Here is a 54,828-nt window from a genome sequence, read left to right as displayed (position 1 = left end):
GCCTACTTCAAGGTCCCGTCCCGCTGGCGCCTCACCACCGAGCCGCTCCCCCGCAACGCCACCGGCAAGGTGATCCGCCGCGAGATCGTCATCGCCTGATCCCCTTTTACGCCGGACCGCGCCCGGGCACGAAAGTCCCGTCGTCGTTCCGGCCGCAATTCGTGTGCCGAGAACGGTTCCCTGGAATGGGCCGGGCCCGGCGGTTCCCGGAAATCCGCGAACTGGACACTTGCCGGCCATCGGGCATACTTGGCCGGTACGTGGACCTGTGGGAGGTACCACCACCCGCGACGCGATGCGCGGACACCGAAGTGAGGGGCCTGACTTCATGAGCGGTGCCGAGGGCCTGCCGCCTGTGATCGACGCGGTCGCCGCCGGCGAGCCGCCCGAGGAACTGATCGCGCTGCTGCGCTGGGCCAATTCCGCCGGCGTCCGGCGTGACACGCTCATCGCCGAGATTGAGGCGGGCGTCACGCGTGCCGAACGGGGCGGCAGCGAGGAGGGCGCAGCGGCGCTGCGCGGACTCCTCGACCGTATTACCGGCTTCTGCGGACCGAACGCGCGGATCGAACTGCGCTGAGACACGCGAAACGGCACGAAGAGGCCGTGCCCGCGCCGCACCCGGCGGGCCGCGCGCCCATATGATTTTCTGCCATGGGCCGAGCGCGCACCCCCGACCGCTGTCCGGACTGCTCCGCACCGCTGTCGGTGGCCGAGGGCTTTCCCGCCTGGTGTGCCCATTGCGACTGGGGTGCGGTCACCGTCCAGGCAAGCCATTCCCCGGCCCGGGGATTCCTGGCCCGCAGGTCGACCCGGATGGTCGAGAAACTGTACGAGGAGGTATCGCGCTCCCCGGCCCACCGTCCCGGCTGGGATCCGGCCCGGGTGGCCTCCTACACCCTGGCGATCTGCGTGCACACCAGCACCGTCGCCCTGGTCGCGTTCGCGCTCTGGCTCATGATCGCGGTGCCGAACCCCGTCACCGTGGTCGTGGCGGTCTCCGCCGTGCTCGTGGCCTGGGCGATCAGGCCCCGTTTCGGCAGCCTGCGCACGGCGCCGCACGCGCGGTACCGGGAGGACGCCCCCGTCCTGTTCGCCCTGCTCGACCGGGTGGCGGGCGAGCTCGGCTCCAAGCCCGTCCACGCCGTCGTCGCGTCCGGCGCCTACAACGCGGCCTACACCACCGTCGGATGGCGCCGCCGCCGTGTACTGATCCTCGGCCTGCCCCTGTGGGACGTCCTCCCCCCGCAGCAGAAGGTGGCGCTCCTCGGCCACGAACTCGCGCACGGCGTCAACGGCGACTCCCGGCACGGCATGATCGTGGGCACGTCCCTGTCCACGCTCGGCCGCCTCTACCAGCTGTGGCGGCCCAGCCCGCGCGACCATCGGCTGAACTACTTCATCGACCTGTTCGCCCGCCTGTTCCAGATTCTGCTGAGCGCCGCCGTCGCCGCGGTGCTCCTCCTCCAGAACATCCTGACCCTGCGGGCCGGCCAGCGGGCGGAGTACGTCGCGGACGCGTTAGCCGCACGCCTGGCCTCCCCGTCCCATGCCGCCGGGCTGCTCGACACACTCGTGATCGCCGAGGCGACGCACGTCCACACCGTCCAGCAGCACATGCTGAACGACCGCCGGAGCGACTACTGGGGCGATCTCCGCACGGCGCTCGCCGCCCTCCCCGAGTCCGAGCGCGAGCGCCGCCGCCGCGCCGCCGCCGGCCAGCGCCTCCGCGTGGACGAGAGCCACCCTCCCACCCACCTGCGCATCGCCGCTCTGAGCACGCATTCCGCGCGCCCGCCCGCGGTGCGGATGACGCCCGCCGAGGAGGCCGCCATCCGCGCGGAACTGTCGGCCGACTACGTGCGCATCGCCCACGACCTCATCGACACGGCGCGGGCAAGCCTCGCCTAGGGCGATCCCGGCCCGGTGTGCGGTCAGCGGGGGCGGGGCGGGTAGGTGGCGATGAACAGGCCCTCGGCCGTGACGCAGTCGCGGCCCCCCGCCCGGATCGCGCCCACGGTACGGATTTTGCGTCCGTCCACCGAGGTCTGGCGCGCGCTCACGGTCAGCGGCTCGAAGAGCGGGGTCAGGCGGTGGTAGCGCAGGGTCAGCTCCGCGGTCATGCCGGGAACGCCGGCCCAGCCGTTCGCGACGCCGAGGGTGTGGTCCAGAAGCAGCGCGGACACGCCCCCGTGCACGCTGGACGGCGGCCCCTGGTAGGGCAGGTCCAGAGTCACGGTGCCCTCGATGGAGCCGTCCTCGTTGCCGGTGTACTCCAAAGGCGGGGCCACCGGGTTCTCCGGGCCTGTCACGGGGTCGTGGCGGGTGTTGCCGTCGCCCTGCCACATGTCGACCAGGCGGTCCCCGCGGGACGGGGCGGCGGCCTCCAACTCGTCGGCGACGGCGTTCAGACGGCCGGCGATGTCGGCCATGTCGGTGTCGCTGAGGTCGCCCGCGCGGACCAGCGCCGCGATGACCCGGCGGGCCGCGGCGGCCGCTGCGTCGACACCGCCGGTCCTGCGCTCGGCATGCAGGTCGATGGTCATCACGCCCTCCCGGCCGGCCGCGGGTCGCGGGGCAGCCCGAGGAGCCGCTCACCGATGATGTTGAGCTGGACGTCCGTGGTACCGCCCGCGATCGACATGTTGCGGGAGTTCAGGAACATCCAGGTCGGGTCGTGCATGCCGCCCTCACCTTCGCCTGACAGCGCCTCGGGGCCGATCCAGTCCACGGCCGTCTCCCAGACCTGCTGGATGTGCTCGACGCCGATCAGCTTACCGATGCTGGACTCGGCGCCCGGCTGCCCGCCCGCGAGGGACCGCAGGGTCGTGCGCAGACCGAACAGGCTGCTGGACTGGGCGTCGCAGAGGATGCCGCCGAGGGTGGTGAGGCGCTCGGCGTCGCAGCAGTCGGAGACGAGCCGCAGCAGGGCCTCGCCGCCGCTGCCGAGGGAGGAGTCGTTGGACAGCGACACCCGCTCATTGGCGAGGGTGGTGCGGGCCAGCCGCCAGCCGTCACCGGGGACGCCGACGAGCAGGCCGTCGGGGATGAAGACGCCGTCCAGGAAGACCTCGTTGAAGAGGGTCTCGCCGGTCAGTTCGCGGAGCGGGCGGATGTCGATGCCGGGCGAGCCCATGTCGAGCAGGAAGTACGACAGGCCCTTGTGCTGGGGAACGGACGGGTCGGTGCGGGCCAGCAGGATGCCCCAGTCGGCCTCGCGGGCCATGGACGTCCAGACCTTCTGGCCGCTGATCCGCCAGCCGCCGTCGACCTTCTCGGCGCGGGTGGTGAGGGCGGCGAGGTCGGAGCCGGCGCCGGGCTCGGAGAACAGCTGGCACCAGTGGACGTCGCCGCGCAGGGAGCCGGGCAGGAAACGCTCGTGCTGGGCGGGTGAGCCGTGCTCGATGAGCGTCGGGACGACCCAGTTCCCGATGATCATGTCGTGCGCGCGCAGGTCCGCCGCGCGCATCTCCTCGGCGATCACCAGCTGGGTGACGGCGTCGGCGCCCTTGCCCCACGGCACGGGCAGGTGCGGGGCCGTGTAGCCGCGATCGGCGAGGTAGGTCAGGCGGGCGCGGCCGTCCAGGGCCGTGGCGGGCTCCAGCTCGGCGCGGACCTCGGCGCGGATGCGATCGGCTTCACCTGGGAGCTCGACGCTCAGCTCGCGGCGGACGCCGTCCAGGGTGAGGGCCGCGACGCGGCGGTGCCAGGCGCCGGTGGAGCCGAGCAGGACGCGCAGGCTCTGGGTGCGGCGCAGGTAGAGTCCCGCGTCGTGCTCCCAGGTGAAGCCGATGCCGCCGAGGGTCTGGATGCAGTCCTTGGCGGTCTGGAACGCGGCCTGGACGCTGGTGGCGCCGGCGACGGCGGCCGCCAGCGACGCCTCGCCCGGGGCGGTGCCGGGCTCCTGGGCGCGGGCGGCGTCCCAGGCGCAGGCGCGGGCCTGCTCGGCGTGCGCCAGCATCCGGGCGCAGCGGTGCTTGACGCCCTGGAACTGGCCGATCGGGCGGCCGAACTGCTCGCGGACCTTCGCGTAGTCGGCGGCGGTGGAGGTCGCCCAGTCGGCGAGACCGGACGCCTCCGCGGCGAACAACGTCGCGGCCAGGTCCAGGACGGTCCGCGTGTCGAGGTCCAGGACCGACTCGGCCGCGACCACGCTGTCCGCGGCCTCGATCCGCGCCAGGCGGCGGGTCAGGTCGTGGCTCGGCAGGCCGGTCACCGTCACCGCGGTGCGCGGGACCACCAGCCAGACCGTCCCGTCGCCGTCCCTGGCGGGCAGGACGAGGACGTCCGCGAGCTGGGCGCCCAGGATCGGCGCCGACGTCCCGGTCAGCGTGCGGCCGGCGCCGGTGCGCGCCACTTCCAGGCCGCCCGCGTCCAGGCCCACCGCGCCGATCAGCGCCCCGGCGGCGAGACCCGGCAGGTGCGCGGTGTGCCCGGCACGGTGCAGGACGGCGCTCGCGAGCACGGTCGGCAGGAAAGGCCCCGGCGTCATCGCGCGGCCCAGTTCCTCCAGGACGACGGCCGACTCCACGAGGCCGAAGCCCGCGCCGCCGGCGCTCTCGGGCAGGTGCAGGCCGAGCAGCCCCTGCCCGGCGAGATCGTCCCAGAACTCCGGCGGCTTCTCGTGCTCGGCGTCCACGGCGGCGCGGACGACCGCCTGCGTCACCTGCCGGGACGTGAAGGCGCGCACCGCGTCGCGCAGGTCGCGGTGCTCCTGGGTGAGTCCGATGGTCATGAAGGTCCTAGATCCGTTCGATGATGGTGGCGGTGGAGTGCGCGCCGCCGGCGCACATGGTGACGAGGGCGGTCGAGGCGTCGGAACGCTCCAGCTCGTACAGCGCCTGGGTGAGCAGGCGGGCGCCGGTGGAGCCGACCGCGTGGCCGAGGGCGATGGCGCCGCCGTTGGCGTTGACCCTGTCCATGTCGGGCTCGTGGACGGACGCCCACGACAGCACCACCGACGCGAACGCCTCGTTGATCTCGACGAGGTCGATGTCGGACAGCTTCATTCCGGCCCGCTCCAGAACGTGCGCGGTCGCCTCGACCGGCCCGTCCAGGTGGTAGTAGGGGTCGGAGCCGACCATGCCGGACGCGACGATCCGGGCGCGCGGGCGCAGGCCGAGCGCGGCGGCCCGGTCGGCGGACATCAGCAGCACGCCGGCGGCGCCGTCGCTGATCTGCGAGGCGTTGCCCGCCGTGTGGACGCCGTCCGGGAGGACCGGGGACAGCCTCGCCAGCCCCTCCGCGGTCGTGTCGCGCAGGCCCTGGTCGCGGGTGACGGTGGTGGTCTCGCCGGTCGGCCCCTGGTGATCGGGACCGGTCATGACCGGCGCCTCGACCTCGATGATCTGGCCGGCGAAGCGGCCCTCCGCCCAGGCCCGCGCCGCCTTGCGCTGGGACGCCAGGCCGAACGCGTCCGCGTCCGCGCGGGTGATGCCGCGCTTCGCCGCGATGCGCTCGGCGGCGGTGAACTGGTCGGGCATGTCCAGGTCCCAGCCGTCCGGGGCGGGGCTGCCGGTCTCGGGGGTGAGCGCTTGACCGAGGAACACCCGGCTCATGGCCTCGACGCCACAGCTGATCCCGGTGTCGATCGCTCCGGCGGCGATCAGGGCCGCGACGATATGCACCGCCTGCTGGGACGAACCGCACGCGCAGTCGATCGTGGTGCAGGCCGTCCGGTAGGGCAGGCCGGCATGCAGCCAGGCGTTACGGGTGACGTTGTTGGACTGCTCGCCCGCCTGCGTCACGCAGCCGCCGACGACCTGCCCGACCGTGCCGGGATCGACATCCGTGCGCTCAAGCAGGCCGCGCTGGACGAGGCCGAGCAGGTGCGCCGGGTGCAGGCCGGACAGGGCGCCGTGGCGCTTGCCGACCGGGGTGCGGGCGGCGTCGACGATGACGGCCTCAGGCATGGGAACTCCCTTGTGTCCAGTTCGGCGAAGGTCGGCCGGCGCCCGCCGCAGACCACGGCGGCGCGCTGCGGCACTGCCGCGGCCACCGCCCCGAACGGCGTCGCCAGAGTCAGCGTCATGGCCGGAAGATTAGAATTCGTTCTTATCTGCGACAAGGACGGTCCCACTGAGCGGTCCGTACCGCTCGATCGCCTTGTTCGATCCGCTCACCGGGACGCCTGGTCTGGCAGAAATAGAATACGTACTAGTCTCTGCGGCCATCGAGAACACCGACGGGAGCACCGATGAACGCTGACCTCACCCTGGCGGGTCGCACCGCCATCGTCACCGGCGCCGGCGCCGGGCTGGGCCGCAGCGAGGCGCTCGCGCTGGCCGCGCGGGGCGCGAACGTCGTCGTCAACGACATGGGTCCTGCCGCGGCGGGCGTCGTCACCGAGATCGAGGCCGCCGGCGGCCGGGCCGTCGCGGTGACCGGCGACGTCGGCGACTGGAGCCTGGGCGACACGCTGGTGTCGGCCGCCGTCGACACGTTCGGTTCCCTGGACATCCTGGTCAACAACGCGGGCGTGCTGCGCGACAGGATGCTGTTCAACCTGTCGGAGTCGGACTGGGACGACGTCCTGCACGTCCACCTGAAGGGGCACGCCTCGCTCTCCCGCGCCGCCGCCGTCCACTGGCGGGCCGCGAGCAAGGCCGCCGGCGGGCCGGTCTACGGCCGCGTGATCAACACCGCGTCCGAGGCGTTCCTGTTCGGTTCGGCCGGGCAGCCGAACTACTCCGCCGCGAAAGCCGGGATCGTGGCGCTCACGCTGTCCACCGCGCAGGGCCTCGCCCGGTACGGGGTGCGCGCCAACGCGATCTGCCCCCGCGCGCGGACCGCGATGACCGAGGCGTCCTTTGGCGAAGCCGGCTCCCCCGGCGGACTGGACGTCATGGCCCCCGAGCGCGTCGGGACGTTCGTCGGCTACCTGGCGTCGCCCGCGTCCGCGAAGATCAGCGGGCAGGTGTTCGTCGTCTACGGCGACATGGTCGCGCTGCTGGCCGCACCGACGGTCGAGCAGAAGTTCACCGCCGCGGACGGGATCTTCTCCGTCGAGGAGCTCGGCGCGCAGCTCACGCCCTACTTCGAGGACCGGGACGCCCACCGCACCTACGCCGCCTACAGTGTCGCCGCCCTGGACACCACCGGGGTCACCGCCACCATGTGACACCCGGCACGAGACGGCCGCCCTCCCCCGGGGAAGGCGGCCGTCGTTCTCAGGACACCCGTCCCTCAGAACAGCTCGGGACCGCGCACGGTCGCCTCGGCGCCACCGTCCACGTAGATGACCTGCCCCGCCATGTGCGAGTTGGACGGGGAGATCAGCCAGCGCAGCGCGTCGGCGATCACCTCCGGACCGGCGTGACCGTTCAGCGGCATCGGGACGGCCTTCTCCATGGCCGTGCGCATCCGCTCGTCCGCGAACAGCGGCGCGCTCATCGGTGTCAGGACGACCCCCGGCGCGACGGCGTTGAGCGGGATGCCCGCGCCCGCCCATCCGGGCGCGACCGCGGCGCGGCGCAGCCACTGGGCCAGCGCCGACTTCGAGGACGGGTAGAGCCGGTTCCCGGCGCCGGTCTCCACCACCTTCTCGGCCGCCGCGAGCGCCGCGGGCTCGTCGCCGTCCAGACAGGCCCGCACGACGGCCTCGTCCACCGGCTGCGTACCGGAGATCGATCCGACGACCGCGGCGCGGGGCCGCTCCGCGCGCGCCAGCGCCGGGCGCAGCCCGTCCAGCAACCCGACCGCGCCGAAGAAGTTCACCGTGACGGTGAGCGGCGTCGGCCCGGACACCCCGGCGCAGGCCACAACACCGTCCAGCACGCCGCCCGAGCGGTCCAGCAGCTCGGCGACGGCCCGCTCGCGGCCCGGTGCGGTGCCGAGGTCGGCGCACACCTGCACGTCGCGGAGATCGATGCCGATCACCTCGTCGCCGCCCTCGCGCAGTTGCCCGGCGAGGGTCGCACCGATGCCGGAGGCCGACCCGCTGACCACGATCGTTCGTCCCATGCCCGCTGTGTCCTTTCTCGAAGTGTGAGCCGCCTCCCTCGGCGGCGAGCCGCACTGCGGCCGCCCCTCCCGATCACCGGGAGACGAGCCCCTTGGGCCGAGAGTGGGATCTAATGCGAGTTTGAGCGGGGCGCGAGCAGGAGGTTGCAGGCGAGACGGATGTCGCTCTCGACGTCGGCCATGGACGCCCGGCCGTTCAGGCTCGACTGGAGCACGCCGTACCAGCACTGCATCAGCAGCCGGACGAGCGTGACGTCCTGCGCGGTGGGCACCTCGATCCCCACGGTCCGCAGCACGATCTCGCGGAAGGTGCCGTCGATCCGCCCCGTGTCGGCGACCGTCGCACCGTTGGCGGCGTTGGACGCATGGAGCATCGAGGCCGCCAGGACCGGCTGCGCCAGCAGCTGCTGGCTGGCGCGCACGAGCAGGTCGGCGACCGCCTCCTCCGGCGGGGTGCCCGGGGCGGGTCTGGTGATGCCCTCCTCGAACCGGTCGACCTGCGCCGCCATCACCGCGGTGAACAGGTGGATCTTGGAAGGGAAGTAGCGGTACAGCGTTCCGATCGCGACCCCGGCGGCCTTCGCGACCTCGTGCATCTGGACGCGCTCCAGGCTCTTCTCGCCGCCGATCCGCGCCGCGGCGCGCAGGATGCGGCGGCGCCGGTCGTGCTGCTCGGGCGAGCTGGGCTCGGCCGACAGCCGGGCCGATGCGATCCTCGCCACGTTCTCCCCCGTTCGCCTCCAGTGCTGACACGACAATACATAGGACGCCTGGGGCTCAGGAGAACCCGGATACCGCTCAGTGGGATGGGATGTCCGTCACGTCGCGCGGTGCGCCTACGTTGTGCGCGCGCCGACCTGAAGGGACGTCACGTGGGAAACGCCGGGGAATCGCAGGACCATTTCGACGTGGTGGTGGCCGGCTCGGGCGCCGGGGCCATGGCCGGGGCGTTCGCCGCCGCGGCGCGCGGGCTGCGGACGGTCGTCCTGGAGAAGACGCCGCTGCTCGGCGGTACGTCCGCGTACTCGGGTTCGGCGGTGTGGCTGCCCGGGACGCGGGTCCAGGAGCGCGCCGGAATCGGTGACTCGACGGCGTCCGCGCGGGCGTATCTGCGGGCGTTGCTCGGTGACGCCGGCGGCGCCCACCGTGAGGCGTTTCTGGAGACCGCGCCCGCGCTCGTGGAATTCCTGGAAGGCGATCCGGCACTGGAATTCGAATGGCAGGCATTTCCCGACTATTTCGACGCGCCCGGACGCATGGACCGCGGGCGTTCGATCGTCCCGCCGCCCCTGCCCGCCGAGCGGCTGGGAGAGCTGGCCTCGCTCGTCCGCCCGCCGGTCGACCGGGACCGCGCCGGGCTCGGGCACGCGCCGGACGCACCGCTGGCGCAGGGCCGGGCGCTGATCGGCCGGCTGCTGCTGGCGTTCACCACGACGGGCAACGGCACCGTCCGCACCGGCACCGCCGTGACCGGGCTGATCGCCGAGGACGGCCGCGTCACCGGCGTCGAGGCCGCGACAGCGGACGGTCCCGTCCGGTTCGGGGCGGCGCGCGGGGTCCTGCTGGCCGCCGGCGGATTCGAGTCGTCGGCGGCGCTGCGGGAGGCGCGCGGCGTGCCGGGCTCGGCGGACTGGACGATGGCCCCGGACGGCGCCGACACCGGCGACGCCATCGCCGCCGCCGTCCGGATCGGCGCATCCACCGGGCTGCTGGACCAAGCGTGGTTCTGCCCCGGCCTCGCGATGCCGGACGGGCGCGCCGCCTTCGCGCTCGGGCTGCGCGGTGGCCTCATGGTGGACGGGTCGGGCCGCCGGTTCGCCAACGAGTCCCTCCCCTATGACCGGTTGGGCCGCGAACTCGCCGCCGCCGGCGTCCCCGCGTACCTGATCTTCGACTCGCGGGCGGGCGGGCTTCCCGCGATCTCCATCCCGGCGGCCGCGCAGGACGAGCATCTGCGGGCCGGCACCTGGGCCGAGGCCGCGACCCTGGACGCGCTGGCCGGCATGCTCGGGGTCCCGGCCGGCGCGCTGACCGCGACCGTCGAGCGGTTCAACGGCTTCGCCCGCGCGGGGAGGGACGCGGACTTCCACCGCGGCGAAGATCCTTACGACCGGTTCTTCGCCCCGGACTCCTGCCTCGTCCCGGTGGAGGTACCGCCCTACTACGCCGCGCGGATCGTCCTCGGTGATCTCGGCACCAAGGGCGGGCTGCGCACCGACCCGGACGCCCGCGTCCTGGACGCGCGGGACCGTCCCATCCCCGGCCTGTACGCCGCGGGCAACACCAGCGCCTCGTTCACCGGCCCGCACTACCCGGGCCCGGGCATCCCGATCGGCTCGGCCATGGCGTTCGCCTACCGGGCCGTCGACCACATGAGAAGGGATCACGCATGAGATCAGTCAGGGTGCGCGCGGCGGTCGTCGTCGCGACGGCCGCCGCCGCTGCCGGCACCGCGGTACCCGCGCAGGCGGCGCCCGCGCAGGCGGCGCCCGCGCATTCCGCCGCGCACGGCGAACAGCGGGGGAAGCTGCTCAGCAGCAGGCCGCTCCACAACGCGGCGGCGCTGCCCAGTGCGGCCGTGAACCGGACGGTGACCTACACCTCCGAGGGTGTGGGCGGAAAGCGGATCACGGTGTCGGGCACGGTGTCGGTGCCGAAGGGCAAGGCACCGCGCGGCGGGTGGCCGGTGCTGAGCTGGGCGCACGGGACGACGGGCACCGCCGACATCTGCGCGCCGTCCGCCGACACCGCGGACGGCCCCGCCCACGACTACCTGTCCATCACCGAGCAGTACCTGGACAAGTGGGTGGCGCAGGGCTTCGCGGTCGTGCAGACCGACTACGAGGGCCTCGGCACCCCCGGCGGGCATCCGTACATGAACGGGGTCAGCGAGGCCAACACCGTCCTGGACATCGTCCGCGCGGCCCGCAGGACCGACCGCCGCATCGGACGGGACTGGTTCGTGGCCGGGCACAGCCAGGGCGGTCAGGCGGCGCTCTACACCGCCGCCGTCCGGTCGAAGCGGGGCGATGTCCGGCTCCGCGGCGCGGTGTCGATCGCGCCCGGATCACAGATGAGCCAGATCGCTGCCTACGTCCAAGCCCAGTACCCGGGTGCCGAGGCGGCGCTGCCCTTCCTGTTCGTGCTGCTCAACGGCGCGCAGGCGGCGAGGCCGTCCATCGTGCCGGAGGCCCTGCTGACCGAGCAGGCGGGGGCGCTGGTGAAGGCGGGGCGGACGAGCGCGTGCCTGGCCCAGCTCAGGCAGCTCGGCAAGACCCTTCCGCTGAGCCAGGTGTTCCGTCCGGGCGCCGACCTCACGCCGTTCGTGGACTACCTGCGCTCGCAGGAGGCGACCGGCCTGAACCTGACGGTGCCGACGCTGGTCGCGCAGGGCGCCGCCGACAAGGAGGTCTCGCCCGCCGCCACCCAGGCGATCGTGGCCGACCTCTGCAAACGCTACGGGAGCATCGCCTACCGGTCGTTCGACGGCGCCGACCACCGCGGCAGCATCCACGCCTCGTTCGAGGAGTCCCTGCGGTTCGTCCGGGACCTGCGCGCCGGCCGCACGCCCGGCTCGACCTGCTGATCCCGGTCTCACTCACGCGGTGGGGCCGGTCGCCGACCGGCCCCACCGCACGGGATCTCAGAGGAGGTTGTCCTCCACCGTCAGACCGAACTCGCCCCGGCCGTACATCGCCAGTGCCCGCTCGACGTCGTTGGCGACGTGGACGCTGCCCGCATGGGCGTCCCGCCAGGCGCGCTCGATGACGTGGCCGCGGCGCAGCGAGTTCCCGCCGGCGGTCTTGAACAGGATGTCGATCGCCTCGATCGCGCGCTCGGTGCCGCGGACCTGGTCGCGGCGGGCGCGCAGCCGAAGCTCCAGTGGAATCTCCCGGTTGCGCGCCGCGTACGTGTGGATCTCCCGGACGTTGTGCTCGGTCTGCAGCACGGCCGCGTCGATCTCCGAGGCGGCGCGGGCCACCGCGACCTGCGCGAAGCCGTCCTCGACGAACCGTCCGCCGCCGAGGCTGAGCCGGATGCGGTCACGCATCGCCGACACGTAGGAGGCGTAGCAGCCCGCGGCCATCCCGATCACGCTGGCGGCGACGGTGGTGGTGAAGACCGTCCCGAACGGCAGCCGGTACAGCGGGCCGGTGTTGACCTTGCGGCCCGGGGCGCGCAGCTGCGCCTGATCGTAGTTGCGCATCGCGCGGTGCGTGGGGACGAACGCCCGCTCGACGACGATGTCGTCGCTGGCGGTGCCGCGCAGGCCCATCGAGTCCCACTCCTCGCGGATCTCGTAGTCCCTCCTCGGGACGAGCACCGTCATGAAGTCGACGGGCCTGCCCTCCGCGCCGACCACCAGCCCGCCGAGCAGCGCCCAGGACGCGAACTCGCAGCCGGACGAGAACGCCCACCGGCCGGAGACCTCGAAGCCGCCATCGGCGGGGGTGAGCCGCCCGATCGGGGCGTAGGACGAGGCGAGGAGGTTGTCGGGCCCGGGGCCCCACACCTCGCGTTGCGCCGCGTCGGGGAACAGGCCGACGTGCCAGGAGTGCACGCCGAGCACGGCCGCCACCCAGCCGGTGGAGCCGCAGGCGCCGGAGATCTCCCGGACGACCTGATAGAAGGCGACCGGGTCGTCCTCGGCGCCGCCGTACCGGGCGGGCTGGAGCATCCGGAACACCCCGGCGGCGGTCAGCTCCCGGATCGTCTCCGCCGGGATCCGGCCCTTCTCGTCCACGGACCGGGCCCGCTCGGCGATCCCCGGCAACAGCCCGCGTACGGCCTCCAGGACGTCGTTGCTCATCCGCCCGCTCCCTGTCTTCCCTAGTCCGGCCCTCGCAGGAGACCACGCCCGCGCGGCACCGCGTCCGCAGGCGTCCCGGCCACTGGGACTGGCCGGGACGGAGCGTGACCTGCGACATAGCGTGCGAGCACCCGTCCACCGTCGAAGGGATGATCCACGTGACCGCCACCGAGTCGGACACGATCCGCGCCATCGAGGCGGAGGCGATCTCCGCCCGTTTCGCCCGGGGCTGGCATTGCCTGGGGCTCGCCGGGCGGTTCAAGGACGGCACGCCGCACACCATCGACGCGTTCGGGCAGCGGCTCGTCGTCTTCACCGGTGAGGACGGCGCCGTCAACGTCCTGGACGCCCACTGCCGGCACATGGGCGGGGACCTGTCGCAGGGCACGGTCAAGGGGAACACGATCGCGTGCCCGTTCCACGACTGGCGCTGGGGCGGCGACGGGCGCTGCAAGGCGATCCCCTACGCACGTCGTGTGCCGCTGCGGGCGCGCACATCGGCCTGGCCGACGATGGAGCAGGACGGGCTGCTGTTCGTCTGGAACGACCCCGAAGGCCGCAAGCCCCCGGCGGACGTGACGATCCCGGTCATCGAGGGCGCCACCCGCGACGACTGGACCGACTGGCTGTGGACGGAGACGACCGTCCACGCCAACTGCCGCGAGGTCGTCGACAACGTCGTGGACATGGCGCACTTCTTCTACATCCACTACTCGTTCCCGACGTACTTCAAGAACATCTTCGAGGGCCACACGGCCACGCAGATCATGAAGGGGAAGAGCCGCCCGGACCGCGCCCGGCCGGCCGGCGAGGGCGGGGCGCGGATGCTCGGGAACTCCTCCGTGGCGTCCTACCACGGCCCGTCCTTCATGATTGACGAGCTGACGTACCACTACGACGGGTTCGACATGGACTCCGTCCTGATCAACTGCCACTACCCGATCGACGAGAACTCCTTCTCGCTGCACTCGGGGATCATCGTGCGACGTAGCGACCGGCTCCCGGGCGACGCGGCGGAGGAGACGGCGCGGAGGCTGTCGGGGTTCATCCTGGCGGGCTTCGAGCAGGACATCGAGATCTGGCGCAACAAGACCCGCATCGACAACCCGCTCCTGTGCGAGGAGGACGGCCCCGTCTACCAGCTCCGCCGCTGGTACGAGCAGTTCTACGTGGACGTCGCGGACGTCGCCCCGGAGATGACCGGCCGGTTCGAGTACGAGATCGACACGACCCGTCCGGTGGAGTCCTGGCAGCGCGAGTGCGCGGAGAACATCGCGCGGCGCGAGGCCGAGGGGGCGACGACGTGACCGTCCGCCAGGACGAACGCCTCGCGGACGGCGCACCGCTGGTGCCCGTCCGCTGCCGCCGCTGCGACGCCGAGGTGCTGGCACGCAAGTCGAGCTGGGAGCAGACGAGCATCCAGTGGAGCGCGCGGGCCCGCGCGTCCTGCACCGGTCTGCCCGAGGACGGCCTCGGTACCTGCCCGGCGCTGCGCTCGGCGATCCAGGAGGCCGCGCTGACCGGCGCGATCACGGTCGTCGATGGCTGACGGGGCGCCGACGGGGCGGGCGGCGATAGGCGCGGGCGACGACCTCGGCCGCGGACTGCGGCTCGCACGTCAACGGCGTCGCCTGGACCCTGACCTGGACGGAGGACCATGATCGACCGCTACGGCCCCTGGGCCGTCATCGCCGGCGGCAACTACGCGGCCGCGCGCAAGCGCAGCGGCTTCCCCGCAACGAACTGGTCTCCGGCGCCTACGAGGCGATGAGGCGAATGCTCCCGAGGAATTAACTGAACCGCATCAGTAGCGGGCGCTCTCACAGTGCGACGCCACTGCGCGTTCACAACTTTGCCAGATATGTCGAAAATTGCATCCACCTGCAATTTCTTGGCCGTAGTAGGCCAGCCGCGTGGCGATCACCGCCGGGACGGTGCGGCGCACCCCCCGACCGACGGCGCACAGCGCGGTAGCAAGGCGGTTTCGGCCCGTAACAGGCGCTCCGGGGACCGGTCCGGCGAACGTTCCAATATCACTTCCCATATGCGCCTGTATCGCATATCGAGTGCGGGTCGATGCCCTCAATCGCACTGGTGGAGAAGGCCGCCGCTTTCCCCCTTGCCGTGCCCAGGAATCGGTGGGATGGTCGCAATCATAGCGAGAGACCGGTTGACCGCGAGGTGCCCGAAAAGGACGTGGTATGGCGCATCCACAAGCCGTCGGCGAAGCCGGCTTCCGTGACCCGACGAGGACGGCCGGCACCGCGGGCCCGACGCCGTGACACCCCCTCCCGTCCCGATCGTGGACCTCGCGGACCTCGGCTTCGAGGAGGGCGCGCACCTGCTGGTGCGGCGCGCGCTGAAGCACCTGCCGCCGGGCGCGGAACTCGGCGTGACCGGCGGCGACCAGGCACTGCCCGACCAGTTACGCACCTGGTGCCGAAAGCTCGGGCATCATGTGCGGCTGCCCGACGACGGGGACGCGAACGTCCGCGCCTGGGTGGTGCGGGGCAGCGCCGACCTCGACCGCTGGACGCAGGCCCAGCGGGCCGGGGGCGCGACCCCGGACGGGATCGTGCCGCGCGCGGACCCGAGCTGGGGTCTGGCGGCGCGGGGCGCGCTGGTCGAGCCGGGCGGCCCGGTGCCGCCCTTCGACCTGATCGACCGGGACCTTGTCTGGGCCGACATCGCGCCCGGGCTGTACACGAGCGCGGTGGCGGCACAGTGGAACCCGGACGTGGTGATCCAATGGGACGCCGAGTTCACGCTCCCGGATGAGATCGAGCGGGCGGTCGTCCAGGTCATGACGTACCTGGTGGAGAACAAGCAGGCGGCGCTGGTCGTGCTGGCGCGTCTGCTCGGCCGGATCCACCCGCACTTCCGCGAGGTGCAGCAACTGCTCGCGGTACAGATCGCGGACGAGGCCCGGCACCTGGAGGTGTTCAGCCGCCGGGCGCTGCTGAAGGGCGGCGTCCTCGGCACGTCCTCGGTGAGCGGACGGGAGTCGCTGGGCACGCTGCTCGCCGAGCCGGACTTCTCGCTCGCGTCGTTCCTGCTCTCGGTGCTGGGCGAGGGGAGCTTCCTGAACCTGCTCAGCTTCCTGGACCGGCACGCGCCCGACCCGGTCACCCGCCAGGTGACCCGCCTGACGCGCCAGGACGAGGCACGGCATGTGGCGTTCGGGGTGGCGCACCTCCAGCATCAGGCCGCCGTCGACCCCGCGCTGCGCGGCCGGCTGCGGACCGTGGTCGAGCGGCGGCACGAAGCCCTCGCGGGAACCGGCGGGATGAACGAGGACGTGTTCGAGGCGCTGGTCACCCTCGCCGCCGGGGAGTGGACGCCCGCGGCGATCGGGCGCGGCCACGAGAAGGTGCGGCTGCTCCAGCGGGAGATGTACGAGGGACGGCGGCACCGACTGATCCGGCTCGGCTTCCCCGCCAACGAGGCGGCCGAACTGTCCTCGCTGCACACCCGCAACCTCATGTAGAGGTGAACGGGGCGCAGGTGCGCAGCCCGGCCGGCACGTCCCACCGGTCGGGGGTGAAGTGGTTGCGCAGGATGGAGCGGAGGTAGCGGCCGCGCGTCGCCCAGGACACATGGCTCACCGGAAGGTGCGGCTCCAGATCGACCCAGGTGTCGAAATGGCGGCGCCGCCAGCCGCCCTTCCCGCCCCGCCAGTAGCGCGGACACGTCGCCCCGGTCGCGGCCAACCACGTGCCGCCGTCCGGCCACAGCCGGGGATCGGTGTAGCCGCCCGCCTCCACGAACTCCGCGAACTCCGCCTGGGTGACCGGCGCCGTGGCCATGGCGAACGGCGGCACCTCGACCATGTGCGCCCATTTCTCGTTGTCGTTGACGAACGGGGCGGACATGCGGGCGCCGAGCAGGAACCGTCCGCCGGCGAACTGCACGTCACCCGGCAGCGAGCCCGCGTCCGTGCCCGCTGGCTGCTCCGCGTCGGACAGGCCGGGCAGGAAGGGCGGCGGATACCCGAGGGTCTGGCGACCGTGGGTGAGCGCCTCGGTGTGAGCGTCGTAGTGGTGCACCGTATAGCGGGCGAAATGGCGGACGACGTCGGACGCGTCCGGCCGGGGCACCTGGTCCGCGACCCGTTCCGCCACCGTGCGGACGTAGGCGACCGCCGCCCAGGTACAGTTCGCCGCCCGACATCGCCGACGAGCCGCCCGGCCCGCCCGCGCGCTCCAGCACGATGACGTCCGCCCCGGCCGACGCCGCCTCGAAGGCCGCGGCGGCGCCGGCGCACCCGAACCCGACGACGAGCACATCGCACTCCCGGCGGGCCGCTCCGCCCACCGTCGTCACGGCTTCGGGACGAACGCGGCGAGCGGCTCGGAACCGGACCAGTCGTGGCCCCAGTAGCTGTCCGCGGTGATCTCCTCGGCCGTGTAGTACGTCTCGTCGACGAGCATCCCGTCGGTGCCGTACTCGATGTCCCAGCCGCCCGGGGCGCGCACGTAGAACGAGACCATCTTGTCGTTGGTGTGGCGGCCCAGCGTGGAGGAGACGGAGAAGCCGAGGCGGCCGACGTTGTCCAGAGCCCGTCCGACCGCGTCCAGGGTGTCGGCCTCGACCATCAGGTGGACGAGGCCGGGATCGCCGTCGTGCGGGGCAGGGCAGACGGCCAGGCTGTGGTGACGCTGGTTGACGCCCATGAACCGGACGCGACGAGGCGCGTCTGGGTCGCTGCCGGTGAGCTTGAACGCGCCGCGCGGCAGGAATCCGAGGGCCTCGTAGAAGGCGACGGTCTCGGCCGCCTTCGGGGAGGGCAGCACGACGTGGCCCATGCCCTGCGCGCCGGTCACGAAACGTTGCGCCAGGCCAGTACGCACAGGCGAGTGGTCGAGCACGGGCCCGAAGAACACCTCGACGGGGGTACCGCCCGGATCCGCGAACGCGACGACCCCCTCGGCGTCGCGTTCGGCGGCGTCCCGCACCGAGAGCGCGGTGACCTCCACGCCGAGCTTCTCCACCGTCTCCTGGACGGCGGCCAGCGCGTACTGGTCGCGGACCTCCCAGCCGACCGCCAGCACCCGGTCGGAGTCGCCGGGCAGCACCGCGAGACGGTGCCTGCGCTCGTCCATGCGCAGGTAAAGCCCGCCCGGGTCGGGGCCGGAGCCCTCGGCGAACCCGAGCGCGTCGATCGTCAGCTCGCGCCAGCGCTCGATGTGCCTGGTCTGGACCTTCAGGTAGCCGAGCCCGCGGATGAACGTCACCGTCCTGCTCCTCTCTAGCAACTCCGTCGTGATGGAAACGTGGGGTGGGAACGTGGGTCAGATCATGGAGCGCATGGGGCCCAGGGGCGGTTCGATGTCCAGGTCGGTCAGCGTGGAGACGTGGTAGACGGCGCCCGGGACGTGGATGGCGTGGGCCAGGCCGACATGCGCGTCCCGCCAGAAGCGCTGGATGGGGTTGTCCGCCCGCATCGCGTTGCCGCCGGACCGGACGACGATCTCGTTCATCGCGTGCACCGCCCGCCAGGCCGCACGGACCTGGGTGCGCCGACCGGCCGCCCGGTCGGCGAAGCCGATCTCCTCCCCGGCCGCCACCCGGTCGTACATGCGGGAGGCGTTGTCGAGCAGCGCGGTGCGGGACGCCTTGATCTCCTCGGCGGCCTCGCTGATCGCGTACAGGACGTAGGGGTCGTCCTTGATCCGGGTGCCGGTGATCTGGACGCGGCCGCGCTGGTAGGCGAGGTGGTGGTGCAGAGCGCCCTCGGCGATACCGATCACCGCGGAGGTGATGCCGAGCGGGAAGACGCAGGAGAACGGCATCAGGTAGGACGGGTTGGCGTGGCCCGCCTCCCGCGCCTGCGAGCCGTCGATGACCTTGGAGAAGGGGATCGTCCGGTACGCGGGGACGAACGCGTCCCGCACGATGACGTCCTTGCTGCCGGTGCCCTTCAGCCCGGCGACGTCCCAGGAGTCCTCGACGATCTCGTAGTCCGAGCGGGGCAGGATGAGGTGCAGCGACGACGGCGGCTGCGCGACGTCGCCGGCTGCGTCGCCGAGCATCCCGCCGAGGAAGATCCAGTCACAGTGGTCGGTGCCGGAGGAGAACTGCCAGCGGCCGTTGAAGACGTATCCGCCGTCCACCGGGCGGGCCACGCCCATGGGCGCGTACGGGGAGGCGATCCAGGTGTCGGGGTCGCGTCCCCAGACCTCCTCACGGACCTTCGGGTCGGCGTAGGCCATCTCCCAGGGGTGGACGCCGACGATGCCGGCGACCCAGCCGGTCGAGCCGTCCAGCGCGGCGACGCCCATGACCGTCTCGGCGAACTCGCGAGGGTGCGCCTCCAGGCCGCCGTGCGCCGCCGGCTGGAGCAGCCGGATCGCGCCGGACTCGCGCAGCGCCTTGGCCGCCTGGTCGTCCAGCCGCCCGAGCGCCTCGTTCGCGGGGCCCGACGCACGGATCTCCTCGGCCCGTTCCATGATCGTGTCAAGCACGCGGTTCGTCATCGCCCGTCCTCCGTGGTGATCGTCATCAGCCGTCGTAGCTGACCTTCAGCCGGTCGCTGACCGGCCTCGCCTGGCAGGCGAGGATGAGCCCGTCAGCGAGATCGCGCTCGTCCAGGACCGTGTTGGCGTCCATGACGGCCTCGCCCTCCACGACCACGCAGGCGCACGCCGCGCAGGACCCCTCGCGGCAGGAGAACGGGGCGTCCACCCCGGCGCGCAGGAGCGCGTCGAGGAGGTGGTCGGACGTCGGCCAGGGCACCGTCCTGGTCTCGCCGTCGATCTCCACTTCGATCTCGGCCGCCGCCCCGACCGGGACGCCCTTGGGCGGCACGGGACCTGCTTCGAAGGGATCGCCCTCCAGCGAGAAGAAGCGCTCGACGTGCACCCGTGAGCCGAGGCCCGAGAGCGCGGACGCGGCCATGTCCATGAACGCGCCGGGGCCGCACACGAAAGCGTCGCGACCGGCGTAGGGGCTCGCCAGGGCGCGGATGGCGGCGGGCGTCGGCAGCCCCTGGACCGACTCCAGCCAGTGGACGACCGTCAGCCGTGCCCCGTGGCTCGCGGCCAGGGCCCGCAACTCCCCGGCGAAGATGACCGACCGCTCGTCCCGGTTGGCGTACAGCAGGGTGATCGCGCCGGTGCCGGCGGCGAGGCATGTCTTGAGGATCGACATGACCGGGGTGATGCCGCTGCCGCCCGCGAGGAGCAGCAGGTCCGCGTCCAGCGAGGACGGGGTGAACGTGCCGGCCGGCCGCAGCACCTCCAGTACGTCGCCCGCGGCGACGTTGTCGCAGATCCAGTTGGACCCGACGCCGCCCGCGACCCGCTTGACCGTGACCTTGAGCCGGTCGTCGGTCGCCGGTGAGCTGCACAGCGAGTAGCAGCGCGCCACCCAGCCGTCCCCGGACGGGACGCGGACCGTGAGGAACTGCCCGGGCCTGTAGGCGAACCGGTCGCGGTCGCCTCCGGCGGGTTCGAGGACGAGTGAACGCGCCTCCGCCGTCTCGCGGACGACCTCGACGACCCGGGCCTTCAGCGCCGTCATGACCGTCCCGCGACGTGCCGGGCGGCGATGTAGCCGAATACGATGGACGGGCCGATCGTGGCGCCCGGTCCGGCGTACTCGTTGCCCATCATCGAGGCCGCGGTGTTGCCCGTCGCGTACAGGCCCTCGATCACCGTGCCGTCCGCGCGCAGCACGCGGGCGTGCTCGTCGGACACCAGCCCGCCCTTGGTGCCGAGGTCACCGACCTCCAGCCGGAACGCGTAGTACGGCGCGGATTCGATGACGTCCAGGTTCGGGTTCTTCAGGTTGGGGTCGCCGTAGTAGCGGTCGTAGGCGCTGTCGCCGCGTCCGAACTCGGGATCCCTGCCCGCGCGGGCGTAGCCGTTGAACGTCCGGACGGTCGCGGCCAGCGCGTCCGCCGGAACGCCGATCTTGCCGGCCAGTTCCTCGATCGTCCCGGCCTTGAACGCGATACCCGCGTCGTAGAACGCCTTCGGGATCGGGACCCCGGGCAGGATCTGCGCGAACGGGTAGCGGGCGCGGGCCTTGGCGTCCAGCACGAACCAGGCCGGGACGTGACCGCCCGCCAGCTGGTCGTGGACGAAGTTGACGTACGGGGACGACTCGTTGGTGAACCGCGTCCCGTCCCCGGACACGATCACCGACCGGGGGATGCACCGTTCGGACACCAGCGGGATCGTCGCGCCGGACGGGTGCCGGACGGCGGGCATCCACCAGGCGTCGTCCATCAGGTCGAGCGCGGCCCCGAGCCGTTCGCCCGCGCGAATCCCGTCGCCGGTGTTCTCGCGGGCGCCCATGGCATGGTCGTCCTGCCCGCCCTTGGGCAGGTAGGCGGCGCGCATCTCGGGGTTGTGGTCGAAGCCGCCGGTGGCGAGCAGCACGCCGTGCCGGCCGCGGATCCGCCGCGTCCCGCCGTCGCGTTCTACGACGATCCCGGTGACGCGGCCGTCCCGCTCGACCAGGTCGGTCATGGTCGTCTCCAGCCACAGCGGGATCCCGGCGTCCTTGAGCGCCATGCGCAACCGCGCGACCAGGGCCCGGCCGCCGGTCGCCATGTGCCGGCGGCGCACCAGGTTGGACGAGACGCGCCAGGCCGCCACCAGCGACGCGCGCCGGCCGCGCCAGGTGCGCTTGGCCATCGCCAGGTCGTGGTAGTCCTTGCCGGTGATCCACAGGCCGAGCGGGCCCTTCATGCTGTTGGGCCGCTGGTGCCGCTCGTCCTCGCCGAGCTTGCGGGTGTCGAAGGGCAGCGCCTCGACCGACCGGCCGAGCGGGCGGCCGCCCTCGTACTCGGGGTGGTAGTCGGCGTAGCCCTTGACCCAGAAGAACCGCATCCACCTGCTCTTGCCGAGCAGTTCCATCGCCGCGGGGCCGTGGTCGACGTAGGCGTCGAGCCGGGCCGCCGGGACGCGGCCCTCGGTGAGCAGGTCGAGGTAGCGGCGGATCGACGCGCGGCTGTCGTCGTGGCCGCGTGCCCGCAGGGTGGGGTTGTTGGGAATCCAGATGCCGCCGCCGGAGATGCCGGTGCTGCCGCCGAACTTCGCGCCCTTCTCCACGACCACGGCCGTGAGCCCGGCGTCGTGGGCGGTGAGCGCGGCGGCCATCCCGCCGCCTCCGCTGCCGACGATGACGAGGTCGAACTCCGCGTCGAATTCAGGGTCGAATTCTGGGTCGAACTCCTCGCCGGGGGACGCGGCGCTCACGCCTCGTCCTTGCGGGTGAGGAAGGCCAGGACGGCGCTCTCCCACGCCGCCTTCTGCTCGATCATCACCCAGTGCCCGCAGTTGGGGAAGATGGTCAGCTGGACGTCGGGGATCGTCCGCATCGGCACGAAGGCCATGTCGACGGGGCTGACCCGGTCGTCGCGCCCCCAGGTGATGAGCGTCCGCGCCTTGAGTCTGTGGAGCATCGCCCAGTACGGCGGCGCGTCGGACTCGGCCGCCGCCCTGGCGCGGGCGGCCATCGCGGCCGATCCGTACATGCGGCGGGCGCTGGCGAGCGTGGCGGGGTCGGTGGCCTGCGCCCAGCGCTCCTCGATCAGCTCCTCGGTGACCAGCGCCGGGTCGTGCACCATCGAGCGCAGCCACCGGACGAGTCCCTCGCGGGTGGGGTCGTCGGTGAACTCCACGAGCAGCTTGATGCCCTCGACGGGCGAGGGGCTGAAGACGTTGCGCCCGATACCGCCAATGGTGACCAGACGCCGGACCCGCTCCGGATGCGCCAGCGCCGCCTGGGTGCCCACGATCCCGCCCATGGAGTTGCCGATCACGTCGACGCGGTCCAGGCCGAGGCCGTCCACGAACCGGACGACGGCGCCGGAGGCGGCGAGTATCGGATGCTCGTCGGTCGGGTCGCTGACCCCGAAGCCGGGGAACTCCAGGATCAGGCAGCGAAAGTGCGCGGCGAAGACCGCGAGGTTGCCGCGGAAGTTCCGCCACCCGGTGACGCCGGGCCCGGAGCCGTGCAGCAGCAGCAGGGGCGGGCCCTCGCCGGCCTCGTGATAGCGCAGGACGCCCCGGTCCGTGGCGAGTTCGCGCAGCGTCGCCTCGTAGGTCGGCTCCGGGTGGGTCAGCTCCGTGGGCATGTGCTCTCAGTCCTTACGAGTGGCTTGTCCGGAACGTAATCCGGGCCGGGCGGCGGCCACGCCGCCGATCCCGATCAGCGGGACGCCGCTCCGGGGCACGGCGGACGGGCCTGCCGCCGCGCCGGCTTCCACTCATCGGGATCGGTCGGCGCGCAGGAGGCGGCACCTGCCTACGTTCCAGCTCCGACCACCTGCGAGCCCCGAGGGGACCTCATGGCAGCCGAGCCAGCGCTCACCGCAGACTCCGGACACGCGCCTGCGAACTCCCCCGCCCCGGCGGAGTTCCGCAAGGCCATGGCGGAGTTCGCCACCGGCGTCACCGTGGTCACCGCGCTGGACGGCGGCGAGCCGGTGGGGTTCGCGTGCCAGTCGTTCGCGTCGGTGTCGCTGGAGCCGCCGCTCGTGCTGTTCTGCGCCGACCGGCGCGGCCGCTCCTGGGCGCGGATCCGCGCGGCCGGCCGGTTCTGCGTCAACGTGCTCGGCGACGACCAGCGCGACCTGTGCGAGCGGTTCGGTTCCAGCAGGGGGCTGAAGTACGAGGGGCTCGGCTGGGACGTCTCACCGTGGGGGACGCCCGCGCTGCGGGACGTCCTGCTGGGCGTGCACGCGGAGGTCCAGGACGTGCACCGGGCGGGCGACCATGACGTCGTGATCGGCCGGGTCCTGGCGATCGGGCGGCCGGACGAGCCGGCCGCCGGCCGACCGCCGATGATCTTCTTTCGCAGCCGGTTCGGCGTGGGCGAACCGGACGCGCCGGTCGCCCCCGACCCGTGGGGCGGGGACGACCGGTGGGGGTGGGGATGAGGTCACATCCAGTCGCCGCGGCCGTCCACGGCGAGCAGCCGGTTCATCGTCTCGGCGGACCAGGTGGCCTCCGGCGCCGACCGGGCCTGCCCGGCGCGGCGTGCGCGCCCCATTCCGGCGCGCCGCGCGGACGCCGCACCCGGGAACAGCACCTGGGACGCCTCGCGGGCGGCGGTGACCACCAGCGGGGCGACGTTCTCCAGCGGAGCGCGGATGTCGCCCACCAGGGATATCCCGGCGACCGGGCCCTCGGCGCCGCGGATCGCGGCGGCGACGCAGGCGATGCCGGGGAAGGACTCGCCGCGCTCGAACGCGAGCCCGCGGCGCTGCCGGACGCGGTGCAGTTCCTGGTGGAGCGTGCGGACGTCGCCGATGGTGCGGCTGGTGAGCCGGGTGATCGCGGTGCCGAGCAGGGCGTCGACCTGCTCAGGTTCCAGCCAGGCCAGCATGGCCTTGCCGAGCGCCGTGCAGTGGGCGGGGGCCCGCCCGCCGACGCGGGACGGCACGCACGCGGCGAGTCGCCCGCCCAGCTTGTCGAGATAGAAGATGTCGGCGCCGTCCAACACGGCCAGGTGCGCGACCAGGCCGGTGGTGACCTGAAGCTCGTGCAGCAGTGGCGCCGCCGCCTCGCGGATCTTGCCGTGCCCGCCGTCCTGCCCGCCGAGCCCGAGGGCGCGCTGCCCGAGGCCGTAGCCGAAGGAGTGGTGCGCGAGCCACCGCTGCCGGACGAGCTGGTCCAGGATCCGGTGCGCGGTGGAGCGCGGCAGCCGGGTGCGGCGCGCCACGTCCTCCAGAGTGAGCCGGGCCGACGGGCCGTTGAAGGCGTCCAGGATCAGCGTCATCCGCTCGACCATCGACGGCGGCGACTCGCGTCGCTCCGGGGTGGCGACCTCGGCCATCACACCTCCCAGAACCGAACTGAAATGAATTCTCGTTATCTGGAATCTAGCAACAGCCCGCCATCAGCGGAAGAGGCGATTTATCCCAGCTCAATCGAGTTCGAGATGCTGCGATGCCCCGTCCAGAGACGTCCGAAAAGAAGTAGAACGATTTCCTATCAAGTGAGGGAGCAGCGATGCGTGTCGGCATCGTCACGCCGGTGGTGGCGCAGCCGCCGGGGCAGGCCGCGTGGGAACGCGGTGCGGGCGTCGAGGAGATCGGCCTGATCGCCGAGACGGCCGACCGGCTCGGCTACCACCACCTGACGTGCAGCGAGCACGTGGCGGTCCCGGTCGAGGCGGTCGAGGTGCGCGGCGGGGTCTACTGGGACCCGCTCGCCACGTTCGGGTACGTCGCCGCACGCACCACCCGGATCCGGCTGGCCACGCAGGTGCTGGTGCTCGGCTACCACCACCCGCTCGCCGTCGCCAAGCGCTACGGCACGCTCGATCGGATCAGCGGCGGGCGGCTGACGCTCGGCGTCGGGGTGGGCAGCCTGGAGGAGGAGTTCGCGCTGCTCGGCGCCCCGTTCGCCGGGCGCGGCGAGCGCGCCGACGACGCGCTCGCCGCGCTGCGCGCCGCCCTGTCACAGCGAGCGCCGGAGTACCACGGCCCGCACTACGACTTCGCCGGCCTCGTCGTGGAGCCGCACGCCGTCCAGGAGCACGTCCCGATCTGGGTCGGCGGGCGGACGGGCCGGTCCCTGCGCCGCGCGCTGTCCGCCGACGGCTGGGTGCCGTTCGGGCTCCCGCTCGGCACGCTCACCGAGATGCTCGCGGGCGTCGACCTGCCCGCGGGATTCGACGTGGTGCTCGGCCCGCCCCGGTCGCTGGACCCGATCGGCGACCCGGACGGCGCCGGCGCGGCGCTGCGCGGGCTGCGCGAGGCGGGCGCGACGGTCGCCGGTGTCCGGCTGGCGTCCTCCTCCCCCACGCACTACTGCGACCAGCTCGCGGCGTTGCGCGCGCTGGCCGACCCCTTCGGCCTGATCTTCGGCGACCCGTCGTGACCGATCCCGCGACCCGCCTGGACGAGCTGGAGCGGCGCCTGCGCGCGCTGGAGGACGAGCGCGAGATCACCCGGTTGATCCTGTCGTACGGCCCGCTCGTCGACTGCGGCGCCGCCGACGGCGTGGCCGCGCTGTGGGCGGCGGAGGGCGTCTATGACGTCGACGAGCTGATGATGGACGGGCACGCCGAGATCGAGGCGATGGTCCGCTCGGCGAACCACCGCCGGTGGATCGAGGGCGGCTGCGCCCACGTCGTCGGGCCGCCGCACGTCAGCGTCTCCGGCGACCAGGCCGCCGCGGTCGGCTACACGCTCATGATCGTGAACGGGCCGGACGGCTTCGCCGTGCACCGCGCCACCGCGAACCACTGGCTGCTGCGCCGCACACCCGGCGGCTGGCGGGCCCTGCGCCGCACCAACCGCGTCCTCGACGGGCGCGCCGAGTCCCCCGCGCTGCTCAGGAGGGTCGCTGACGGGCCCTCTCGCGCAGCGTCCGGGACAGGGTGAGCGCCGCGGTGTGCACGGCCGGAGCGACGGCGGCCAGGCGCATCCGGCCCGACCGGCCCGACACCGACAGCGCGCCGAGGGCCTCGCCGTCCGGGCCGAGCACCGGGCTCGCGGCGCAGACGATGCCGTGACCGGACTCCTCGCGATCGTAGGCGACGCCCTCCTCGCGGATCCGGGCGAGCTCCCGGGCGAGCAGGCCCGGCGCGGCCACGCTGCGGCCGCTCGCCCGCGGCAGGCCGGCGTCGACGACGGCGCGCACGACCTCCGGCGGGGAGAAGGCGAGGATCGCCTTGCCGACCCCGGTCACGTGCGCCGGAAGCCGCCCGCCGATCTCGGACGGCATCGGCGGGCCGCCCGGCGAACCGAGGATCTCGACGTACACGACCTCGGCGCCCTCCAGCACCGCCAGGTGGACGGTCTGCCGGGTGGCCTCCCGCAGGTCGGACATGTACGGGACGGCCGCGTCCCGCAGCACCCGCTGCCGAGGGACCCGCTGGCCGATCTCGAACAGCTTCAGCCCCAGCCGCACCCGCGGCCCCTGCCGCTCCAGCAGGCCGGCCTCCACCAGGTCGAGCGCGATCCGGTGCGCGGTTGACTTCGGCAGCCCGCTGCGCCGCCCCAGCTCGGCCGCACCGAGACAGTCGTCGTCGGCGCGGAAGGCGGCCAGCACCGCGACCGCGCGCCGCAGGAAGGAGCCGTCGGACGTCATCCCCCCACTGTAGGAGCACCGAAGGAGTGGGCGTCCCACCTGGCGGGACGCCCGCATTGCCGCCCGGTGCCCCGCCGGGCGAGGCTCGACCTGCGACAACGATGAAAGGACCTCCATGGACGCGGACTCGGTGGAGAAGGCCGCGGGCACGCTGCTCGACGCGTATGCCAGCGGCACTCCACTCCCCCCTTTGACGGCGAGCTATCCGGATATGTCGGTCGCCGATGCCTATGCGATCCAGTTCGCCCAGGTGTCGGCGTGGACGTCCGACGGCGCGCGGATCAAGGGCCACAAGGTCGGGCTGACCTCCGCCGCGATGCAGCGGCAGCTCGGCGTCGACCAGCCGGACTCCGGGGTCCTGCTGGACTCGATGTTCCTGCCGGAGAACACCCCGATCGACCACGGCCGGTTCCTGCAACCGAGGGTCGAGCCGGAGGTCGCGTTCGTGCTGGGCCGCCCGCTGCGCGGCCCCGGCGTGACCGCGGCCGACGCCGTCGCCGCCGTGGACTTCGTGCTGCCCGCGCTGGAGGTCATCGACTCCCGGATCGCGGACTGGCGGATCGCCCTGGCCGACACGATCGCCGACAACGCCTCCAGCGGCGGCGTCGTGCTCGGCACCAGCCCCGCCCGGCTGGACGCGGTGGACCTCGTCCTTGGCGGCTGCCTGCTGCACCGCGACGGCGAACTGATCGACACCGGCGCGGGCGCCGCCGTGCTCGGCTCGCCGGTCAACGCCCTGGTGTGGCTGGCCAACGTCCTCGGCGAGCGGGGTGAGGGGCTGGAGGCCGGGCACGTGGTGCTGCCCGGTTCGATCACCGCGGCCGTCCCGGCAGCACCGGGGGACGTGTTCACCGCGACGTTCGCCGGGATCGGCTCCGTGACCGCCCGTTTCGGGAGGGAGCGGGCATGAGCGGAGGAAATGGGATGCGCACACTGACCGCGGCCATCGTCGGGCCCGGCAACATCGGCACCGACCTGCTCGTCAAGCTGATGCGCAGCGAGCTGGTCGACGTCCACTCGATGATCGGGGTGGACCCGGCGTCCGACGGGCTGGCGCGCGCCCGCAAGCTCGGCGTGCCGGCCTCGGCGGAGGGCGTCGACTGGCTGCTGGCGCAGCCGGTCCTGCCCGACCTGGTCTTCGAGGCCACGTCCGCCAAGGCGCACCTGGCCAACGCGCCCCGCTACGCCGCCGCGGGCATCACGGCCATCGACCTCACGCCCGCCGCCGCCGGGCCGTTCGTGTGCCCGCCGGTCAATCTGGACACCCTGTCGGACGTCCCGAACCTCAACATGATCACGTGTGGCGGGCAGGCGACGATCCCGATCGTGCACGCCGTCTCGTCGGTGGTCCCGGTGTCCTACGCCGAGATCGTCGCGTCCATCGCGTCCCGGTCGGCGGGGCCCGGCACCCGCGCGAACATCGACGAGTTCACCGAGACCACGGCCCGCGCCATCGAGCGGGTCGGCGGCGCCGCCCGGGGCAAGGCGATCATCATCCTGAACCCGGTCGCGCCGCCGATGATCATGCGGGACACGGTGTACTGCGCCATCCCGGCGGACGCCGACACCACGGCCGTCGCCGCGTCGATCGAGGCGATGGTCGCCGAGGTCGCCGTCTACGTCCCCGGCTACACGCTGCGCGCCGAGCCGCAGTTCGACGGCCCCCGCGACATCTGGAACGGGATGGCACGGGTCGCGGTGTTCCTGGAGGTCCGCGGCAACGGCGACCACCTGCCGCCCTGGGCCGGCAACCTCGACATCATGACCGCCGCCGCCGCCCGCGTGGGCGAGCAGCTGGCGCGCAGGAAGGTCACCACCTCATGAGCGACGTGAACGAGAAGATCAGGCTCACCGACTCCACGCTGCGGGACGGCAGCCACGCGATGGCGCACCGCTTCACCGAGGAGCAGGTCCGCGGCGTCGTGCACGCCCTGGACCGCGCGGGCGTCGAGGTCATCGAGGTCACCCACGGCGACGGGCTCGGCGGCTCGTCCTTCAACTACGGCTTCTCGCTGGAGGACGACATCAAGCTCGTCGCCGCCGCCGTGGACGAAGCGACCGCCGCGAAGATCGCCGTCCTGCTGCTGCCGGGCCTCGGCACCGTGGAGGACCTGCGCCAGGCCCACGGCGCCGGTGCGTCCGTCGCCCGGATCGCGACCCACTGCACCGAGGCGGACGTCTCGCTCCAGCACTTCGCCGCCGCCCGCGACCTCGGCATGGAGACCGTCGGCTTCCTGATGCTCTCGCACCGCGTCGGGCCGGCGGAGCTCGCGGCCCAGGCCCGCATCATGGTGGACGGCGGCGCCCAGTGCGTCTACGTCGTCGACTCGGCGGGCGCGCTCGTCCTCGGTGACGCGCAGGAGCGGATCAGCGCCCTGGTCAAGGAGATCGGGCACGAGGCGCAGGTCGGCTTCCACGGCCACCAGAACCTCTCGCTCGGCGTCGCCAACTCCGTCCTGGCGCAGCAGAACGGCGCCCGGCAGATCGACGGGGCACTGTGCGCGCTCGGCGCCGGGGCGGGCAACTCCCCGACCGAGGTGCTCGTCGCGACGTTCGAACGGCTCGGCGTCCCCACCGGCGTGGACGTCCAGGGGGCGCTGGCCGCCGCCGACGAGGTGGTCAAGCCGTTCCTGGACCGCCTCCCGTTCGCCGACCGCGGCGCGATCACCCAGGGGTATGCGGGCGTGTACTCCAGCTTCCTGCTGCACGCCGAGCGCGCGGCCGAACGCTACGGCGTGCCCGCGCACGAGATCCTGCAGAAGGTCGGCGAGGCCGGTTACGTCGGCGGCCAGGAGGACATGATCATCGACGTCGCGCTCCAGCTGGTCGCCGAGCGCGAGCGCGCGTCCTGACCCGTGCGGGGAGGCGGGTCAGGACCGCCTCCCCGCACGGGTCAGCGGACGGGGGCGCCCGTCCGCGGGTTCAGGATGAGCTTCCCGGCGCGGGGACGGCCGAAGTCGAGCAGTCCGTCCAGCGTGCCCGCGCGCTCGTCGAAGGACGCGCCGCCGACGCGGCCGAGGCCCCAGTTGTCCTCGATGAACCGCAGCACCGACGTCTGCTCGGTGACGTGGTGGTCGACGTGGTTGACCTTCGCGTACGGGGAGACGACGAGCAGCGGCAGGCGCTGGCTCGGACCGCAGCGGTCCCGGTGGCCGCCGGCGGCCGGTGGCCCCCCGAAGCACTGCGGGGAGTCGACCGCCGCGTCGGTGGAGCCGTTGAGGATCGTCGGCGCCCGGTGGTCGTACCAGCCGTCGGAGTCGTCATAGGCGAGGACGATCGCCGTCGACCTCCACTCCGGCGACCGCTGGATCCGGTTGATGGACGTGACGACGAACCGCTGCTCGTCCAGCGGGTCGGAGTAGGCGGCGTGCCCGTCCTGGTAGGCGGGGGCCTTGAGGAAGCTGACGGCGGGCATATGCCCGCTCTTCAGCGCGGTGTCGAAGTCGGCCAGGTCGTACTGGTGGTTCGCCTGGTCGGTACGGCCGATCGCGGCGGGCGACGAGGGCGGCAGATGCTTCTCGTTCGCGGTCGTCGCGTAGTACTGGAACGGCTCGTGGTGCGGCACGTAGTCGATGACCGGGTTCCCGCCGATGTTCTCGTGGGTCGCGCCGCAGACCGCGTACCCGTTCGCCCTGCCGGTCGGCCGGAACCCGCCCTGGAACCACCCCCAGGTGACCTTCTTGGCGTTGAGCAGGTCGCCGATGTTCCGGCCGGTCATCACGGCCAGGTTGTTGTGCGCGGTGTGGTTCTTGGCCGAGCAGTCGTCGAAGGCGGGCTGCGGGTCGTTGATGACCGTCCCGACGCCGTTCTCGTCCGGCGACTGGACCACTGAGGCGTCCGTCACCTTCTTGCGGGTGAACGGGTCAACGGCGTAGGCGCCGTGGGTCTGGCCGGAGGCCAGGTTGAGCGCTCCCGGCGTGGACGGGCCGAAGATGGTGTCCCAGGAATTGTCGCTCATCGCGTAGTGCTGCGCGTAGTTCCACATCGCGGTGACGGTGTTGCCGTCGTAGTAGTCCATGACGAGGCCGGGCGCCCCGTACAGGATCGGCTGGCCGGTGCACTTGTCGCGTTCGGTGAACTCGACGAACTTGTCCATCCGCCCGCCGTTGACGGCCTTTTGCTCGGCGGCGTACGAGTGGTCCTGATCGCAGGTGAGCGCCTGCTCATGGGTGAGGCGCCGGGGGTTGTACCGGTTGGGGTTGTGCTTCAGCAGCCGCTTGGTCAGCCCGTCGACGCGGGGGGTGCGCCGCGCCGGGGTGAACCTCGTCCCGTCGGTGTTGGCGGCCTTCGGATAGGTGCCGAAGTAGTGGTCGAAGGAGATGTTCTCGCCGAAGATGACGACGACGTGCTCGATCGGTGTCCGGGACCCCTGTGGCGTGCGGGCGACGGTGAGGGCCGTCCCCCGGTGGGCGTCGCCGCCGTCGCCGGTGCACCCCGGGACCGCCGCCAGTGCGAGCACCGCCGCGGTGCCGGCCGTCCGCCGCTTCCACGCTTCCGCACCCATGCCGCGACCCTAGGTGATCAACCCGCGGCCGAGGAAGTCCGACGCGTCGCGCACCCCCGGAAACACGAGAAAGTAGCCGCCGCCGAAAGGCCGGACGTAGTCGGTCAGCGGCTCGTCCGCCAGCCGGTCCTGCACCGCCTCGAACTGGCGCCGCAGGTCACGCTGGTAGGCGGTGAAGATCAGGCCCATGTCGAGGTCGCCCGCACCGTCCATGCCCCGGTCGTAGTTGAAGGCACGGCGCAGGATCCGGCTTCCGGCCGAGCCCGGCGTGCGCGGGTTGGCGCGCCGGATGTGACTGGTCAACGGGATGACCTCGCCGACCGGATCCTCGGCGTAGCGGGGCTCGTCGGTCTCGTGGACGCCGTCCAGCGGGGCGCCGGTGTCGCGGGCGCGGCCGAGCATCTGCTCCTGTTCGGGCAGCCCCACCCGGTCCCAGAACTCCACCAGCATCCGGATCAGCCGGATCGCCGCGTAGGTGCCGCCGGCCGCACCGCACGGTCTGTCCGCGGGGGCGTGGGGGGTCGTCCCCCCACAGAGATCCCGTTCGGACAGCCACACCAGCCGGTCCATCTCGCGGGCGTCGGACGCGTCCGGATTGGCGGTGCCGTCCTTGAAGCCCATGAGGTTGCGGGGCGTGCCGCCCGGCCGGGGCGGACTGGAGAACCCGCTGATTCGCCACCGGAGCTGGGCGGCACCCCGGCTGTGCCGGGTGATGTCGCGCAGCGCGTGCACCACCGTGTCCTCGTCGTCCGCCGACAGTTGGACGCTGAGGTCGCCGTGACACCAGCCGGCTTCGAGCGCGTCGTGGGGGAAGGTCCGCATCCGCAGGAGCCCAGGCGGCTTACGGGCGGCCAGCCCGAAGCGGTCGTCGAACAGCGAGGCGCCCGCACCGACCGTCACCATCAGGCCCGCGCCCGGCGCGTCCGGGCCGAGCACCCCCGAGTCGGCGGGAGGCGCGGCGATGCCCGCCTCCTCGGGCGGGCCGCCGGAGGTCAGGATCCGGGCCCGCTCGGTGAGCGCGCGCAGCAACTCGGTCAGCTCGGCCCGACCGTCGGCGATGACGTCGAAGGACGCGACGATGGTGCGGCGCGCGGGCGCCTCCAGGACGCCGGCCTGATGCTCGCCGTGGAACGCCCGTCCCCGCGCGGCGGGTGCGCCGGTGTGCGCCGCGCCCTTGGCGGCGGACCCGGCCGCCGAACCGGCCGCCAGGCCCGCGGCCCCGGTGGCGCCGGCGGCGAGCGCACCGCGCAGGAAGGCCCGCCGGCCGGTCACCGGGTCCGCCTCGGCTGCGCGATGGTAGCGACGGACGCCAGCAGCTCGACCAGCCGCCCGGTCGTGCCGTTCAGTCGCTCGCGCTCCTCCCGCGACAGCCGCGCGAGCGACGACCGTCCCTTCAGCAGGGCCTCCAGCCGGTCCATCCAGCGATCCACCTCGCCCAGGCCGGGGAACCTCGGGCGCAGGACGGGCCGGAGCACGCCGATGACCGCACGGGTCCCCTCCAGGTGCGCCGCCGCCGTCCGCAGCTCGGTGCCGCTGCCCTGGTCAGCGGCGCCGGTGAGCTGGCAGCGCAGGGTGTCCTCCAGGATCTCGTGGGCGCGGAGCGGAAGATCGGCGGGGTCGACGCGCTCGCCGGCGAATCCCGCCCGCAGAGCACGGACGTCGCGGGCGAGCCGGTCGGCCACCGGCGCGAGCGCGGACATCTCCGCGCCGTTCCACAGCCCTTGCTCCAGCCGGTGGAAGCCGGTGAAGCCGGTGTCCCGCACACCGCCGGGCAGCCCGTCCGGCAGGCCGTTGATCGCGTCGTCGAGATCGCCGAAGGCGCCGTAGGCCGCGCCCAGCCGCGCGTAGGCGAGATGAGCGGGCGTCCAAGCGTCCTTCGCGGCGCCCCTGTTCCCCGTACGGACGGCGCCGCGCAGCTCGCCCGTCCTGGCGACGAGACGGTCGAGCCCCGCGGCGACGTACCGCTGGTAGGAGCGGGCCGGGCCGTACAGGTCGTTCTCGCCGACCGGGACGACCGCCAGGCCGCCCCGCCCCGGCCCGGTGATACGGACCGCCGGGCTCGTCACCGGATCCCCCGCGCCGTGCTCCGCACAGCGCAGGGCGTACACGCCGGCGCCCAGCCGGACGCGCATCGGACGGACGGTGCCCGGCGCGAGCCCCTCGATCTCCGCGTGCACGGCGCCACTCCCGGCATCGATCAGCGTGACCTCGGCGACGGCGCTGCCGCCGTTGCGCAGCATCAGCGTCTGCCGTCCCGCCGGCGCGGTCGTCCACCCGGCGCCGCACCGGCCGGCCGCCGCGTCGATCAGCCCAGGGATGGCTTGGCCGCGCGTCTCGGGCCCGGGACCCTGCCCCTGCGGCCCGGGGCCCTGCTCCTGCGGCCCGGGGCCGCGGGCGGGCAGGCCGTCGCCCGCCGCCGCCCACAGCAGGGCCGCACCGATGATCACGAGGGTCACACGCATGTCGCCGACACTCTAGGACCGCCGGGGCGCCCGAGCCGCCGGGCCCGTGTCGCAGTAGCGTGTCGTCAGGTGGCGCAGGGTCACCGAGCGGCGAACGCAGGGAGTGCGGACCCACGATGACGGACGCGATGGAGGCCCGGACGATCGAGATCGCCGGGCATGGCGGCGCCACGTTGGAGGCGTACCTGGCCCGGCCCACCGGCGACGCCCCTCGCGGCGGTGTGGTGGTGCTCCACCATCTGCCCGGCTACGACGAGGCCACCAAGGAGATCGCCCGCAAATTCGCCGCGGCCGGCCACGCGGCGATCTGTCCCAACCTGTTCTCCCGCGAGGGTGCCGGCGTCAGCCCGGACGACCAGGCCGCCGCGGCACGGGCCAAGGGCGGGGTGTCCGACGAGCAGCTCGTCGGCGATGCCGCCGCCGCGGCGGCGCACCTGAACTCCCTCGGCGGCGCCAACGGCAGGATCGGGGTGATCGGCTTCTGCTCCGGCGGCCGGCAGAGCTTCCTGGTCGCCTGCTCCCTCGACATCGACGCGGCGGTGGACTGCTACGGCGCGTTCGTGGTCAACGAGCCGCCCGCACGGTTCCCGCTCCAGGTCCCGCCGCTGCTGTCGAAAGCCTCCGAGCTGCGGTGCCCGCTGCTCGGGCTGTTCGGCGAGGACGACCAGTACCCGGCACCGGACGAGGTGACGGTGCTGGACACCGAGCTGACCCGGCTGGGCAAGGAGCACGAGTTCCACACCTATCCCGGCGCCGGGCACGCGTTCTTCGCCGCCGACCGATCGTCCTACCGTCCCGAGGCGGCCGTGGACGGCTGGAAGCGGATTTTCGGCTTCTTCGGCCGCCATCTGGCCGCGTGACCACCTCCGGACCGACCGGCGCCGGATCGAGCAGGGAGACCCCATGTGCACCTACCGGACCCACAAGATCCAGCTCGACGGCGCCGCCAAGGGCGCGTCCGGCTGGTTCACCCTCACCGACGGCGCGGTCTATGTCGACCACCCGTACCACGCCACCCAGGAGCACACGCTGAACATCGACTTCACCAACCCGGCGGACGGGGCGTCCGCGCGGGCGGCGGTGGAGCTGACCGAAGAGGCGGCGCTGGCGCTGGTGGCGGCCATCCAGGAGGCGCTCGCATCGGCGCCGCCCGGTCTCGCCGCGAGCGGCCGCGGCTGAGGCGACCGGCTCGCCGACGCATACGAGGGTCCGCGTGAGGGGAGAGGGTGGAGGACGAGCAAAGGAGAACGCCATGCTGGTCCGAGAGGCGATGACGTCGCCCGTCGTGACGATCCCGCCGGGCGCGACCATACGGCAGGCCGTCCGCGTCCTGGACGAGCACGAGATCACCGCGCTGCCGGTGCTGGACGGGGGGCGGCTGGTCGGGATCGTCAGCGAGATGGACCTGCTGCGCGGCGAGTTCGAGGCCGACCCCCGCGCGTTCGCCCGCCCGGTGGCGCGGCCCGGCACGCCGTCGCCCCGCCAGGTCGGGGACGTCATGACGCGCGAGGTGCGGACCGTCCGTCCGACCGCCGACGTCGCCGAGCTGGCGGAGATGATGATGCGGACACGGATCAAGAGCGTCCCGGTCCTGGACGGTCCCGACATCGTCGGCATCGTCAGCCGCCGCGACCTCGTGGCGATCCTGGCCCGCGGCGATGCCCGCATCCGCGACGACGTGCTCGCGGCCATCGCCGAGTACGGGGCGGACCCGTGGGACGTGTCCGTGGACGACGGGGCCGTGGAGCTGAGCGGCACGGCGGGCGAGTCCGCCCGGCGGATCGCCGAGGTCCTCGCCCGCACCGTTCCCGGGGTCACCCGGGTCTCCGTCCGGGCGCCGGGCACGGGGCCTACTCCCCCGCGTACGCCCTCCTGAGCGCGGCGAGGTCGATCTTCTTCATCGACAGCATCGCCCGGGTGGCGCGGCCGGCCTTCGCCGGGTCGGAGTCGCTGATCATCTCCATCATCTCGGTGGGGATGACCTGCCAGGACAGGCCGTACTTGTCCTTCAGCCAGCTGCAGTCGGACTCCTGGCCGCCGTCCGCGATGAGCCGGTCCCAGTAGTAGTCGACCTCGTCCTGGTCGGCGCAGAAGATCTGGAACGACACGGCCTCGCTGAAGGTGAACTGCGGGCCCCCGTTGAGCGCGACGAACCGCTGCCCGTTGAGCTCGAACTCGACGGTCAGCACCGAGCCCGCCGGGCCCGGTCCGCCCTCGCCGACCCGGACGATCTTGCCTAGGCTGGAGTCCTTGAAGATCGAGACGTAGTGGTGCGCCGCTTCCTCGGCCTTCCCGTCGAACCACAGGCACGTGGTGAATCCCTTGCCGGACATCGGTACCTCCTGGGCTGTTGTGTGCGTTCCCCCCTACCGACCGGCTCCGTCCCGGAAACTCATCGGTGAGCGTCCGCGCTGTATCCGAGACAGGATTCTCGATTAAAATGGTAGGAATAGTTGCTTTTGCGTGATCCGCGTGTTCTGATACCGCCATGCGTGTTCGGCTCTACCTCATCCGGCGGCGCCACGTGGACCTCCTCCGCGTGACCGCCGCCTGCTGTCCGGCCTGACGATCTTCCAGGCCCGACGTCGAACCACGCTCAGGGAGCACGTTCCCCATGTTCAAGAAGATCCTCGCGGCCGTGCTCGCGGTCGCCGCCGCCGGGTGCGGCACCTCCGCGCGAGGCGCCACCGGCAGTGTCAAGATCGGCTACTTTCAGGGCGCCGTCACCGGGCCCGAGACGATCGTCGCCGCCAACAAGGACCTGTCCGCCAAGGTTCCGGGCAAGATCGAACTGCGGCCGATCGACAGCGGCGTCGCCGGCATGGCGCAGCTGCGCGCCGGAGCGTTCCCGTTCGTGTCCGGGGTCGGGAACCCGCCGTTCGTCGGCGCGTTCACCAGCGGCACCGACGTGCGCGCCGTGTACGTCCTCGGCATCGACTCCTCCGGGCTCGCCGTCCGGGACCGCGTCAGGGGGCCCGGCGACCTGCGGAAGGTCGGCGTGCTCGTCGGCTCCACCCTGGACTTCCAGCTGCGCGGCTGGCTCACGTCGCAGCGCCTCGCGGGCAAGGTGCAGATCGCCGCCTTCGCCAGCGAGGCCGCGGAGGCGGCGGCATGGAAGGCGGGCAAGATCGACGCCGTCTACATCAGCCAGTCGTACCTGCTGGAGCTCCAGAAGCATCAGGCGCGGGTCCTGGTGCGCTCGACCGACATCGCCAAGCTCGGGTACGCGGCGGTCAACATGCTCGCCGTGTCGGCACCCTACGCGGACAAGCACCCGGACGTGGTGCAGGCGCTCGTCTGCCAGATCTCGAAGGCGGGGACCCTCGTGAAGGGGCCGCAGGCGGAGCAGTACATCGGGCCCGCGTCCCGCTTCCAGGGGGTCAAGCCCGCGGACGCCATCGAGGCCACCCGGACCTACCCCTACATCCCGGTCGCCGAGGAGGCGTCCTGGCTGAAGGGCCCGGACGGCAAGGTCGCCTCCGGCCGGCTGGTCAAGAACTTCACCCTGACCGCCCGGTTCCTCGTCACCCAGGGCCGCGCGAAGAGCGTGCCCACACCGGACCAGATCGCCGCCCATGTGGACCCGCGGTTCTGGGACAAGGCCCAGACGGGAGGCTGCAGGTGAGCGCGGTCGAGGCGCCGCCCGCGACCGGGGTGCGGCTGCGCGAGGTCCGCAAGACGTTCAGCCACCGGCGGCGTCCCGGCCGGCTCGCGCTGGACGGGGTGACCCTGGACGTCGCGCCCGGCGAGTTCCTGTGCCTGCTCGGGCCGTCCGGCTGCGGCAAGTCGACCCTGCTGAACATCCTGGCCGGGTTCACGCCCGCCGACTCCGGCGAGGTGCTGGTCGGTGACAAGCCGGTCGTGGCGCCGGGCCACGAGCGAGGGGTGCTCTTCCAGACGCCCAACCTGTTCCCATGGCTGACCACCTGGCAGAACGTCCTGTACGGGCCGAGGGCGCGCGGCGCGCTCACCGCCGACGTCCGCGACGAGGCGGCGGAGCTGCTGGAGACCGTCGGGCTCGCCGACGCGCGGGACGCCTACCCGCACGAGCTGTCCGGCGGGATGCGGCACCGCGTGGCGTTCGCGCGGGTGCTCATCAACCGGCCGGGCGTACTGCTCATGGACGAGCCCTTCGGCGCCCTGGACGCCATCACCCGCGCCGGCATGCAGCGGTTCCTGCTGGAACTGTGGCAGCGGCGGCGCACCACCATCGTGTTCGTCACCCACGACGTCGAGGAGGCGGCCCTGCTGGGCGACCGGGTGTGCGTGCTGTCCGCGCCCCCCGGCGGCACCAAGGCCGTCCTGGACATCGACCTGCCCAGACCGCGCACCTACGAGGACACCGACACGCTCGCGTTCGTGAACGCCAAGCGCCGCATCAGGGAGGTCCTGGAAGGATGACGACGACGACCGGCCCCGCCCGCGAGCAGACCTCCGCGCCCGTCGCGGCGCCCGCGGCGCGGCCGCCACGCTCGTACCGGCGGATCTGGACGGGCGCCGCCGCGCTCGGTCTCGCGCTGGTGATCTGGGAGGCGGCGGCGCTCGTCATCGGCGACGCGGTGACGCTGCCGACGGTCACCGAGACCGCGCAGACGTTCGAGCGCTACCTGACCAGGCCGTATCCGGAGGTGCAGGGCAAGACCCTGCTGGAGGACGCCCTCATCAGCACCGGCCGCATCCTCGCCGGATTCCTGCTCGGCACCGCCGCGGGCCTGCTGCTCGGCGCGTCCATGGCGGGCGTGCGGGTGATCCGCGAGCTGGCCGACCCGATCATCGGGGTGATGCGCCCGCTGCCGCCGATCGCGTTCATCCCGCTGCTGGTGGTGTGGTTCGGCATCGGCGAAACGTCCAAGATCGCACTGATCTTCTTCGGGGTGCTGCCGGTGGTGACCGTCGCGACGCTCAGCGCCCTGGACGCGGTGCCCACCGACCTGCTGAACGCCAGCCGCAGCCTCGGCGCGTCGCCGCTGCACACGATGCTGCATGTGCGGCTGCGCGCCGCGGTGCCCGGCGTCCTCACCGGGATGCGCCTCGCCATGGGCGGTGCCTGGACCGCCATCATCGCCGCCGAGATGATCGCCGCGACCGGCGGTGTCGGCTTCCTCATCCTGCAGGCCGGCAACTACCTGCAGACACCGCTGATCTTCAGCGGGATCGCTGAGATCGCCGTGCTCGGCTTCGCCTTCGACGGCCTGCTGCGGCTGCTGCTGCGGCTCGCCGACCCCACCGTCCGCCGCTAGCTCGACCGTCCGCCAGAAGGGAAGAGATCCATGTCCGAACTCCGTCAGATCGGCGGCCGGATCGGCGCCGAGTACACCGGCACCGACCCGCACGCACTGTCCCTCAACGAGATCACCACCGCGTTGCGCCGCCACAAGGTCCTGGTGTTCCGCGACGCCGGCCTCGACGACGAGGGCCAGCTGCGCTTCGCCTCCCGGTTCGGCGCGCTGACCAAGGCGCATCCCACCGTGCCGTCCGTGGACGGGCAGCCCGACATCCTGCCGGTCCGGGGTGAGGAGGGCATCCGCTCCAACACCTGGCACACCGACGTCACGTTCGTCCGGACGCCGCCGAAGCTGAGCACGCTGCGCGCCCTGGTCGTCCCCCCGTACGGGGGGAACACGTTGATCGCCAACTCGGCCACCGCCTACCGGGACCTGCCGCGGCAGCTGCGGGACTTCGCCGACCGGCTGTGGGCCGTGCACACCAACGACTACGACTACGCCGTCCCCAAGACCAACTCCCGGCAGGCGGCGGAGTACCGGAAGGTGTTCACCTCGCGCACCTACAAGACCGCGCACCCCATCGTCCGGGTGCATCCGGAGACGGGTGAGCGGGGGCTGTTCATCGGCGGGTTCGCACAGAAGATCATCGGGCTGTCGGGCAGCGAGTCGCGGGACATCCTGCGGATCTTCCAGTCCTACGTCACCCGTCCGGAGAACATCGTGCGCGTCCAGTGGAACCCGGGTGACCTCGTGCTATTCGACAACCGCATCACCCAGCACTACGCGCCCGACGACTACGGCGACCTGCCGCGCGTCCTGCACCGCGTCACGGTCGCGGGCGACGCCCCGGCGGGCGTCACCGGGGACCGCAGCTACATCCTGGAGGGCGACGAGGCCGCGCACTACACCCCCGTACCGGCGGGACTGGCCGCCTGACGCCCCGCCCGGGGACGCACCGCCATTCACGCGTCCCCGGGCGTTCCCGCCCTCCGGCCACCGCTTCGGCACGGCGGCCCGGAGTCACAGGCCGTCGAGCAGTCGGACCAGGTCACGCCGCCCCGCCTGCGCCGCCATCCGGCGGACGGCCGCGGTGTCGACGCGGCCGAGGCCGAGCTGCGCGCCGAACGAGGCGAGCCGGGCGGCGACATCGCCGGCGTCGGGTCGCGTCCGCGAGCCGACGTAGGCGCCGGCGCGGTCGAGCAGGGCACGGCGGCGGAGCCCCTCGTCCGGGCACCAGACATAGCAGAAGTCGCTACCGAGGACCGTGAACGTCCCGAGCCTGCTGAGCGGCAGGCCGTCCCCGCGGTCGCCGTCGAACCGCGCGGCGGGCAGCGACACCCGCAGCATCCCGTCCTCCGACCGGACCAGCCGCGACTCCTCCAGCCCGCGCTTGCGCAGCCATTCGCGGACGCGCCGCTCGTCCCGGCCGCCCCGCGCGTCGGCCTCCTCCGCCTCCACCACACCGGCGATCTCGGGGCTGTGCTCGCAGATCGCGGTGACGTCCGCGTCGAGGGTGTCGGCCGCCTGGGTGTAGGCGAGGTAGCGGATCCGGTCGCCCTCCAGAGCGCGCACCAGGTAGACGGGCAGGTGCAGCGGCTCCGGGTCGCCGACGCGCACCGGCGACTCGACGCGCTCCGGCAGGTTGAAGCGGTCGCGGTCGCGCAGCCCCGCGAGCTCGGCGAGGGCCTGGTCACGGAACATCCGCAGGCTGTACACGGGGCGGAACGCCGGGCCGTCACGCCGCGCCGTCACGTCCACGACGTCCTGCGGTGCCAGCAGGCTGACCCTCGACGAGTCGTAGTACGGGCGGGTCAGCGGGTGGGAACCGAACGCGTCGAAGTAGAGCTTGCGGCGGTCCCGCTGCCTCCGGACGTACCGCTTCCCGTCCCGGACGGACTCGTGTCCGATCGGGGTGAGCGCGATCCGCCCGGCGGAGTCGGAGGTCAGGTGCCCGATCCGGGACAGGACGCGCAGGGCCCGGTCGACGAGCGTCTCGTCCAGGGAGAGGAAGCGCGCGAGGTCGGCGGCGTTGTCCAGCCCGCCCTTGGCGATGCCCAGCTCGATGAAGCGGTCGATCAGCCAGTAGTCCTCGGCCTCGCGGACCTCCGCCTCGACCTCGACGCACCACAGCGGCAGCAGCAGGGGGAACAGGCGCGTCGGGGTCGTCCCCCGCGTGAAGGCGGCGTCCTCCAGCACGCGGGTCTCGGGGTAGCGGATGAGCCTCGTCGCGGCCGTGTCTGTGGTCATGACCGGCCGCCTCCCGCGTTGAGCTTGGTCACCTGATCGAGGACCTCCTGGTACTGGCGGATCTCACCGTGGGCTGCCGCGTGGTCGCGCAGCGACTCGGCCAGCGCACGGAACGGCAGGTCGCGCGCCATGGTCAGCGTCGTGACGTCCCCGACGAGGACGAGCTGATGCCGGGCGCGGGTGAACGCGACGTTCGCCCGCCGCAACTCCTTCAGGAACCCGACCCGGCCGTCGGTGTTGGACCGGGTGAACCCGTACAGGACAACGTCGCGCTCGCCGCCCTGGAAGGAGTCGACGGTGCCGACGTTCAGCTCGGCCGCGTCCACGCCGATCCGCCGGGTCAGCGCCGCGGTGATCTTCGTCGCCTGGGCCCGGTACGGGACGATGACCGCCCAGTCACCGCCGGTCCGGTGGTAGTGCAGGGCCAGCTCGTACAGCAACCTGGCCTCGGCCTGGTTCACGTATCCCGCGCGGCCCCAGCGCTCCCGCCCGCGCCCCGACCGCTCGAACCGCTCGCCACCGGGCAGCCGCGCAGTGTCGACGAACGCGAGCGGACGGGCGAACAGCGCGTCCCGGTGCTCGCGGTGGACGTCGGTGACGAGGGTCCCGCCGTAGAAGGCGGCGGAGACGAAGTCGGCGATGACCTTCGGCATCCGCCGCTGCCGCGTGAGCTGGACGACGTGGTCGCGTGGCAGCCGGGCGGCCAGCCGTTCGAGTGCGCTCCCGCCCAGCAGGTCGCGCACGGCCGCGTCACCCGCCGTCTCGCCCCACGCCTCGACCTCGGAGTCCAGGAACGGCGGAAGCTGCTGTGGGTCGCCCACCAGCACGCCCCGGCTCGCACGCGCCAGCGGGACGAGCGCGTCCGCCACCCCGATCTGGCCCGCCTCGTCCACGATCGCCAGGTCGAATACGACGCCGGACAACTCGGGGCGGGACGCGGCGCCGATGCACGTCGCGGCGATGACGTCGGCATAGCGGACCAGCTCCGGGTAGAGCTGCTCGGTGGCGCCCGCCGCCTCCTCGTGCCACTCGGCGAGCAGCTCGGCGCGGGCGTCCAGCAGCGGCAGGGTGCGATGCAGCCACTGGAGCAGCCGCCTGAGGCCGGCGTCCAGGCCGGGCTCGGTACCGGTGCCGGCGTCGTCATCGTGGACGGGCGGCGGCTCGGCCACGGGCGCGACGGCGGCGGACGATTCGAACGCCGCCTTCCGCGCGGTCGCGCGGCAGCCGTCCGCACGGCGCGCGGCGGCCTCGACCGCGCCGGCCGCCGCCCGTACGGACGGATCGGCGCGGGTGGCGGCGTCCAGCTCGCGTTCGGCCCCGGCGAGCGCGCCGCACGCCGCGTTCCACGCCTGACGGGACGTGCTGGTCCGCTCCTCCTCGGCCGCCTGCCGCCCGTCCAGGAAAGCGGCGAACCACCCGAAGAGGAACCCGAGTACCGGCCAGTGCGCGCGTGCCCTCATCCGCTGGATGCGCCGGCCCCTGCGCTCCGCGCGCAGCCAGTGCCGGTCGAGGGCGCGGCGATGCCCGTCCCGCTCGGCGGCGAGAGCGTCCACGCGGGCCTGCGCCGGGCCGCCCACCGCGCGCCGGACGGCGTCGAGGCGTTCGCGCGCCCGGGCCTCCTCGTCCTTCACGGCGTCCAACTCGCGGACACGGGCCTCCAACTCGGCGGTCCAGCCCTGGGCGGCGGCGAGCCCGCCATAGGCGTCCCCCGCGCGCGCCGCCGCGGCGGCGACCCGGTCGCGCAGCTCGGCGGCGCGCCGTTCCAGCAGGTAGGGCTTTCCCTCGGCCGTGACACTGCCCTCGTGGCCGACGCGGATCACCTCCAGGTGCTCGGGCAGCCGGGCGAGCACGTTGTCCACCGCGCGGTGGGTGTGCGAGGTGACCAGGACCCGTTCCCCGCGCCCGGCGGCGGAGGCGAGGGCGAGCTGGCTGATGACCCGGGTCTTGCCGGTACCGGGCGGACCGAGCACGACCAGCACGTCCTCGGTCGCCGTCCCCTTCTCGAACGCCTCCAGCTGGCCGCCGAGGTCGAGGTCTTCGGCGGGCCGCAACCGCGCGGGCGGGATGCGCCGCACCCGGCCCTCGACGATGGCCGGGAGCACGCTGGTGTTGTGCGCCTGCCGGGACCGCAGCAGGGCGACGGTCTCGCTCTGCTTGGCGAAGACGACCCGGCTCGGCGTCACCTCCAGGTGCCCCTGGCGGGCGTCGCCGAACCGGGACCAGGCGACCGCCTTCTCGAACCGGACGGTCACGGCGTCCCCGTGGACGCGGGTCACCTGCCCGCGCAGCCCTGGCTCACCGTGCACCTGGACGAACGCCCGCTCCTCCGGGCGCGCCGCCCCCACGACCTTGAAGATGTAGACCGACCGGGTGCCCTGCCGCCGCTCCCCCGTCGAGGTGACGTCCCGGTACGGGAAGAGCCGGCCGGACTCCGGCGCGTCCATGGTGATCCGCTCGGTGGCCTCGATCGTCCGGTCGAGGGTGTCCAGGAACACCGACTGCTCCGGGGTGAGCTCCGGGACGCCCCGCTGCGCGGCCAGCTGGTCGCCCAGCCGCCGCCACTGCGCGACCAGCGGCCCCCAGTAGGAGTCGGACGGCCTGGGGATGCTGTGGACGTCGAACGCCAGCCGCCACTGCGCGGGCCTGATCAGCAGGCAGCCCCGCGCGAGCCGCTGGTGGTCGTACATTCGGATCGGATTGACGGAGACGATCGAGTAGGCGTCCTTGTACTTCGGCGTCAGGAACAACCGGATGGTGCAGGACGGGAGGTAGAGCACCAGGCTCGGGTCGCCGCCCGCGCGCTTCGGTTCGTCGAACGTCGCCGCCACCCCGTCCGGCATGGCGTTCAGGTCTTGGACGAGCCGCCCCGGGTCGGCCATCGGGAGCAGGTGCGGGTGGTCGAGGGCCAGTGCCCGCGTCTTGCCGCTCAGCCTGTCACTGGGAACGAGGGTGAGGGGGCCGGGGAGGCGGGCTGGACGAAACGTCATAGGTTCCTCGGGAGAGGTCGTCTCGGGCGGCCCGGAAGGCGGCGCCCAGCGTGCGGGCGTCCGGGCGGCGGGCGGGGTCGGGCGCGAGCGCGGCGTCCACGGCACGGCCGACCCGTTCGGGCAGGCCGCGGACCAGTCGGCCCAGGGGCGGCGGCACCGGACGGGCCGGGAGGCGGCCGGTCAGCAGGTGGTGGACGAGGGCGGCGAGCTGGTAGGCGTCGGTGGCCGGGCCGGGGGGCACCGGCTGCCCTCGCCGCTGCTCGGGGGCCTGGTGGTCGGGCGGCCCCTCGCCGGGCTCGGGCCTGCGGGCGGCGAGGCCCAGGTCGCGCAGGACGAGGCGCCCGCTGTCGAGCATGATGACGCCGGGACGGGTGAGCGCGCGGTGCGCGAGTCCGCGCCCGTGCAGGCCGGCGAGCGTGCCGCACAGCCCGGCCAGCCCGCTGAACAGGCGAGACATGGCGTACGCGCCCAGGTCCTCACCGGGCTCGACCGCCCTGTCGAGGGCCTGGCACGGAAGTCCGGCGAACTCCGAGGCGGGCCAGGTGACGATGAGGGTCGCGGTCCGCCCGTCGGGGGTGCTCTCGTGCCAGACGGGTTCTGGTACGCCCTGAACGCCGCTCAAATCCGCCAGCAGGTCGCGTTCGCCGGACAGCGCGGCGAGCGCGCGCCGCGCCGCCGAGGTGTCCTCGCGGACGCTGACCTGGCGCAGCCACGCGTATCGGGGTGCTTCCCGCGGCCGCCGGCTCCGCCCGCGGCGCAGACGCTGAGCGGAGGCCGGGTCGGGCTCCGGCGCGCGGCGCAGCGCGCACGCCTCCCGGTGGACGGCGGCGCCGTCGCGGGACGGGTGCTCGCCGAGGTAACGGTCGTGCAGGAGGTAGGACTCGCCGCCGAACTCCAGGTCCGCGCCGCCCCGCCAGCGGCCCCGCCAGCCGCCCGGCCCGCCGCTGCTGTCCGTCTCGCCGGGGACCCGGACCGGGATGAGCGGCCCGGCGCCGTCGCCGCCGGCATAGGTGGTGAACTGGTCACCGAAGATCACGTCACCGTTGACGGTCATCCATCCGTCGTTGCGGAGGTGCTTGTTCCGGGGCTCGGGCGGCTCGTCCATGGCTTACCGGTGATAGTTCTTTATCGAGGTACCGACGATGTTGTCCCCCCGGTGATAGTACTGACCAAAATTGGTTATCTGTCCCTTTTCTTGCTCGACTTCCCTTCCCGCGAGAATGGCGGAGACCTCACCGGCCAGCGCACCCTCGCGAGCGAACAGGTCGGCGATCTGGGCGTGCAGAGTATCGATGTCCGGCGGATTTTGCCATGCCTCCGGAAGATCTTTCATCACCTGGCGATTCTGTAGGACGCGCCACAGTTCCTTCGCGCGTGCAGGCAGGGGTCCATTCTCCCGCTCGGCGGCACGGCCGGTGAGGATCGGCAGGACGGGGACGAGAAGATCGATCATCTGTCCCGCGATATCGGACTTTCCGGATGACGGCATCCCGGCTCCCCTGGTGATCGCTTCGGTGGTGGGCTCGTCGGCGTTCGCCCCGGTGGCGCCCGCGTCCGTTCTGGGCCGCAGCGCCGGATCGTCCTCGACGATGCGCCGGTACAGGTCCCGCGCCACCGGGTCGGGGCCCGCCGAGAAGCGCCGCTCGACGCGGCGCTGGTACTGCTCGTAGACCTCGATCACGCGCGGCAGGTTCCCGGCCTGATGGCACGCGCGCATGAGGTGCAGCGCGAGCTGCCGGTTCAGCGGGCGCGCCTGGTGGAGTTCCTCCAGTTCCGGGACGAGCCGGGGCCCGTGCCCGAGCCGTATCTCGGCACCGAGGCACGCCACCAGCACCTCGTGGTACTGCATCACCAGTTCCTTGCGGAGGGCGTCCGCCCACTGCCCGTCCAGGCCGCCGAGGGCCTCGTCGCCGCGCCCCGCCACGGGCCCCTGCCGCCACTCGGCGAGCGCCTCCCGCCCGAGCGTCGCGATCGTCGGATCGTTCCGCGGATCGCTCCGCGCGACGAGGGGGCGGAGCCGCCGCACCCCGCCGCGGAACCGGTGGAGGTCGACGTCGGCCGCGTCGACCGTCATCCGGTAGCGCGGGTCCTTCTTCGGGATCAGCTCGTTCGCCCCCGGCTCCCCCAGGTTGAGGGCGTTGCGCAGATTCCGTACGCCGGACTGCACGGTCTCCTGCGGTGTCGACCCTTCGCGCAGCCCCTCGTGCCAGACGCGCCGGAGTAACTGCGCGGGGGTGACCTGACGCCCCTCGGCCTCCAGGAGAACGGCCAGCAGAAGCTGCTTCTTCGGCCCTCCCAGTTCGACGGGCCGGCCATCGGATTCGGCCTCGACAGGACCGAGCAAGCGAAATCTCAAGACGACTCACCCCAAGCGGGATCTGCGGTTGCCGGAATCCTGCCGGACGCTCGCCGGTGTGGCCGGTCCGCTGCCGGAAGGACGCCGGAACGGTATTCGACGCTCTCTCTGTCGACCAGGGGAATCGCCCCTCGAACAGAAAGGGCAGTCGAAATGAATGGAATCGGCGATGGAAAGGTCCAGGGTTCGCTGAAATGGCGCAAGAGCAGCCACAGCGGCCCGAGCGGCGAATGCGTCGAGCTCGCCGTGGACGGCACCGTGTTCTGCGTGCGCGACTCCAAGGACCCGAACGGCCCGATGGTCCGGCTGGCGCGCGCCGGGCGGCTGGCGTTCGCCGAGGCGGTGCGCCAGTTCACCGAGGGCTGACGCACCGGTCACTCCACCGGGATCCTGACCCGGGTGGCGAGTCCGGTGAGAAGCCCGCGGGCCTCGTCGCCGAACACCGCCATCCGGGTCAGCGCGGACCAGGTCCGCTCATAGACGGCGATCGAGTCGGGATCGTGCACGGTGATGGCGGCGTGCACGGCCTCGATCGTCACGACCGTGTCGTCGACGTCCTGCCCCTCGTAGATGACGAAGGCGTGCGAGACGAAGGCGAGGGCCTCCGCGCCGTCCGGGACGATGCCGATGGACACGTTGTCCAGCGTGCTGAGCGAGGCGACCCGATCGAGCTGGGCGGGCAGCAGCCGGTCGGCGTCCGGGCCGGGACGCCAGCGCAGCGCGGCCTCGGCGATGAGGAACTCGAAACCGCGGTCCTGCTCGTACAACGCGAGCTGGCGGTCCATCCGTCCCGCGACGGCGGACGGCAACCCCTCCGCGGCGCCGGGCAGCGGCGACAGCGCGAACACCTGCCGGGCGTACTGGGCCGTCTGGAGCAACCCGGGAACGACCGCGGGCTGGAAGGTGCGCACCCTGCGTGCTCCCGCCTCCCGTGTGCGGACCTCCTCCTGGCGATGCGACGACGGATCGCCAGGGGACGCCCGGTAGGCGTGGATCTCGGTGAACGCGCGCTCGGCGAGCCGGAGCAGCGACCTGCGCTGTCCAGGCGAGACGCCGGTGACGTCCGCCCACCGCTCGACCTGCGGCAGGGTCGGCATCGCTCCGCCCGCCTCGATGCGCGACACCTTCGACTGGCTGATGTCCCCGATCCCCTCCGCCAGCCGGCGGCCTGAGAGGCCCGCCTGGTCGCGCAGGCGGCGCAGCTCCGCCGCGAGCCGCTCCCGCTCACCCATCCCCGTCCCCGACCCGTTGCTATTCACGGCAATGCACAGGCAATCACCGTGTGAGGGGAGCGTCAACCCACTCTGATGCAAGTTCATTCGGACGATTCAGCCCCGGACCGCGAACAGAACGTAGATCGGCGGCCCGGCGAGGGGGGTGGGCGGGAGAAGGGAACTGCATCGTTGTGGTGAGGTGGCGCCCGCCGCGGCGCACCGTACTTTGGCGGAGTTGCCCTTTCCTCGGCGTCTTGGGAGAGCACCGATGGAACGTCCGTACGTCATCGACACGTCCGGCGACGACATCCAGGGGGAGGCCGCGAAGATCCGGGAACGCGGCACGGTGACACCCGTGGAACTCCCCGGCGGGGTCGTCGCGTGGGCCGTGACCGGACAGGAACCCCTGAAGCGACTGCTGGCGGATCCCCGCGTCTCGAAGGACCCCCATCTGCACTGGCGGCAATGGATCGACGGCGAGATCCCCGACGACTGGCCGCTGCACATCTGGGTGTCGGTGCGGAACATGTTCACCGCGTACGGACCGGACCACCGGCGGCTCCGCTCGCTGGTCTCGCGGGCGTTCACCGCGCGGCGCACGGAGGCGATGCGCCCGCGGGTCGAGGAGATCACCCGCGACCTGCTCGACCGCCTCGCCGCGCTCCCGCCGGGCCCGGTGGACCTGCGGGAGGGCTTCGCCTACCCGCTGCCCATCGAGGTGATCTGCCGGCTGTTCGGCGTCCCGGACGCCTCCCGCCCGGCGCTGCGCCGCGCCGTCGACGGCGTGTTCAACACCGCCCAGTCCCCCGAGGCGTCCGTCAGCAACCAGGAGGACATGTACGGCATCCTCCAGGACCTCGTCGACCAGAAGCGGCGTGCGCCGGGCGACGACATGGCCAGCGTCCTCATCGCCGCCCGCGACGACGACGGCACCCGGCTCAGCGAGGAGGAACTGGTCGGCACGCTGATCCTGATGATCTCGGCGGGCCACGAGACGACCGTGAACCTGCTCGACCACGCGATCACGGCCGTCCTCACCCACCCCGGCCAGCACCGCCTGGTGCGCGAGGGGAAGGCCGGGTGGGGCGAGGTGATCGAGGAGTCGCTGCGCTGGCAGGCGCCCGTGGCGAACCTCCCGCTCCGCTACGCGGTGGAGGACGTGGAACTGGACGGCGTGACGATCCCCAAGGGCGAGGCGATCCTCGCGGGCTACGCCGCCGCCGGGCGCGACCCCGCCCTGCACGGCCACGACGCCGACAGGTTCGACATCACCCGTCCGAACAAGGAGCACCTGTCGTTCGGGTACGGCGCCCACTTCTGTGTCGGGGCGCACCTGGCCCGGCTGGAGGCCGCGATCGCGCTTCCGGCGCTGTTCGAGCGGTTCCCCGGCATGGCGCTGGCCGTCGATCCGTCCGAGCTCCGGCCGGTGGAGTCGTTCATCTCCAACGGGCACCGCAGCCTCCCGGTCACGCTGGCCCCGGCCTGACCGGCCGCGTCAGTCGCGCTGGAAGGTCGAGTACAGCCACCACAGGGACGGCAGGAGCAGTGCGGCTCCCACCGCGAGGGAGCCGAGGCTCGCGGCCAGGACGGCGTGGGTCGCCGCCGCGTCGTCCAGGTCGACGCCCGGCAGCAGGTGGGGGTACTGGCCGAGCCCCCACCCCCACAGCAGCCCGATCACCGCCAGCGCCGCCGTCGCGCGGACGGCCACGTAGGCGCGACGCCACAGCAGGACGAGGGACGCGAGCCCGGCCACGATGGACAGCAGGAGCAGCGGCAGGGCCTTTCCCGAGGTCAGCCCGTCGAACAGGCGCGGCGCGTCGGCGTGCAGGACGAGCAGGCCGGCCCCGGACAGGACACCGACGACCACGCCGCTGACGAGCCCGCGGCGGCGGAACTGCCCGGCGAGGACGGTGCGGCCGCTGCGCTGGGCGTCGCGGGTGAGGAAGACGGCGGCGAGGTAGGTGGCGGTGCCGACCGCGAGCGCGCCGCTGATCAGCGACGTCGGGTTGACCCAGCTCGTCACGAGGTCGCCCCGTGCCACCCCGGGCGGAACGCGGCGGGAGGCGACGGCGCCCGCCACCGTCCCGAGGAAGAACGGCGTGACCAGTGAGGAGAAGGCGAACGTCGCGCCGAACAGCCGCTGCTGCCACGGCTCGGCGGCGACCTTGCGGAACGCGAACGCGGCACCACGGGCGATGATGCCGAGCGCGGCGAGGGTCAGCGGGATGTAGAGGGTGGAGGCGACCGCGGCGAACACGGCCGGCAGCCCCGTCCACATGATCACCAGGACGAAGATCAGCCAGACGTGGTTGGTCTCCCAGACCGGGCCGATGGAGTGCTCGACCAGGGCGCGCTGCGGGCGGCCGCGTTCGGTGCCCCCGGCGAGCAGGTCCCACACGCCGCCGCCGAAGTCGGCGCCGCCGAACAGGACGTAGGCGCTCAACCCGACCCACAGGACGGCCAGCATGATCTCCGGCAGCATCCTCAGACCACCCTCCTCAGACCACCGTGAAGCCGGTGACGTCGTGCTCCTGCGGCGCGATCGGGACGGGTTTGTCGCGTGCCATGCGGCGCAGCACGTACACCGACGCGACCGTGAGGACCGCGTACACCGCGGCGACGAGCGCGAAGCCCCAGACCAGGCCGGGCGCCGGGTTGACGGCGTCGGCCGTGCGCAGGACGCCGTACACGATCCACGGTTGCCGCCCGACCTCGGTGACCACCCAGCCCGCCTCCAGCGCGACGACCGCCGCGATGCCGGCCAGCGACGCGGCCCGCAGGAACCACGGCGTGCGCGGCAGGTCGCGGCGGCGCCACCAGGACAGCGCGAACCAGGCGGCGAGCGCGAGCATCGCGAAGCCGAGCCCCACCATCGCCTGGAACGCCAGGTGGACGATGTTGACTGGTGGACGGTCCGGCGCGGAGACGCCGTCGAGCCCGGCGATCTCGGCGTCCGGGTCCCAGTGGGCCAGCAGCGACAGTCCGTCCGGGATCTCGGCGGCGTAGCGCAGCTCGCCGTCCACGGCGATGCCGCCGATGTGCAGCGGGACGCCGCGCGCGGTCTCGAAGACGCCCTCCATCGCGGCCAGCTTGACCGGCTGGTTGTCGGCGACGAAGTGCGCCGACCAGTCGCCGACGGCGATCTGCGCGGGCGCGATGAGCGCGGCGACGGTGAAGGGGAGCAGGAACCCGAGCCGGTGGTAGCGGTCGCGCCGGCCGCGCAGCATCGCCACCGCGTACACCGACGCCATCGCGAACCCGGCGACCATGAACGCGGCCAGGATCATGTGGACGGTCTGGGACGGCGTGGCGGGATTGAACATCGCCGCCCACGGCCGGACGGTCACGATGCGCCCGTTCTCGGTGTCGAAGCCGGTCGGCTGCTGCATCCACGCGTTGGCGGTCACGACGAAGAACGCGCTGGCGACGCCGGCGACCACGATCGGAACGCCCGCCAGCAGGTGCCGGCCGGGCGGCAGCCGGTCCCAGGCGTACAGATAGAGCCCGAGGAAGATCGCCTCGATGAAGAACGCGATGCCCTCCAGCGAGAACGGCAGCCCGATGACCTGCCCGTAGGTGCCCATCATCCCCGGCCACAGCAAGCCCATCTCGAACGACAGGATCGTCCCGGACACGGCGCCGACGGCGAACAGCACGCCCATCGCCCGTGCCCAGCGCCGCGCGAGCAGCCGGTAGGCGATGTCTCCCGTCCGGTGGCCGCGCCACTCCGCGATCAGCGTGATGGCCGGCATCCCGACACCGAGGCAGGCGAGCACGATGTGCCAGCCGAGCGACAGCGCCATCTGTGTCCGCGCCGCCCCGAGGTCCGCCCCGGTGGCGGCGGCCGCCCACTGCGCGCCCACCGGCATCCCGCTCCCCCCGCGCCGCCTCTGGTCACGCCCTGCCCCCGTGACGGCGACGGCATACCCGCCCCGGCGCGCCGGCACGCGCCTCTTAAAGGATCATGGGAGAACCGTTGACCTGCACCGCCCGTGCTCAGGACGGCCCACGCCCCGGAGAGGGTCACTCCTTGCCGGACGCTCCGTCCGCGCGGCGGGCACGGGCGCGGCGTTTGCCCTCGTGCATCGCCTGGACGCGGGCGATCGGGATGGCGCGGCCCTCCTCGACCAGGTCGGCGGGCAGGGCCTGCGGGCCGGGCATCAGCTCGGCCCAGGGGTCGCGGTCGCCCAGCAAACCGAGGGCGGTCCGGATGGTGAAGGCGCCCGGGTCGGCGTGGTCGAGGTCGTCCCACGGTACGGGGAAGGACACGGGAGTGCCGGGGCGGATCCGCGGGCTGTAGGCGGCGGCGACCGTCGCGCCGCCGGCGCGGGTGGAGTCCAGGAACACCTTGCCCTCGCGGTCCGCACGGATGAACGCCGTGGTGGCGAGCGCGGGATCGAGGCGCTCGGCGCGCGCCGCGAGCGCGCGGGTGGCGGCCGCCACGTCCTCGATGGGTGTCCGCCCGTCCAGCGGGACGAACACGTGCACGCCCTTGGCGCCGCTGGTCTTGACGGCGCCCTCCAGGCCGGCATCGGCGAGGGCCCGCCGCACCAGGTGCGCGGCGCCGACGACCGAGGCGAACGCGCCACCCGCCGGCGGGTCGAGATCCATGACGAGGTGGGTGGGCCGGTCAAAGGCGCCAGCGCGGACGAGCGGCGGGTGGTACTCGACCGCGCGCTGGTTGGCGAACCACAGCAGCGTGCGCCGGTCGTCGCACAGCGCGTAGGACACCTCCCGGCGGGAGGTCTCGGCCCATACCGCCACCGTCCGCACGAACGGCGGCGTGTACTTGGGGACGTTCTTCTGCATGAACGGCTTCTGGCCGCGCAGCACGCGGATCACCGACAGCGGCCGGCCCGCCAGCTGCGGGACGAGGCGGCCGGCGACGGCGTCCAGGTAGTCCACCAGGTCGCGCTTGGTCGCCTCCGACCCCGCGAACAGCGGCTGGCCGAGGTTCGTCAGCGGCACCCCGTCCCGCTCCTCATCAGCGCTCACCGTCTCAGCTTCGCACGCGCCACCGACAGCGTCCCGCCCGGACCCTGCGGCCCCGGACGCCGCGGCTTCCGGGGTGGCGAGGTCAGCGAGGGCGCCACGGGGACGTCGGGTGCGTGGGGACGGGCGTTTCGGTGACCTGGAGCGCGTAGGTGGGCGGGTCGGATCCCACGGGGCCCAGGTAGCCGTGACCGGTGAGGTGGCACCAGGCGGGCAGATCGATGGGGGCGGCGGGGTCGGTGGCGATCAGATGGACGATGGTGCCGGGTGCCAGGTCGGCGAGGTGGCCGCGCAGTTCGAGAAGGAGGCGGACACAGGCCTTGTCCCCGCCGTCGATGACGACCGGGGGGCGGAGCGTCGCGCGGACGGTCTCGCCGGGCTCCGGGCCCGCCTGGGCCACCACACCCCCGCCGGGGGCCCGGATGCCGGAGTGGCCGGCGGCCGGATCGTAGCCGCCGGTGCGTCCGGCGAAACTGGCGACGGCCACCCAGACGCGCTGGGTGACCGCGACACGGCGCCCGCGCTCGTCCACGACGGACGGGTCGCTGTCGCACACGCCGGCGAGATAGGCGTCGATGCCGAGGGCGGCGGTCCGCGCGGCATGCTCGGGGACGCCGGTGTCCTTGCAGATCGCGAGGCCGAGGCGCCAGCCGTCCACGGCGAGGACCGCCGGTGCGGTGCCCGGGGTGAACCGGCCGGCCTCGGCACCTCCCAGCCACATCTTGCGGTAGGCCACAGTCGCCTCGGTACCGACGGCCAGCATCGCGATGACCTCGCCGTCGCCGGGACCGTCGGCTACGGGCGCACCGGCCAGAGCCAGGGAACCGGTCTCCCGGCAGGCGTCGATCAGGGGCGTGAGGCGCGGATCGTCCGGGGCGACGGCGGGGGCGTCCAACTCGTAGCCGGTCAGGGAGAGTTCAGGAAAGACCACAACACGCGCCCGCGCGGACCGGATCACCTCGGCGTGCACCCGGATGTTGGCCTCGACGTCGTAGGGCGCGCACGGGGGCTGGGCCACGGCGACGGTGAGCGGCTCGCGCATACAGATCCCCCATGAACGGTAAATCAGGGCCAATCGTAGTAAACGCTGGAGGGACCGTGATGGCGGAGCGAGTCCCGAGACTTGACCATCTCTTTCAGGTTTCGTCCAGCTTTGGGGCTTACAGTCACAGAGGAGTTCCCCCGACTGTCATTCATGTGAGGAATCGACCTTGGGGCTGGCGATGGACCTCGGTATAGCGCGAGTGGAGAGCACGGAGACCTGCGGTGTGCTGGCGTTCCCCGCCGAGGTCGACCTGAGCAACGGCGAGGCGATCCTGGCCCAGGCCGTCGGGCTGCTCGACGCCGGGGCACCGGGCCTCATCCTCGACCTGACCGACTGCACGTTCTGCGACTCCAGCGGCCTGAACGTGATCACCCGGTCGCAGATGCGGGCGTCCGAGCTGGGCGTCCCCATGTGGGTCGTCCTACCGCAGCGCGGGATCGTCCGCAGGGTGTCGGATGTGGCGGGTCTCCAGCGCCGCGTCGCCATCGCCCCCGACGTGGCCACCGCCCGCGAGGCCCTCACCGTCCCGTACCCCCTGAACTAGCGCGGACGGGACCGGCGCCCCTGGCCCTCGCGCAGGTGGACCAGTCTGCCGGAGGCGTGCGCCGCTCCCCGCCCCAACCGGGGATCTCTTTACATGATCTTGTCGAGGGACGGATGCCCGGAACTTGCGGACGGGGCATGGATGCCTAGGTACATCACTGGAAGGCGTCCATCGCCGAGAGGCGGGAGCAGGCACATGCGGGGCAAGTCGGAGGCCGGGCTGGGCCGCATTCCGATCCTGGACGTGTCGCCGGTGGTGGGGGGCGGTCGATGGCCCGCCAAGGCGGTGGTGGGGGAGACGGTGGAGGTCGCCGCGACGGTGTTCCGTGAGGGGCACGAGTCGCTGGGGGCGGCGGTGGTGCTGCGGACGCCGGTGGCGAGGAGCTCGGCGGGCGCGCGGAGTGGCCGAGATCGGTCATGGTCTGGA

54 protein-coding genes and 1 pseudogene (1 of these 55 only partly in view) are annotated in these 54,828 nt (G+C 72.9%); 27 read left to right on the top strand and 28 right to left on the bottom strand.

The features are described from left to right. From casG to AMA02S_RS22710, 3 genes are all read left to right on the top strand, one after another. A protein-coding gene (casG, locus tag AMA02S_RS22720; protein WP_218005095.1) for a steroid-24-oyl-CoA synthetase crosses the window boundary here: on the top strand, window positions 1–99 show its 3' portion. It extends 1,509 nt beyond the left edge of the window; only the last 99 of its 1,608 coding nucleotides appear in the window; its start codon lies off the left edge, out of view; the stop codon is at window positions 97–99. A gap of 229 nt (window positions 100–328) precedes the next feature. Continuing rightward, window positions 329–580 carry a hypothetical protein gene (locus AMA02S_RS22715; protein WP_067461414.1) on the top strand — a complete coding sequence of 84 codons (252 nt, stop codon included), beginning with the start codon at window positions 329–331 and terminating at the stop codon, window positions 578–580. A 74-nt stretch (window positions 581–654) separates the two neighbouring features. After that, window positions 655–1,911: a M48 family metallopeptidase gene (locus AMA02S_RS22710; protein WP_084265491.1), complete on the top strand. Its 1,257-nt coding sequence runs from the start codon at window positions 655–657 to the stop codon at window positions 1,909–1,911. Between the two features lie 23 nt (window positions 1,912–1,934). On the opposite strand, the gene AMA02S_RS22705 is transcribed toward AMA02S_RS22710, so the two are convergent. From AMA02S_RS22705 to AMA02S_RS22695, 3 genes are read right to left on the bottom strand one after another with little or no spacing between them, the layout of a single operon-like run. Further along, window positions 1,935–2,546: a PaaI family thioesterase gene (locus tag AMA02S_RS22705; RefSeq protein ID WP_067461412.1), complete on the bottom strand. Its 612-nt coding sequence runs from the start codon at window positions 2,544–2,546 to the stop codon at window positions 1,935–1,937. Next, a complete protein-coding gene (locus tag AMA02S_RS22700) occupies window positions 2,546–4,735 on the bottom strand; it encodes an acyl-CoA dehydrogenase family protein (RefSeq protein WP_067461411.1) in 2,190 nt (729 codons plus the stop codon). Before AMA02S_RS22700 ends, AMA02S_RS22705 begins: the two co-directional genes overlap by 1 nt. A 7-nt stretch (window positions 4,736–4,742) precedes the next feature. Continuing rightward, entirely contained in the window at window positions 4,743–5,912 is a 1,170-nt protein-coding gene (locus AMA02S_RS22695; protein ID WP_067461410.1) for a steroid 3-ketoacyl-CoA thiolase, read from the bottom strand. Window positions 5,913–6,196: 284 nt separating this feature from the next. On the opposite strand from AMA02S_RS22695, the gene AMA02S_RS22690 reads away from it, so the two are divergent. Then, window positions 6,197–7,120 (top strand): 3-oxoacyl-ACP reductase, encoded by a 924-nt coding sequence (locus AMA02S_RS22690; RefSeq protein ID WP_067461409.1) that lies wholly within the window; start codon window positions 6,197–6,199, stop codon window positions 7,118–7,120. A gap of 65 nt (window positions 7,121–7,185) precedes the next feature. On the opposite strand, the gene AMA02S_RS22685 is transcribed toward AMA02S_RS22690, so the two are convergent. Then, window positions 7,186–7,962, bottom strand: coding sequence for an SDR family oxidoreductase (locus tag AMA02S_RS22685; RefSeq protein ID WP_067461408.1), 777 nt, complete (start codon window positions 7,960–7,962; stop codon window positions 7,186–7,188). 110 nt (window positions 7,963–8,072) lie between these two features. Next, window positions 8,073–8,684, bottom strand: coding sequence for a TetR/AcrR family transcriptional regulator (locus tag AMA02S_RS22680; protein WP_067461407.1), 612 nt, complete (start codon window positions 8,682–8,684; stop codon window positions 8,073–8,075). A 150-nt stretch (window positions 8,685–8,834) separates the two neighbouring features. On the opposite strand from AMA02S_RS22680, the gene AMA02S_RS22675 reads away from it, so the two are divergent. Further along, window positions 8,835–10,355, top strand: a complete 1,521-nt coding sequence (locus tag AMA02S_RS22675) for an FAD-dependent oxidoreductase (RefSeq protein ID WP_218005094.1) — start codon at window positions 8,835–8,837, stop codon at window positions 10,353–10,355. Next, entirely contained in the window at window positions 10,352–11,548 is a 1,197-nt protein-coding gene (locus tag AMA02S_RS22670) for an alpha/beta hydrolase family protein (RefSeq protein WP_067461406.1), read from the top strand. The genes AMA02S_RS22675 and AMA02S_RS22670 overlap by 4 nt, the downstream gene beginning before the upstream one ends. Window positions 11,549–11,605: 57 nt before the next feature. Here AMA02S_RS22670 and hsaA read toward each other — a convergent pair whose 3' ends face one another. Continuing rightward, window positions 11,606–12,772, bottom strand: coding sequence for a 3-hydroxy-9,10-secoandrosta-1,3,5(10)-triene-9,17-dione monooxygenase oxygenase subunit (hsaA, locus tag AMA02S_RS22665; RefSeq protein WP_067461405.1), 1,167 nt, complete (start codon window positions 12,770–12,772; stop codon window positions 11,606–11,608). A gap of 149 nt (window positions 12,773–12,921) precedes the next feature. On the opposite strand from hsaA, the gene AMA02S_RS22660 reads away from it, so the two are divergent. The 3 genes from AMA02S_RS22660 to AMA02S_RS22650 all read left to right on the top strand — a co-directional run bounded on the left by AMA02S_RS22660 (window position 12,922) and on the right by AMA02S_RS22650 (window position 16,259). After that, entirely contained in the window at window positions 12,922–14,079 is a 1,158-nt protein-coding gene (locus AMA02S_RS22660) for a 3-ketosteroid-9-alpha-monooxygenase, oxygenase component (RefSeq protein WP_174550978.1), read from the top strand. Beyond that, window positions 14,076–14,321, top strand: a complete 246-nt coding sequence (locus tag AMA02S_RS22655) for a ferredoxin (RefSeq protein ID WP_067461404.1) — start codon at window positions 14,076–14,078, stop codon at window positions 14,319–14,321. The genes AMA02S_RS22660 and AMA02S_RS22655 overlap by 4 nt, the downstream gene beginning before the upstream one ends. Before the next feature lie 753 nt (window positions 14,322–15,074). Continuing rightward, window positions 15,075–16,259 carry a hypothetical protein gene (locus AMA02S_RS22650; RefSeq protein WP_218005093.1) on the top strand — a complete coding sequence of 395 codons (1,185 nt, stop codon included), beginning with the start codon at window positions 15,075–15,077 and terminating at the stop codon, window positions 16,257–16,259. Here the strand turns inward: AMA02S_RS22650 and AMA02S_RS22645 are convergent. The 7 genes and pseudogenes from AMA02S_RS22645 to AMA02S_RS22620 form a co-directional block, all read right to left on the bottom strand. Continuing rightward, window positions 16,252–16,893, bottom strand: coding sequence for an SUMF1/EgtB/PvdO family nonheme iron enzyme (locus AMA02S_RS22645; protein ID WP_067461402.1), 642 nt, complete (start codon window positions 16,891–16,893; stop codon window positions 16,252–16,254). The two genes, AMA02S_RS22650 and AMA02S_RS22645, sit on opposite strands and share 8 nt — an antisense overlap. 43 nt (window positions 16,894–16,936) lie before the next feature. Continuing rightward, window positions 16,937–17,056: pseudogene (locus AMA02S_RS45080) on the bottom strand (FAD-dependent oxidoreductase); the annotation flags it as partial. A 35-nt stretch (window positions 17,057–17,091) separates the two neighbouring features. Next, window positions 17,092–18,006 (bottom strand): VOC family protein, encoded by a 915-nt coding sequence (locus tag AMA02S_RS22640; RefSeq protein ID WP_067461401.1) that lies wholly within the window; start codon window positions 18,004–18,006, stop codon window positions 17,092–17,094. Window positions 18,007–18,063: 57 nt separating this feature from the next. Continuing rightward, window positions 18,064–19,248 (bottom strand): acyl-CoA dehydrogenase family protein, encoded by a 1,185-nt coding sequence (locus AMA02S_RS22635; RefSeq protein WP_067461400.1) that lies wholly within the window; start codon window positions 19,246–19,248, stop codon window positions 18,064–18,066. Window positions 19,249–19,273: 25 nt separating this feature from the next. Further along, the gene (locus AMA02S_RS22630) at window positions 19,274–20,293 is read right to left on the bottom strand and encodes a ferredoxin--NADP reductase (protein WP_067461399.1); all 1,020 of its coding nucleotides are present in this window, start codon (window positions 20,291–20,293) and stop codon (window positions 19,274–19,276) included. Beyond that, window positions 20,290–21,978 (bottom strand): FAD-binding protein, encoded by a 1,689-nt coding sequence (locus tag AMA02S_RS22625; protein WP_067461398.1) that lies wholly within the window; start codon window positions 21,976–21,978, stop codon window positions 20,290–20,292. Before AMA02S_RS22625 ends, AMA02S_RS22630 begins: the two co-directional genes overlap by 4 nt. After that, the gene (locus tag AMA02S_RS22620; protein ID WP_067461397.1) at window positions 21,975–22,859 is read right to left on the bottom strand and encodes an alpha/beta fold hydrolase; all 885 of its coding nucleotides are present in this window, start codon (window positions 22,857–22,859) and stop codon (window positions 21,975–21,977) included. Before AMA02S_RS22620 ends, AMA02S_RS22625 begins: the two co-directional genes overlap by 4 nt. A gap of 213 nt (window positions 22,860–23,072) precedes the next feature. Here AMA02S_RS22620 and AMA02S_RS22615 point away from each other — a divergent pair, with 213 nt between their 5' ends. Further along, on the top strand, window positions 23,073–23,663 hold the full coding sequence (locus tag AMA02S_RS22615; protein WP_067461396.1) for a flavin reductase family protein: 591 nt from the start codon (window positions 23,073–23,075) through the stop codon (window positions 23,661–23,663). A 2-nt stretch (window positions 23,664–23,665) separates the two neighbouring features. Here the strand turns inward: AMA02S_RS22615 and AMA02S_RS22610 are convergent, their stop codons facing one another. After that, window positions 23,666–24,562, bottom strand: a complete 897-nt coding sequence (locus AMA02S_RS22610) for an IclR family transcriptional regulator (RefSeq protein WP_067461395.1) — start codon at window positions 24,560–24,562, stop codon at window positions 23,666–23,668. 176 nt (window positions 24,563–24,738) lie between these two features. Between AMA02S_RS22610 and AMA02S_RS22605 the strand changes: the two genes are divergently transcribed. Then, complete coding sequence (locus AMA02S_RS22605) at window positions 24,739–25,611, top strand: TIGR03619 family F420-dependent LLM class oxidoreductase (protein ID WP_067461394.1); 873 nt, start codon at window positions 24,739–24,741, stop codon at window positions 25,609–25,611. Beyond that, window positions 25,608–26,117 (top strand): nuclear transport factor 2 family protein, encoded by a 510-nt coding sequence (locus AMA02S_RS22600; protein ID WP_067461393.1) that lies wholly within the window; start codon window positions 25,608–25,610, stop codon window positions 26,115–26,117. The genes AMA02S_RS22605 and AMA02S_RS22600 overlap by 4 nt, the downstream gene beginning before the upstream one ends. On the opposite strand, the gene AMA02S_RS22595 is transcribed toward AMA02S_RS22600, so the two are convergent. Further along, window positions 26,068–26,826 carry an IclR family transcriptional regulator gene (locus AMA02S_RS22595; RefSeq protein WP_157430777.1) on the bottom strand — a complete coding sequence of 253 codons (759 nt, stop codon included), beginning with the start codon at window positions 26,824–26,826 and terminating at the stop codon, window positions 26,068–26,070. The two genes, AMA02S_RS22600 and AMA02S_RS22595, sit on opposite strands and share 50 nt — an antisense overlap. Before the next feature lie 115 nt (window positions 26,827–26,941). Here AMA02S_RS22595 and AMA02S_RS22590 point away from each other — a divergent pair, with 115 nt between their 5' ends. Genes AMA02S_RS22590 through dmpG form a run of 3 tightly spaced genes read left to right on the top strand, consistent with a single transcriptional unit; the run spans window position 26,942 to window position 29,678 of the window. After that, window positions 26,942–27,736, top strand: coding sequence for a 2-keto-4-pentenoate hydratase (locus AMA02S_RS22590; protein WP_067461391.1), 795 nt, complete (start codon window positions 26,942–26,944; stop codon window positions 27,734–27,736). 14 nt (window positions 27,737–27,750) lie between these two features. Then, window positions 27,751–28,650: an acetaldehyde dehydrogenase (acetylating) gene (locus tag AMA02S_RS22585; protein WP_067461390.1), complete on the top strand. Its 900-nt coding sequence runs from the start codon at window positions 27,751–27,753 to the stop codon at window positions 28,648–28,650. Then, window positions 28,647–29,678 carry a 4-hydroxy-2-oxovalerate aldolase gene (dmpG, locus tag AMA02S_RS22580; protein ID WP_067461389.1) on the top strand — a complete coding sequence of 344 codons (1,032 nt, stop codon included), beginning with the start codon at window positions 28,647–28,649 and terminating at the stop codon, window positions 29,676–29,678. The genes AMA02S_RS22585 and dmpG overlap by 4 nt, the downstream gene beginning before the upstream one ends. 41 nt (window positions 29,679–29,719) lie before the next feature. On the opposite strand, the gene AMA02S_RS22575 is transcribed toward dmpG, so the two are convergent. Genes AMA02S_RS22575 through AMA02S_RS22565 form a run of 3 tightly spaced genes read right to left on the bottom strand, consistent with a single transcriptional unit; the run spans window position 29,720 to window position 33,792 of the window. Beyond that, window positions 29,720–31,330 carry a phospholipase C gene (locus tag AMA02S_RS22575; protein ID WP_067461388.1) on the bottom strand — a complete coding sequence of 537 codons (1,611 nt, stop codon included), beginning with the start codon at window positions 31,328–31,330 and terminating at the stop codon, window positions 29,720–29,722. 9 nt (window positions 31,331–31,339) lie between these two features. Further along, on the bottom strand, window positions 31,340–32,602 hold the full coding sequence (locus AMA02S_RS22570) for a Dyp-type peroxidase (protein WP_067461387.1): 1,263 nt from the start codon (window positions 32,600–32,602) through the stop codon (window positions 31,340–31,342). Next, complete coding sequence (locus tag AMA02S_RS22565; RefSeq protein ID WP_067461386.1) at window positions 32,599–33,792, bottom strand: EfeM/EfeO family lipoprotein; 1,194 nt, start codon at window positions 33,790–33,792, stop codon at window positions 32,599–32,601. The genes AMA02S_RS22570 and AMA02S_RS22565 overlap by 4 nt, the downstream gene beginning before the upstream one ends. 116 nt (window positions 33,793–33,908) lie before the next feature. On the opposite strand from AMA02S_RS22565, the gene AMA02S_RS22560 reads away from it, so the two are divergent. The 3 genes from AMA02S_RS22560 (at window position 33,909) to AMA02S_RS22550 (ending at window position 35,668) form a co-directional block, all read left to right on the top strand. After that, entirely contained in the window at window positions 33,909–34,652 is a 744-nt protein-coding gene (locus AMA02S_RS22560) for a dienelactone hydrolase family protein (RefSeq protein WP_067461385.1), read from the top strand. Between the two features lie 43 nt (window positions 34,653–34,695). Continuing rightward, entirely contained in the window at window positions 34,696–34,971 is a 276-nt protein-coding gene (locus tag AMA02S_RS22555; protein WP_067461384.1) for a DUF6295 family protein, read from the top strand. A gap of 73 nt (window positions 34,972–35,044) precedes the next feature. Continuing rightward, window positions 35,045–35,668, top strand: coding sequence for a CBS domain-containing protein (locus tag AMA02S_RS22550; protein ID WP_067461383.1), 624 nt, complete (start codon window positions 35,045–35,047; stop codon window positions 35,666–35,668). Here the strand turns inward: AMA02S_RS22550 and AMA02S_RS22545 are convergent. After that, on the bottom strand, window positions 35,643–36,125 hold the full coding sequence (locus tag AMA02S_RS22545; protein ID WP_067461382.1) for a VOC family protein: 483 nt from the start codon (window positions 36,123–36,125) through the stop codon (window positions 35,643–35,645). The two genes, AMA02S_RS22550 and AMA02S_RS22545, sit on opposite strands and share 26 nt — an antisense overlap. Window positions 36,126–36,280: 155 nt before the next feature. Between AMA02S_RS22545 and AMA02S_RS45075 the strand changes: the two genes are divergently transcribed. From AMA02S_RS45075 to AMA02S_RS22525, 5 genes are read left to right on the top strand one after another with little or no spacing between them, the layout of a single operon-like run. Further along, the gene (locus tag AMA02S_RS45075; protein ID WP_369688400.1) at window positions 36,281–36,358 is read left to right on the top strand and encodes a putative leader peptide; all 78 of its coding nucleotides are present in this window, start codon (window positions 36,281–36,283) and stop codon (window positions 36,356–36,358) included. Between the two features lie 48 nt (window positions 36,359–36,406). Next, on the top strand, window positions 36,407–37,417 hold the full coding sequence (locus tag AMA02S_RS22540; RefSeq protein WP_067461381.1) for an ABC transporter substrate-binding protein: 1,011 nt from the start codon (window positions 36,407–36,409) through the stop codon (window positions 37,415–37,417). Continuing rightward, window positions 37,414–38,193: an ABC transporter ATP-binding protein gene (locus AMA02S_RS22535; protein ID WP_067461380.1), complete on the top strand. Its 780-nt coding sequence runs from the start codon at window positions 37,414–37,416 to the stop codon at window positions 38,191–38,193. Before AMA02S_RS22540 ends, AMA02S_RS22535 begins: the two co-directional genes overlap by 4 nt. Continuing rightward, entirely contained in the window at window positions 38,190–39,032 is an 843-nt protein-coding gene (locus AMA02S_RS22530; RefSeq protein ID WP_067461379.1) for an ABC transporter permease, read from the top strand. The genes AMA02S_RS22535 and AMA02S_RS22530 overlap by 4 nt, the downstream gene beginning before the upstream one ends. A gap of 30 nt (window positions 39,033–39,062) precedes the next feature. Further along, window positions 39,063–39,953 (top strand): TauD/TfdA dioxygenase family protein, encoded by an 891-nt coding sequence (locus AMA02S_RS22525; RefSeq protein WP_067461378.1) that lies wholly within the window; start codon window positions 39,063–39,065, stop codon window positions 39,951–39,953. Window positions 39,954–40,037: 84 nt separating this feature from the next. On the opposite strand, the gene AMA02S_RS22520 is transcribed toward AMA02S_RS22525, so the two are convergent. From AMA02S_RS22520 to AMA02S_RS22505, 4 genes are read right to left on the bottom strand one after another with little or no spacing between them, the layout of a single operon-like run. After that, on the bottom strand, window positions 40,038–41,264 hold the full coding sequence (locus AMA02S_RS22520; protein ID WP_067461377.1) for a hypothetical protein: 1,227 nt from the start codon (window positions 41,262–41,264) through the stop codon (window positions 40,038–40,040). Beyond that, the gene (locus tag AMA02S_RS22515; RefSeq protein WP_067461376.1) at window positions 41,261–44,251 is read right to left on the bottom strand and encodes a DEAD/DEAH box helicase; all 2,991 of its coding nucleotides are present in this window, start codon (window positions 44,249–44,251) and stop codon (window positions 41,261–41,263) included. The genes AMA02S_RS22520 and AMA02S_RS22515 overlap by 4 nt, the downstream gene beginning before the upstream one ends. After that, a complete protein-coding gene (locus AMA02S_RS22510) occupies window positions 44,199–45,356 on the bottom strand; it encodes a protein kinase family protein (RefSeq protein ID WP_067461375.1) in 1,158 nt (385 codons plus the stop codon). The genes AMA02S_RS22515 and AMA02S_RS22510 overlap by 53 nt, the downstream gene beginning before the upstream one ends. Before the next feature lie 3 nt (window positions 45,357–45,359). Beyond that, window positions 45,360–46,595 carry an AfsR/SARP family transcriptional regulator gene (locus AMA02S_RS22505; protein WP_067461374.1) on the bottom strand — a complete coding sequence of 412 codons (1,236 nt, stop codon included), beginning with the start codon at window positions 46,593–46,595 and terminating at the stop codon, window positions 45,360–45,362. Window positions 46,596–46,760: 165 nt separating this feature from the next. Here AMA02S_RS22505 and AMA02S_RS22500 point away from each other — a divergent pair, with 165 nt between their 5' ends. Next, the gene (locus tag AMA02S_RS22500; protein ID WP_067461373.1) at window positions 46,761–46,973 is read left to right on the top strand and encodes a DUF397 domain-containing protein; all 213 of its coding nucleotides are present in this window, start codon (window positions 46,761–46,763) and stop codon (window positions 46,971–46,973) included. An 8-nt stretch (window positions 46,974–46,981) separates the two neighbouring features. Here the strand turns inward: AMA02S_RS22500 and AMA02S_RS22495 are convergent, their stop codons facing one another. Beyond that, a complete protein-coding gene (locus AMA02S_RS22495; RefSeq protein ID WP_067461372.1) occupies window positions 46,982–47,839 on the bottom strand; it encodes a helix-turn-helix domain-containing protein in 858 nt (285 codons plus the stop codon). A 250-nt stretch (window positions 47,840–48,089) separates the two neighbouring features. On the opposite strand from AMA02S_RS22495, the gene AMA02S_RS22490 reads away from it, so the two are divergent. Next, entirely contained in the window at window positions 48,090–49,307 is a 1,218-nt protein-coding gene (locus AMA02S_RS22490) for a cytochrome P450 family protein (RefSeq protein WP_067461371.1), read from the top strand. Between the two features lie 9 nt (window positions 49,308–49,316). On the opposite strand, the gene AMA02S_RS22485 is transcribed toward AMA02S_RS22490, so the two are convergent. The 4 genes from AMA02S_RS22485 to AMA02S_RS22470 form a co-directional block, all read right to left on the bottom strand. Next, on the bottom strand, window positions 49,317–50,303 hold the full coding sequence (locus AMA02S_RS22485; RefSeq protein ID WP_067461370.1) for a cytochrome d ubiquinol oxidase subunit II: 987 nt from the start codon (window positions 50,301–50,303) through the stop codon (window positions 49,317–49,319). Window positions 50,304–50,319: 16 nt separating this feature from the next. After that, a complete protein-coding gene (locus tag AMA02S_RS22480; RefSeq protein WP_067461369.1) occupies window positions 50,320–51,690 on the bottom strand; it encodes a cytochrome ubiquinol oxidase subunit I in 1,371 nt (456 codons plus the stop codon). A gap of 154 nt (window positions 51,691–51,844) precedes the next feature. After that, a complete protein-coding gene (locus AMA02S_RS22475) occupies window positions 51,845–52,816 on the bottom strand; it encodes a DNA polymerase domain-containing protein (protein ID WP_084265487.1) in 972 nt (323 codons plus the stop codon). A gap of 82 nt (window positions 52,817–52,898) precedes the next feature. Continuing rightward, window positions 52,899–53,855, bottom strand: a complete 957-nt coding sequence (locus AMA02S_RS22470; RefSeq protein WP_067461367.1) for a nitrilase-related carbon-nitrogen hydrolase — start codon at window positions 53,853–53,855, stop codon at window positions 52,899–52,901. Window positions 53,856–54,024: 169 nt separating this feature from the next. On the opposite strand from AMA02S_RS22470, the gene AMA02S_RS22465 reads away from it, so the two are divergent. After that, window positions 54,025–54,402 (top strand): STAS domain-containing protein, encoded by a 378-nt coding sequence (locus AMA02S_RS22465; protein ID WP_157430776.1) that lies wholly within the window; start codon window positions 54,025–54,027, stop codon window positions 54,400–54,402. 195 nt (window positions 54,403–54,597) lie between these two features. Next, the coding region (locus AMA02S_RS22460) for a maltotransferase domain-containing protein (protein WP_157430775.1) at window positions 54,598–54,828 on the top strand (231 nt) is incomplete at its 3' end.

This window comes from Actinomadura macra NBRC 14102 (genome assembly GCF_001552215.1).
In the GTDB taxonomy this organism is placed as follows: domain Bacteria; phylum Actinomycetota; class Actinomycetes; order Streptosporangiales; family Streptosporangiaceae; genus Spirillospora; species Spirillospora macra.
This window is presented reverse-complemented; position numbering and strand designations above follow the sequence as displayed.

Bases quoted from the DNA above. Each gene is read 5' to 3' on its own strand.
- AMA02S_RS22525 (WP_067461378.1), top strand. From the start codon at position 39,063: ATGTCCGAACTCCGTCAGATCGGCGGCCGGATCGGCGCCGAGTACACC.
- AMA02S_RS22590 (WP_067461391.1), top strand. From the start codon at position 26,942: ATGGACGCGGACTCGGTGGAGAAGGCCGCGGGCACGCTGCTCGACGCG.
- AMA02S_RS22700 (WP_067461411.1), bottom strand. From the start codon at position 4,735: ATGACCATCGGACTCACCCAGGAGCACCGCGACCTGCGCGACGCGGTG.
- AMA02S_RS22670 (WP_067461406.1), top strand. From the start codon at position 10,352: ATGAGATCAGTCAGGGTGCGCGCGGCGGTCGTCGTCGCGACGGCCGCC.
- AMA02S_RS22690 (WP_067461409.1), top strand. From the start codon at position 6,197: ATGAACGCTGACCTCACCCTGGCGGGTCGCACCGCCATCGTCACCGGC.
- AMA02S_RS22485 (WP_067461370.1), bottom strand. From the start codon at position 50,303: ATGCTGCCGGAGATCATGCTGGCCGTCCTGTGGGTCGGGTTGAGCGCC.
- dmpG (WP_067461389.1), top strand. From the start codon at position 28,647: ATGAGCGACGTGAACGAGAAGATCAGGCTCACCGACTCCACGCTGCGG.
- AMA02S_RS22510 (WP_067461375.1), bottom strand. From the start codon at position 45,356: ATGGACGAGCCGCCCGAGCCCCGGAACAAGCACCTCCGCAACGACGGA.
- AMA02S_RS22545 (WP_067461382.1), bottom strand. From the start codon at position 36,125: ATGTCCGGCAAGGGATTCACCACGTGCCTGTGGTTCGACGGGAAGGCC.
- AMA02S_RS22635 (WP_067461400.1), bottom strand. From the start codon at position 19,248: ATGACGAACCGCGTGCTTGACACGATCATGGAACGGGCCGAGGAGATC.
- AMA02S_RS22615 (WP_067461396.1), top strand. From the start codon at position 23,073: ATGGCAGCCGAGCCAGCGCTCACCGCAGACTCCGGACACGCGCCTGCG.
- AMA02S_RS22685 (WP_067461408.1), bottom strand. From the start codon at position 7,962: ATGGGACGAACGATCGTGGTCAGCGGGTCGGCCTCCGGCATCGGTGCG.
- AMA02S_RS22565 (WP_067461386.1), bottom strand. From the start codon at position 33,792: ATGCGTGTGACCCTCGTGATCATCGGTGCGGCCCTGCTGTGGGCGGCG.
- AMA02S_RS22605 (WP_067461394.1), top strand. From the start codon at position 24,739: ATGCGTGTCGGCATCGTCACGCCGGTGGTGGCGCAGCCGCCGGGGCAG.
- AMA02S_RS22560 (WP_067461385.1), top strand. From the start codon at position 33,909: ATGACGGACGCGATGGAGGCCCGGACGATCGAGATCGCCGGGCATGGC.
- AMA02S_RS22710 (WP_084265491.1), top strand. From the start codon at position 655: ATGGGCCGAGCGCGCACCCCCGACCGCTGTCCGGACTGCTCCGCACCG.
- AMA02S_RS22575 (WP_067461388.1), bottom strand. From the start codon at position 31,330: ATGGGTGCGGAAGCGTGGAAGCGGCGGACGGCCGGCACCGCGGCGGTG.
- AMA02S_RS22595 (WP_157430777.1), bottom strand. From the start codon at position 26,826: ATGACGTCCGACGGCTCCTTCCTGCGGCGCGCGGTCGCGGTGCTGGCC.
- AMA02S_RS22530 (WP_067461379.1), top strand. From the start codon at position 38,190: ATGACGACGACGACCGGCCCCGCCCGCGAGCAGACCTCCGCGCCCGTC.
- AMA02S_RS22555 (WP_067461384.1), top strand. From the start codon at position 34,696: ATGTGCACCTACCGGACCCACAAGATCCAGCTCGACGGCGCCGCCAAG.
- AMA02S_RS22490 (WP_067461371.1), top strand. From the start codon at position 48,090: ATGGAACGTCCGTACGTCATCGACACGTCCGGCGACGACATCCAGGGG.
- AMA02S_RS22715 (WP_067461414.1), top strand. From the start codon at position 329: ATGAGCGGTGCCGAGGGCCTGCCGCCTGTGATCGACGCGGTCGCCGCC.
- AMA02S_RS22500 (WP_067461373.1), top strand. From the start codon at position 46,761: ATGAATGGAATCGGCGATGGAAAGGTCCAGGGTTCGCTGAAATGGCGC.
- AMA02S_RS22705 (WP_067461412.1), bottom strand. From the start codon at position 2,546: ATGACCATCGACCTGCATGCCGAGCGCAGGACCGGCGGTGTCGACGCA.
- hsaA (WP_067461405.1), bottom strand. From the start codon at position 12,772: ATGAGCAACGACGTCCTGGAGGCCGTACGCGGGCTGTTGCCGGGGATC.
- AMA02S_RS22550 (WP_067461383.1), top strand. From the start codon at position 35,045: ATGCTGGTCCGAGAGGCGATGACGTCGCCCGTCGTGACGATCCCGCCG.
- AMA02S_RS22620 (WP_067461397.1), bottom strand. From the start codon at position 22,859: ATGCCCACGGAGCTGACCCACCCGGAGCCGACCTACGAGGCGACGCTG.
- AMA02S_RS22660 (WP_174550978.1), top strand. From the start codon at position 12,922: ATGATCCACGTGACCGCCACCGAGTCGGACACGATCCGCGCCATCGAG.
- AMA02S_RS22540 (WP_067461381.1), top strand. From the start codon at position 36,407: ATGTTCAAGAAGATCCTCGCGGCCGTGCTCGCGGTCGCCGCCGCCGGG.
- AMA02S_RS22610 (WP_067461395.1), bottom strand. From the start codon at position 24,562: ATGGCCGAGGTCGCCACCCCGGAGCGACGCGAGTCGCCGCCGTCGATG.
- AMA02S_RS22630 (WP_067461399.1), bottom strand. From the start codon at position 20,293: ATGACGGCGCTGAAGGCCCGGGTCGTCGAGGTCGTCCGCGAGACGGCG.
- AMA02S_RS22520 (WP_067461377.1), bottom strand. From the start codon at position 41,264: ATGACCACAGACACGGCCGCGACGAGGCTCATCCGCTACCCCGAGACC.
- AMA02S_RS22585 (WP_067461390.1), top strand. From the start codon at position 27,751: ATGCGCACACTGACCGCGGCCATCGTCGGGCCCGGCAACATCGGCACC.
- AMA02S_RS22695 (WP_067461410.1), bottom strand. From the start codon at position 5,912: ATGCCTGAGGCCGTCATCGTCGACGCCGCCCGCACCCCGGTCGGCAAG.
- AMA02S_RS22495 (WP_067461372.1), bottom strand. From the start codon at position 47,839: ATGGGTGAGCGGGAGCGGCTCGCGGCGGAGCTGCGCCGCCTGCGCGAC.
- AMA02S_RS45075 (WP_369688400.1), top strand. From the start codon at position 36,281: ATGCGTGTTCGGCTCTACCTCATCCGGCGGCGCCACGTGGACCTCCTC.
- AMA02S_RS22470 (WP_067461367.1), bottom strand. From the start codon at position 53,855: ATGCGCGAGCCGCTCACCGTCGCCGTGGCCCAGCCCCCGTGCGCGCCC.
- AMA02S_RS22480 (WP_067461369.1), bottom strand. From the start codon at position 51,690: ATGCCGGTGGGCGCGCAGTGGGCGGCCGCCGCCACCGGGGCGGACCTC.
- AMA02S_RS22515 (WP_067461376.1), bottom strand. From the start codon at position 44,251: ATGACGTTTCGTCCAGCCCGCCTCCCCGGCCCCCTCACCCTCGTTCCC.